At 68.0% G+C, this 44,571-nt stretch carries 43 protein-coding genes; 29 read left to right on the top strand and 14 right to left on the bottom strand.

What is annotated here, in order from left to right; all coding sequences use genetic code 11:
* The 9 genes from A5622_RS11830 to A5622_RS11790 form a co-directional block, all read left to right on the top strand.
* Window positions 1-853 (top strand): VWA domain-containing protein (locus A5622_RS11830; RefSeq protein ID WP_369829235.1); only part of this gene is annotated, 853 nt, incomplete at its 5' end.
* 55 nt (window positions 854-908) lie between these two features.
* Entirely contained in the window at window positions 909-1,766 is an 858-nt protein-coding gene (locus tag A5622_RS11825) for a CbbQ/NirQ/NorQ/GpvN family protein (protein ID WP_066866156.1), read from the top strand.
* A gap of 81 nt (window positions 1,767-1,847) precedes the next feature.
* Window positions 1,848-2,966 (top strand): ABC transporter substrate-binding protein, encoded by a 1,119-nt coding sequence (locus A5622_RS11820; protein ID WP_066878663.1) that lies wholly within the window; start codon window positions 1,848-1,850, stop codon window positions 2,964-2,966.
* Window positions 2,966-4,117 (top strand): spirocyclase AveC family protein, encoded by a 1,152-nt coding sequence (locus A5622_RS11815; protein WP_066878661.1) that lies wholly within the window; start codon window positions 2,966-2,968, stop codon window positions 4,115-4,117. The genes A5622_RS11820 and A5622_RS11815 overlap by 1 nt, the downstream gene beginning before the upstream one ends.
* Window positions 4,110-5,126, top strand: a complete 1,017-nt coding sequence (locus A5622_RS11810) for an SDR family NAD(P)-dependent oxidoreductase (RefSeq protein ID WP_066878658.1) — start codon at window positions 4,110-4,112, stop codon at window positions 5,124-5,126. Before A5622_RS11815 ends, A5622_RS11810 begins: the two co-directional genes overlap by 8 nt.
* Before the next feature lie 10 nt (window positions 5,127-5,136).
* A complete protein-coding gene (locus A5622_RS11805; RefSeq protein ID WP_066878656.1) occupies window positions 5,137-6,351 on the top strand; it encodes a cytochrome P450 in 1,215 nt (404 codons plus the stop codon).
* A 90-nt stretch (window positions 6,352-6,441) separates the two neighbouring features.
* The gene (locus A5622_RS11800) at window positions 6,442-7,926 is read left to right on the top strand and encodes an aldehyde dehydrogenase family protein (protein ID WP_066866165.1); all 1,485 of its coding nucleotides are present in this window, start codon (window positions 6,442-6,444) and stop codon (window positions 7,924-7,926) included.
* Window positions 7,927-8,125: 199 nt separating this feature from the next.
* The gene (locus A5622_RS11795) at window positions 8,126-9,394 is read left to right on the top strand and encodes a cytochrome P450 (RefSeq protein ID WP_066878654.1); all 1,269 of its coding nucleotides are present in this window, start codon (window positions 8,126-8,128) and stop codon (window positions 9,392-9,394) included.
* On the top strand, window positions 9,391-10,182 hold the full coding sequence (locus A5622_RS11790; RefSeq protein WP_082984834.1) for a lysophospholipid acyltransferase family protein: 792 nt from the start codon (window positions 9,391-9,393) through the stop codon (window positions 10,180-10,182). The genes A5622_RS11795 and A5622_RS11790 overlap by 4 nt, the downstream gene beginning before the upstream one ends.
* On the opposite strand, the gene A5622_RS11785 is transcribed toward A5622_RS11790, so the two are convergent.
* Window positions 10,179-11,615 carry a wax ester/triacylglycerol synthase family O-acyltransferase gene (locus tag A5622_RS11785; RefSeq protein ID WP_066878652.1) on the bottom strand — a complete coding sequence of 479 codons (1,437 nt, stop codon included), beginning with the start codon at window positions 11,613-11,615 and terminating at the stop codon, window positions 10,179-10,181. The genes A5622_RS11790 and A5622_RS11785 overlap by 4 nt on opposite strands.
* Before the next feature lie 177 nt (window positions 11,616-11,792).
* On the opposite strand from A5622_RS11785, the gene A5622_RS11780 reads away from it, so the two are divergent.
* On the top strand, window positions 11,793-12,941 hold the full coding sequence (locus tag A5622_RS11780; protein WP_066866172.1) for a thiolase family protein: 1,149 nt from the start codon (window positions 11,793-11,795) through the stop codon (window positions 12,939-12,941).
* Window positions 12,938-13,729 (top strand): crotonase/enoyl-CoA hydratase family protein, encoded by a 792-nt coding sequence (locus A5622_RS11775; RefSeq protein WP_066878650.1) that lies wholly within the window; start codon window positions 12,938-12,940, stop codon window positions 13,727-13,729. The genes A5622_RS11780 and A5622_RS11775 overlap by 4 nt, the downstream gene beginning before the upstream one ends.
* Window positions 13,730-13,748: 19 nt before the next feature.
* On the opposite strand, the gene A5622_RS11770 is transcribed toward A5622_RS11775, so the two are convergent.
* From A5622_RS11770 to A5622_RS11760, 3 genes are all read right to left on the bottom strand, one after another.
* Window positions 13,749-14,762: an NAD(P)/FAD-dependent oxidoreductase gene (locus A5622_RS11770; RefSeq protein WP_066878648.1), complete on the bottom strand. Its 1,014-nt coding sequence runs from the start codon at window positions 14,760-14,762 to the stop codon at window positions 13,749-13,751.
* Window positions 14,763-14,841: 79 nt separating this feature from the next.
* Window positions 14,842-15,342, bottom strand: a complete 501-nt coding sequence (locus tag A5622_RS11765; protein ID WP_066866076.1) for an isoprenylcysteine carboxyl methyltransferase family protein — start codon at window positions 15,340-15,342, stop codon at window positions 14,842-14,844.
* A gap of 20 nt (window positions 15,343-15,362) precedes the next feature.
* Window positions 15,363-16,466, bottom strand: coding sequence for a type III polyketide synthase (locus A5622_RS11760; protein ID WP_066878646.1), 1,104 nt, complete (start codon window positions 16,464-16,466; stop codon window positions 15,363-15,365).
* A gap of 81 nt (window positions 16,467-16,547) precedes the next feature.
* Here A5622_RS11760 and A5622_RS11755 point away from each other — a divergent pair, with 81 nt between their 5' ends.
* Window positions 16,548-17,696, top strand: a complete 1,149-nt coding sequence (locus A5622_RS11755) for an NAD(P)H-binding protein (RefSeq protein ID WP_066878645.1) — start codon at window positions 16,548-16,550, stop codon at window positions 17,694-17,696.
* A complete protein-coding gene (locus A5622_RS11750) occupies window positions 17,693-18,415 on the top strand; it encodes a CPBP family intramembrane glutamic endopeptidase (protein ID WP_066868721.1) in 723 nt (240 codons plus the stop codon). The genes A5622_RS11755 and A5622_RS11750 overlap by 4 nt, the downstream gene beginning before the upstream one ends.
* Here A5622_RS11750 and A5622_RS11745 read toward each other — a convergent pair.
* Window positions 18,378-19,760, bottom strand: a complete 1,383-nt coding sequence (locus A5622_RS11745; RefSeq protein ID WP_066878643.1) for a DUF2867 domain-containing protein — start codon at window positions 19,758-19,760, stop codon at window positions 18,378-18,380. The genes A5622_RS11750 and A5622_RS11745 overlap by 38 nt on opposite strands.
* 88 nt (window positions 19,761-19,848) lie before the next feature.
* A complete protein-coding gene (locus A5622_RS11740) occupies window positions 19,849-20,661 on the bottom strand; it encodes an enoyl-CoA hydratase (RefSeq protein ID WP_066878641.1) in 813 nt (270 codons plus the stop codon).
* Between the two features lie 113 nt (window positions 20,662-20,774).
* On the opposite strand from A5622_RS11740, the gene A5622_RS11735 reads away from it, so the two are divergent.
* Both A5622_RS11735 and A5622_RS11730 read left to right on the top strand, forming a co-directional pair.
* Window positions 20,775-21,857 carry a CaiB/BaiF CoA-transferase family protein gene (locus A5622_RS11735; RefSeq protein WP_066878639.1) on the top strand — a complete coding sequence of 361 codons (1,083 nt, stop codon included), beginning with the start codon at window positions 20,775-20,777 and terminating at the stop codon, window positions 21,855-21,857.
* A gap of 49 nt (window positions 21,858-21,906) precedes the next feature.
* Window positions 21,907-22,671: a 3-hydroxyacyl-CoA dehydrogenase gene (locus A5622_RS11730; RefSeq protein WP_066868713.1), complete on the top strand. Its 765-nt coding sequence runs from the start codon at window positions 21,907-21,909 to the stop codon at window positions 22,669-22,671.
* 140 nt (window positions 22,672-22,811) lie between these two features.
* Here the strand turns inward: A5622_RS11730 and A5622_RS30485 are convergent, their stop codons facing one another.
* Window positions 22,812-22,934, bottom strand: coding sequence for a hypothetical protein (locus tag A5622_RS30485; RefSeq protein WP_156655929.1), 123 nt, complete (start codon window positions 22,932-22,934; stop codon window positions 22,812-22,814).
* Between the two features lie 311 nt (window positions 22,935-23,245).
* Here A5622_RS30485 and A5622_RS11725 point away from each other — a divergent pair, with 311 nt between their 5' ends.
* Entirely contained in the window at window positions 23,246-25,591 is a 2,346-nt protein-coding gene (locus tag A5622_RS11725; RefSeq protein WP_066878637.1) for an MMPL family transporter, read from the top strand.
* 65 nt (window positions 25,592-25,656) lie between these two features.
* The gene (locus A5622_RS11720; RefSeq protein ID WP_066878635.1) at window positions 25,657-26,286 is read left to right on the top strand and encodes a class I SAM-dependent methyltransferase; all 630 of its coding nucleotides are present in this window, start codon (window positions 25,657-25,659) and stop codon (window positions 26,284-26,286) included.
* A gap of 13 nt (window positions 26,287-26,299) precedes the next feature.
* On the opposite strand, the gene A5622_RS11715 is transcribed toward A5622_RS11720, so the two are convergent.
* Window positions 26,300-27,013: an NAD-dependent deacylase gene (locus A5622_RS11715; protein WP_066878633.1), complete on the bottom strand. Its 714-nt coding sequence runs from the start codon at window positions 27,011-27,013 to the stop codon at window positions 26,300-26,302.
* Window positions 27,014-27,050: 37 nt separating this feature from the next.
* Here A5622_RS11715 and A5622_RS11710 point away from each other — a divergent pair, with 37 nt between their 5' ends.
* Entirely contained in the window at window positions 27,051-27,416 is a 366-nt protein-coding gene (locus tag A5622_RS11710; RefSeq protein ID WP_066868705.1) for a GntR family transcriptional regulator, read from the top strand.
* Between the two features lie 47 nt (window positions 27,417-27,463).
* On the opposite strand, the gene A5622_RS11705 is transcribed toward A5622_RS11710, so the two are convergent.
* Window positions 27,464-27,985: a DUF1697 domain-containing protein gene (locus tag A5622_RS11705; RefSeq protein WP_066878631.1), complete on the bottom strand. Its 522-nt coding sequence runs from the start codon at window positions 27,983-27,985 to the stop codon at window positions 27,464-27,466.
* 74 nt (window positions 27,986-28,059) lie between these two features.
* Here A5622_RS11705 and A5622_RS11700 point away from each other — a divergent pair, with 74 nt between their 5' ends.
* Together A5622_RS11700 and A5622_RS11695 are read left to right on the top strand one after the other, a co-directional pair.
* Entirely contained in the window at window positions 28,060-28,503 is a 444-nt protein-coding gene (locus tag A5622_RS11700; RefSeq protein WP_066868701.1) for a PPOX class F420-dependent oxidoreductase, read from the top strand.
* A 49-nt stretch (window positions 28,504-28,552) separates the two neighbouring features.
* The gene (locus A5622_RS11695; RefSeq protein ID WP_066868699.1) at window positions 28,553-28,774 is read left to right on the top strand and encodes a DUF5302 domain-containing protein; all 222 of its coding nucleotides are present in this window, start codon (window positions 28,553-28,555) and stop codon (window positions 28,772-28,774) included.
* A 38-nt stretch (window positions 28,775-28,812) separates the two neighbouring features.
* Here A5622_RS11695 and A5622_RS11690 read toward each other — a convergent pair whose 3' ends face one another.
* Window positions 28,813-29,346, bottom strand: coding sequence for a nuclear transport factor 2 family protein (locus A5622_RS11690; RefSeq protein ID WP_066868697.1), 534 nt, complete (start codon window positions 29,344-29,346; stop codon window positions 28,813-28,815).
* 92 nt (window positions 29,347-29,438) lie between these two features.
* On the opposite strand from A5622_RS11690, the gene A5622_RS11685 reads away from it, so the two are divergent.
* Both A5622_RS11685 and A5622_RS11680 read left to right on the top strand, forming a co-directional pair.
* Complete coding sequence (locus A5622_RS11685) at window positions 29,439-30,020, top strand: HhH-GPD-type base excision DNA repair protein (RefSeq protein WP_066878629.1); 582 nt, start codon at window positions 29,439-29,441, stop codon at window positions 30,018-30,020.
* Between the two features lie 28 nt (window positions 30,021-30,048).
* The gene (locus A5622_RS11680) at window positions 30,049-30,195 is read left to right on the top strand and encodes a hypothetical protein (protein ID WP_003875447.1); all 147 of its coding nucleotides are present in this window, start codon (window positions 30,049-30,051) and stop codon (window positions 30,193-30,195) included.
* Window positions 30,196-30,258: 63 nt separating this feature from the next.
* Here the strand turns inward: A5622_RS11680 and A5622_RS11675 are convergent, their stop codons facing one another.
* Entirely contained in the window at window positions 30,259-31,386 is a 1,128-nt protein-coding gene (locus A5622_RS11675; RefSeq protein WP_066878628.1) for a hypothetical protein, read from the bottom strand.
* A gap of 46 nt (window positions 31,387-31,432) precedes the next feature.
* Window positions 31,433-32,185: a hypothetical protein gene (locus A5622_RS11670; protein ID WP_066878626.1), complete on the bottom strand. Its 753-nt coding sequence runs from the start codon at window positions 32,183-32,185 to the stop codon at window positions 31,433-31,435.
* Window positions 32,186-32,315: 130 nt separating this feature from the next.
* Between A5622_RS11670 and A5622_RS11665 the strand changes: the two genes are divergently transcribed.
* Complete coding sequence (locus tag A5622_RS11665; protein WP_066878665.1) at window positions 32,316-33,692, top strand: mannosyltransferase; 1,377 nt, start codon at window positions 32,316-32,318, stop codon at window positions 33,690-33,692.
* On the opposite strand, the gene A5622_RS11660 is transcribed toward A5622_RS11665, so the two are convergent.
* Together A5622_RS11660 and A5622_RS11655 are read right to left on the bottom strand one after the other, a co-directional pair.
* Window positions 33,689-33,973, bottom strand: coding sequence for a 4a-hydroxytetrahydrobiopterin dehydratase (locus A5622_RS11660; protein ID WP_066868689.1), 285 nt, complete (start codon window positions 33,971-33,973; stop codon window positions 33,689-33,691). The two genes, A5622_RS11665 and A5622_RS11660, sit on opposite strands and share 4 nt — an antisense overlap.
* A gap of 68 nt (window positions 33,974-34,041) precedes the next feature.
* The gene (locus tag A5622_RS11655; protein WP_066878624.1) at window positions 34,042-34,818 is read right to left on the bottom strand and encodes a DivIVA domain-containing protein; all 777 of its coding nucleotides are present in this window, start codon (window positions 34,816-34,818) and stop codon (window positions 34,042-34,044) included.
* 288 nt (window positions 34,819-35,106) lie between these two features.
* On the opposite strand from A5622_RS11655, the gene A5622_RS11650 reads away from it, so the two are divergent.
* From A5622_RS11650 to typA, 6 genes are all read left to right on the top strand, one after another.
* Entirely contained in the window at window positions 35,107-35,499 is a 393-nt protein-coding gene (locus tag A5622_RS11650) for a (deoxy)nucleoside triphosphate pyrophosphohydrolase (protein WP_066878622.1), read from the top strand.
* 460 nt (window positions 35,500-35,959) lie between these two features.
* The gene (locus tag A5622_RS11645) at window positions 35,960-39,667 is read left to right on the top strand and encodes a nitrate reductase subunit alpha (protein WP_066878620.1); all 3,708 of its coding nucleotides are present in this window, start codon (window positions 35,960-35,962) and stop codon (window positions 39,665-39,667) included.
* A 1-nt stretch (window position 39,668) separates the two neighbouring features.
* Window positions 39,669-41,297 carry a nitrate reductase subunit beta gene (gene narH / locus A5622_RS11640; protein ID WP_066878618.1) on the top strand — a complete coding sequence of 543 codons (1,629 nt, stop codon included), beginning with the start codon at window positions 39,669-39,671 and terminating at the stop codon, window positions 41,295-41,297.
* Entirely contained in the window at window positions 41,294-41,962 is a 669-nt protein-coding gene (gene narJ, locus A5622_RS11635) for a nitrate reductase molybdenum cofactor assembly chaperone (RefSeq protein WP_066878616.1), read from the top strand. The genes narH and narJ overlap by 4 nt, the downstream gene beginning before the upstream one ends.
* Window positions 41,955-42,686: a respiratory nitrate reductase subunit gamma gene (gene narI / locus A5622_RS11630; RefSeq protein WP_066868677.1), complete on the top strand. Its 732-nt coding sequence runs from the start codon at window positions 41,955-41,957 to the stop codon at window positions 42,684-42,686. Before narJ ends, narI begins: the two co-directional genes overlap by 8 nt.
* Before the next feature lie 162 nt (window positions 42,687-42,848).
* The coding region (gene typA / locus A5622_RS11625) for a translational GTPase TypA (protein WP_066878614.1) at window positions 42,849-44,571 on the top strand (1,723 nt) is incomplete at its 3' end.

The following is a 44,571-nucleotide window of genomic DNA, read 5'->3' as shown; positions in this document are numbered from 1 at the left end:
CGACCGTTCCGGGTTCGCCCGCCGAGCCCGACACATCGAGCAGCAGCAGCACCGACAGGTCGCGCCGGCGGCGCAGGCTGTCCAGGTACACGGCCTCGTCGGGCACCGACCCGGCCCGCACCTCCACGCGGGCTTCCACGGCCGCGTCGATGTCGATGTCGTCGCCCTGCGCCGCCGGCGCGACCTGTCGGTGCTGCTGCTGCTCGATGTGTCGGGCTCGGCGGGCGAACCCGGAACGGTCGGCCGCACGGTGCACGAACAACAGCGTGCGGCGGTCGCGAACCTGACCGTGGCGCTGCACGATCTCGGTGACCGCGTCGCGTTGTACGCCTATTACTCGCAGGGCCGGCGCGCGGTGAGCATGGTGCCGGTCAAGCGGTTCGACGACCAGCTGAACGCCCAGGTCATCAGGCGGCTGAACAGCCTGGAACCCGGCGCGTACTCGCGCCTGGGCGCCGCGATCCGCCACGGTGCGGCCACCCTGGAGGCGCGCGGCGGCACGTCACGGCGGCTGCTGGTGGTGCTTTCCGACGGGCTGGCCTACGACCATGGCTATGAGCGGCCATACGGTGCCGCGGACGCGCGCCGCGCGCTCACCGAGGCCCGCCGCCGGGGAACCGGTTGCGTGTGCCTGACGATCGGCGCGGGAACCGACGTGCACTCGTTGCGCCGGGTCTTCGGCAGCACCGCACACGCGACCATCGCACACCCCGACCAGCTCGCCGGTGTGATCGGACCCCTGTTCCGCTCCGCGCTGCGTTCGGCGGAGGTGCGCCGCAGGATATCCGTGATACCAAGTCCCAGAACACCATTGGCGCACCGGACCGCCGTCGCCAGCGGCCGCGCCACTTGAAACAAACATCTGTTCCGGCTAGGCTCCAATCGCCGGAAGTAGCAGAAGGGAAGCTATGGCCAACGAGTCCGGGCTTGCTTACTTCAACCGAGGGACCCCCGAGGGGGAGCCCGTGCGGCCTTACTACCAAGCGGTCGGCAGCGAAGAGGCCGTTTTCAAGGCGGCCTATCGGCAGGGCCTGGCGCTGGTCCTCAAGGGCCCGACGGGCTGCGGCAAGACGCGATTCGTCGAGGCGATGGCCCACGACCTCGGGCGCCCGCTGATCACCGTCGCCTGCCATGACGACCTCACCACCGCGGACCTGGTCGGCCGCTATCTGCTGCGCGGCGACGAGACGGTGTGGGTGGACGGCCCGCTGACCCGGGCGGTGCGCGAAGGGGCGATCTGCTACCTCGACGAGGTGGTGGAAGCCCGGCAGGACACCACGGTGGTGCTGCACCCGCTCGCCGACCACCGGCGACAGCTGCCCATCGAGCGACTCGGCATCACGCTGGACGCGGCGCCCGGATTCGGCCTGGTGGTGTCCTACAACCCCGGCTATCAGAGCGTGCTGAAGGATCTCAAGGACTCGACTCGACAGCGGATGGTGGCCATCGAATTCGATTTCCCCACAGCCGATATCGAAGAGGGCATTGTCGCGCACGAGGCGGGCGTGGACCGATCCACCGCGGCCGAGCTGGTCCGCTTCGGGCAGGCCATCCGCCGGCTGGAAACCGGCGGGCTGCGGGAGGTGGCGTCGACGCGGGTGCTGATCGCCGCGGGCAGGCTGGTCGCCGAGGGGTTGAGCATGCGCGACGCGGCGCGGGCCGCGATCGCGGGCCCGCTGACCGACGACGTGGCGGTGGGCAAGGCGCTGGGCGAGATGATCGAGATCTACCTCGCGCCGGATGGGTCCGGCGGGTCCGATGATTGACGCTGCATACCGCCCCCGCTAGGGTCTGAACAAATATTAGGTTTGCCATTCGGCGCGCGATTCTGTCACCTGGGAGGTCGGATGTCCTACGAGAGCAGCGCAGAGCCCATCAAGGTCGGTTACCTGATGGACTTCACGCTCCCGCCGGGTTTTCCCGAGGATCTGTTCGCCTCCTTCACCCAGACTTTCGAGCTCATCTTCGAAGAAGCCGTCGCCGAGGGACTGATGGACCGGCCGGTGCAGATGATCTACCGCGAGGTCGAGGGTTTGCCCAAAGGTTCGGTCAAGGCGGTGATCGATGCGTATGGCGAACTCGTCGACGAGGGCTGTCTGGTGGTGTTCGGTCCGAATATCACGGATAACTGCGTGCCGTTGCGAGAAGCGATCGAGGAACGCTTCAAGGTCCCCGCGATCAGCGTGACCGGCACCGACGACTGGCTGGGCGAGTGGACCTTCGCCTTCCCGCAGGGTTCCATGACCGACGAGCCGATCTTTTTGGCCGACCTCATCGCCAAGCGCGGACTCGCCGAGATCGGCGTGCTGGTCGAGCAGAGCCTGATCGGGGAGAGCTACCTGAAGAACCTGCGAAGTGCCTGCCGGCGCAAGGGCATTCGGATCGTGGCCGAAGTTCCCATCGCGCAGACCGCCCAGGATATCAACGCCGCGGTGCAAACGCTGCACGAGGCCAAGGCCGAGGCGATCGTGCACCTGGGCTTCGGCTTCGGCATCGTGTTCATCAACCCGGCGCTCGAGTCGCTCGGGTGGGACCCGCCCCGCTTCACCACGACGGCGTGGCAGAACGCCTGGGTCAACCCGATCATGTGGAACGCGTTCATGGGCTGGACGGGTGTGGACCAGTACGACGAGGCGAACCGGATCGGCCAGGACTTCCTCGACAGGTACGCGGCGAAGTACAACGGCAGTCGCCCCGAGTTCTGTGTGACCGTGGTCAACCGCGACGTCGCCGCGACGTTGGTGCGCGCGTTCACCGACGCCCATCCGTTGAGTCCCCGCGGCGTCAAAGAGGCGTTGGAACGGGTCAAGATGATGCCCGCCGCCTCCGGCGCGCCCGGCACCCGGGTGTCGTTCGGCAAGTGGACGCGCCGCGCCTGGATGGGTGCGGGCTATCTGGTGGCGCGGACCCTCGACGCCGACGGCATCAACTCGCACCTGGTGGATCGCTTCGGAGAGGAAGACTGATGTCCACAGAACAATCCATCCCGCTGACCACGGACGACAAACCCGTCGCGCCGGGCGGGCGCAAGCGCAGCTGGGGCGGTTGGATCGCCGGCGCGGCGCTGGCCGCCTTCGCGTTGTTCTTCATCGCGAATTGCCGTGTGGCCCTTGACCCTCGCGTCGCGAACCCAGGCGTGCAGGGCCGGCCGCGCCCGGTGAAGTTCACGTTCGGGCTGGACTACATCGGCTTCCTGGACTGGGCCACGGTGGTGGCGCTGATCGTGCTGTTGATCGTCTTCATCAGGGGCTGGCGCCGCAATCCCGGTAGCCCGGTGATGCTGATGTTCTTGTGTACCACGCTGATCGTGTGGCAGGACCCGATCATGAACTGGTCGCCGTTCGCGGTCTACAACCCAGATCTCGTGCACTGGCCGGAATCCTGGCCGCTGGTGTCGTTGTCGCCGACGGTCGAACCGTTCGTGGTCTTCGGTTACGTGATGTTCTACTTCGGCCCCTACTTCCCGGCCGTCTGGCTGCTGCGCAGGTTGCAGGCGAAGTACGGGCCCACCGGTTACGTGTCACGGCATCCCCTGATCAGCCTGGGGCTGATCACGCTGGTGATCGGTTTCATCTTCGATGCCTTCCTGGAAAACATCCTGATCCACTGGGGCATGTACATCTACTCGCAGGTGATCCCGTGGGGATCGGTGTTCACCGGCACCACCTTCCAGTTCCCGCTGGTCTGGGAGTCGTTCTCGGTGTGCTTCGTGATGGTCCCCGCGGCGATCCTGTGCTATCGCGACGACACCGGTAAGTCCGTCGCGGAAAAGCTTGCCGCAAAAGCGAAGTTGTTCCCCACGCGACCGGTGCTCGGCACGTTCCTGGTGATGTTCCTCATCATCAACGTGTCGTACTTCGCCTACGGTGGCTGGTTCTGGGCCATCAAGGCCAGTCACGCCGCCACGTCGGTGGCCTGCCCGTGGCCGTATCCCGAGGCCAAAGTCTATGACCCGCAAGGCTTCTACGAGAAGGCGGGTGCCCAGGGCCCTTACTCGGTCGGCATCTGGTCGACGTGGGCGAGCGGCGAACCCAACGGCCGGCCCCACGTCGATCCTCCACCGCCGGGCGAAGGCGCCTGCGCTGTCCAGGATCAAAAGGCGAGCCGGCATGGTTGAGCCGCGCGCCGTCGTCATCACCGGTGCATCCCGCGGACTCGGCTTCGCCTCCGCGGTGCGGATGTACCGGGAAGGATGGCGCGTGGTCGCGGCCATGCGCACTCCCGACCAGGCAATGCCGCTGCTGCGCAAGGCCATTGAGGATCAGGGCCTGGACGCACCCGACGACGACCGGCTGATCGGCGTCCAGCTCGACCTGACCGACAACGCGTCGATCGCCGCGGCGGCCAAGTCGATCGAAGAGGCCGTGGGCGCACCGTACGCGCTGGTGCACAACGCGGGCATCTCGGCCGCCGGCATGGTCGAGGAAACCGATATGGCGTTGTGGCAGCGCATGCTGGCCACCAGCCTCCTGGGCCCCGTCACGCTCACCCAAGCGTTGTTGCCGTCGATGCGGGCGGCGGGCCAGGGGCGAATCGTCCTGGTTTCCAGCGCCGCCGGAGTGCGCGGCCAGCCCGCAACCGCGCCCTACTCGGCGGCCAAGGGGGCGCTGGAGCGCTGGGGGGAATCGATGGCGTGCGAGATCGCGCCGTTCGGCCTCGGCGTCACCGTCCTGGTGGCCGGCACGTACGACACCGAGATCATCACCGACGCCGGCACCACCGATGACCGCAACTTCGGCGGCCCGTACGCCCGGCTGCACAACACCATGAACAGCCGCGGGCGTTTCGCGATGAAGATGGCCCGCCCACCCGAGCGGTTCACCGACGGCCTGCTCAGGGCGATCGAGGATCGGGGTGCGTTCCGCCGGCGGGGCGTCGGCCCGGATGCCTCGATGCTGTTGGTGGCCAACAGGATTCTGCCGGCGGCGGGCATGCACCACATGTCGCGGATCGTGCTGGGCATACCCCGTCAGGGTTCGATGCGCGACGGCGCGTGGCCCCTGACCACAAGCCAAAAAGCGATGGTGTTCGTCGCCCGTGTTCTTCCGCAACCGGCACTGCAGCGCTTGGCCGCGGTGGCCGGGCGGTTCTCGTCATCGAAGAACGCGGCACAGCAAGGGGATTGAAGGGGCAATCATGGAACAACTTTTCGACGATCTGGAAGACTTCGGCGCCTTCGACGACGCGGTCTCGGGGGACGTGCGCGACCCGTACACCGAGCTGGCCCGGCTGCGCCGTGAGGAACCGATCCAGCGCCTGGACACCTCCGGGATGCCGCACGAGGAATCCAAGCCGGTCTTCATCGTCTACCGCCACGAGGAAGCCCAGCAGATGCTGCGCGATAACGAGACGTTCTCCTCGGCGGCCGTCATCGCGGCGTTCGGCCCGGTCCTGGGGGAGCGGGTCATGCTCGGCATGGACGAGCCGATCCACGGGCGGCTGCGGTCGCTGGTGTCAAAGGCGTTCTCGCAGAAGGCCTTGGCGCGCTGGGAGGACGAGCTGGTCGGCCGCGTGGCCAATGGCCTCATCGACAAGTTCGCGGCCAACGGCAAGGCCGACCTGGTCAAGGAATTCACCTTCGACTATCCGAGTCAGATCATCGCCGGTCTGCTGGGGCTGCCCGAGGAGGACTACCCGCAGTTCCAGCGCTGGTCCATCTCGCTGCTGAGTTGGATCCTGAACCCGGAACGCGGACTCGCCGCATCGGCGGCGCTGTGCGACTACTTCGCGCCCATCCTTGCGGCCCGCCGTGCCGAACCCAAGGACGATCTGATCAGCGCGCTGGCCCAGGCGGAGATCGACGGCGAGAAGCTCGAGGACGAGGAGATCTATTCCTTCCTGCGGCTGCTGCTGCCCGCCGGAGTGGAGACCACCTACCGCGCGCTGGGCAACCTCCTGCTCGCGCTGCTGTCCGATCCCAGGCAGCTCGACGCCATTCGCGCGGACCGGTCGCTGCTGCCGCAGGCGATCGAGGAGGGCGTGCGGTGGGAACCGCCGCTGTTGACGATCACCAGGGTCGCCACCCGCGACACCGAACTCGGCGGAGTCGCGATCCCGGCCGGGTCGAGCGTGATGCCGATGCTGGGCGCCGCCAACCGGCAGGAGGACCGCTACCCCGATCCAGACACGTTCAACATCCACCGGCAGCAGAGGCCGAATCTGGCCTGGGGGCACGGCGTGCACGTCTGCCTCGGCATGCACCTGGCCCGCCTCGAGATGCGCACGGCCATCAACCTGCTGCTCGACCGGCTGCCGAATCTTCGGCTGGACCCCGAGGGGGACGACCCGCACATCCGCGGCCAGGTCTTCCGGTCTCCGACGTCGGTTCCGGTGCTGTTCGAGCCCCAATAACCGGCCCCGCAGCGGCTGCAACTTGCCAATCGGCTAGTTTGCGGTAAGGCTCTCCGTAGCCCCTCCATGATTCAGAAGAGAGTGACAGATATGACTGAGGCTGTAAAGGTCCGCTTCGAGCCGAAAATGATGATCGACGGCAAGCTCGTCGAGGGCCAGGCCGGTACCTTCACCAACATCAACCCGGCGACCGAAGAGTCCCTCGGCGAGGTTTCCGATGCCTCGAAGGAGGACATGCATCGGGCCATCGACGCCGCCCGGCGCGCCTTCGACGAGACCGACTGGTCGACCAACAAGGAGCTGCGCAAGCGCTGCCTGCTGCAGCTGCACGAGGCGATCGAATCCGAGATCGACGAGCTGCGCGAGGAGCTGATCCTCGAGGTCGGCTCGCCGCGGGCCATCACCTTCGGGCCTCAGCTGGACGCGCCGCTGGAAGACGGGCTGAAGTACCCGGCCCGGCTGATTGACGAGTACGCCTGGGAAACCGACCTGGGCGACAAGGTGATCAGCCTGACCGGCACGCTGACCACCCGCAAGGTGTGGCGGGAACCGGTGGGCGTCGTCGGCGCGATCGTGCCGTGGAACTTCCCCTTCGAGGTCACCCTCAACAAGCTGGGCCAGGCGCTGGGCACCGGCAACACGGTGGTGCTCAAGCCCGCACCGAACACGCCGTTCAACGCGAACCGGCTGGGCCGGCTCATCGCCGAGAAGACCGACATCCCCGCCGGCGTGGTCAACGTCGTCACCGCCTCGGACCACTTCGTGGGTGAGGAGCTGACGCTGTCGCCGAAGGTCGACCTGATCTCGTTCACCGGCTCGACGGTGGTGGGCAAGCGGATCATGGAGAAGGGCGCCGCCACGATGAAGCGGCTGTTCCTCGAACTCGGCGGCAAGTCGGCCACCATCGTCTTGGAGGACGCGGACTTCGCGACGGCCTGCATGGTCGGCATCGCGCCCTGCATGCACGCCGGTCAGGGTTGCGCGAACCCCACCCGGCTGCTGCTGCCGCGGTCCCGCTACGACGAGGGCGTGGAGATCCTGAAGAACATCTACGAGAACGTCACATGCGGCGACCCGCAGGACCCGGGAACGTTGTGTGGGCCGGTGATCTCGCAACGGCAGTTCGACCGCGTGACGGGCTACATCCAGAAGGGCGTCGAAGAGGGCGCCACGGCGCTGGTCGGCGGCCCCGGTGCGGAAACGGGCTTCGACAAGGGATACTTCATCCGGCCAACGCTTTTCACCAACGTCGACAACAAGATGACCATCGCGCAGGAGGAGATCTTCGGCCCGGTGCTCTCGGTCATCCCTTTCGACGACGAAGAGGACGCCATCCGGATCGCCAACGACAGCGTGTACGGGTTGGCCGGCAACGTGTTTGCCGGCTCCCTCGAGCGTGCGCTGTCGGTGACCCGCCGCATCAAGGCCGGCTTCATGGGCGTCAACGGGGGCGCCCCGTACGGTGCCGACACGCCGTTCGGCGGCTATAAGGAAAGCGGTGTGGGCCGCCAGAACGGTGTGGCCGGATTCGACCAGTACACCGAGATCAAGTCGGTCGCCTACCCGGCCGTGTAGCAAGGTTCCCCTTCGGCGAGATTGCCGTCAGGGTCGCAGTTTCGGCTTGATCGCGACCGTGGCGGCAATCTCCGTTTCTGGCCCTCATTTTCGGGCTCCTCGGCTTGACCTAATATTTGTTCAGCCTTAGATTGGCTGGAGAGGTCGCGTCGCCCGGGTTGACGTCGGTGCGCGGTTACCTGGATGCCTAGGAGTCCTGTTGAACGAATTCGATTCGGTGGATTTCTTCACCGACCTGTCCCTGATTCCCGACCCGTACCCGTACTTCGACCACCTGCGCGCGCGGTGCCCGGTGCTGGCACGACCTGAGCAGGGCGTCCTGGCCGTAACGGGTCACTCCGAAGCGCTCGCGGTCTATAAGGATCCGGCGTTCTCGTCCTGCGTCTCGGTCGCCGGCCCGTTTTCGGGGCTGCCGTTCGAGCCCGAGGGCGACGACATCGGCAGCCTGATCGAACAGCACCGGTCGCAGATCCCGATGAGCGAACACATCGTGACGCAGGACCCGCCGGAGCACGCCAGGACGCGAGGCCTGCTCAGCCGCCTCCTGACCCCCAAGCGGCTCAAGGAGAACGAAGACTTCATGTGGCGGCTCGCCGATGAGCAGCTCGACGAGTTCGTATCCCGAGGCCGCTGCGAATTCCTCGACCAGTACGCGCGGCCGTTCTCCGGCCTGGTCATCGCCGACCTGCTGGGAGTTCCCATCGAGGATCACGAAGAGTTTCGGGATGTGTTCTCGGGCAAGTTCTCCGGTGGCGTCCAGGACGATTCGGTGACGCGGGCGCACAATCCGCTGGAATACCTCGACGAGAAATTCACCACGCACATCACCGACCGCCGCCGAGCGCCACGCGAAGACGTGTTGACCGAGCTGGCCCACGCGAAGTATCCCGACGGTTCGACTCCCGATGTCATCGACGTCGTCCGGCTGGCGACGTTCCTGTTCGCGGCCGGTCAGGAAACCACGACCAAGCTGCTGAGCTTCGGTGTCCGCACGCTCGCGGAGAACCAGGAGTTACAAAAGCTGCTCCGCGAAGATCGCGGCCGCATACCGAATTTCGTCGAAGAGACGCTGCGGATGGAAAGCCCGGTCAAATGTCACTTCCGGATGGCGCGCACGACGACGTCGATCGGTGACACCGAGGTCCCGGCGGGAAGCACCGTCATGTTGCTGCCCGGTGCGAGCAATCGGGATGCGCGAAAGTTCGAGCAGCCCGACGAGTTCCGCATCGACCGGCCCAACGTGCGAGAGCATGTGGCCTTCGGTCGCGGCAATCACTCGTGCCCGGGCGCACCGCTGGCCCGCGCGGAAGGGCGAATCTCGTTGAACCGCATACTCGACCGGATGGGGGACATCGCGATCGCCGAGGCCGAGCACGGGCCGCCGGACGCCCGTCGCTACACCTACGACCCGACCTGGCAGATGCGGGGCCTGTCCGAGCTGCACCTCGAATTCACCCCGATGTCGTGACTTCCCACCAAATCGGCGAGTGGGATCCCGGCTTCACCGAGCGCTTCGTCACCGCGGCAGAACCCCTGGCGCGGCGCTGGTTTCGCTTCGAGGTGCGTGGGCTGGAATCGGTGCCGCCTCGTGGCGGTGCCCTGATCGTCGGCAACCACTCGGGCGGCATGCTCACGCCCGACGTGCTGATCTTCGCGGCGGCGTTCTACCGAAGATTCGGCTACCGACGCCCGCTGTACACGCTCGGCCATGACGGGATGTTCGTCGGGCCGATGTCGCGATGGCTGACCCGGCTGGGCGTCATTCGCGCCACCTCCGCGAACACCGCGCGGGCGCTGCGGTCTGGCGGTGTGGTGCTGGTGTTTCCGGGCGGCACCTACGACGCCTATCGACCGACGCTGGCCGAGAACGTCATCGACTTCAACGGCCGCACCGGGTACGTCCGGGCGGCGATCGATGCGCGGGTGCCGATCGTGCCGGTGGTCTCCATCGGCGGCCAGGAAAGCCAGCTGTTCCTCACCCGCGGCACGTGGCTGGCCAAGCGGCTGGGCCTGTCGCGCTGGCGCTCGGACATTCTGCCCATCACCGTGGGGTTTCCGTTCGGACTCAGCATGCTCGTGCCGCCCAACCTGCCGTTGCCGACCAAGATCGTCAGCGAAGTCCTCGAACCGATCGACGTCGCCACCCGGTTCGGCGATCAGCCCGGCGTCGCCGACGTCGACGCGCATGTCCGTTCGGTCATGCAGGCCGCCCTGGACGGCCTGGCTCACCAGCGACGCTTTCCCGTCCTGGGCTAAGGCCTCGCCGTGGCTTGCGGCATCGCGCCCGGCACGGTCGCCACGTCATCGGACAACCCTGCGGCAGTGCGGATTTCGCGGAATGCGCCGACCATGGCGTCGGTGAGTTCATGGGGGTCGCCGAGGGTGCGGTCGTCGGCGATCACCGATATGTTCAGCTGATCGACGTAGCTCCACACGGTGATGTTGATCCCGCAGGCGGTGATCAACGGTCCCGCGGAATAGATTTCGCTGACCGGGGCGCCGGCGAAACGGCCCCGCTCACGCGGCCCCATCACGTTGGAGATCGGAATGTTGAACAACCTGTTTCGGGTGTACCGCCGGGCCAGCCATCGGAACGCCAGGGGAGCGGCAGCGCCGGGCAGGTAGCTGATCAACTTGCCATAGAGTTCCGGGCCGAACAGCTCGTTGTTCTCCTTGGCGATCGTCGTTGCCACGGACGTCAGGCGCACGCGCCGCAGCGGATCGCCGATGTGGGTGGGTAGCGACACCGCCATGCCCCCGAGCTCGTTGCCGCTGATCCGCTGCGGCGACCTGTCCGTAGTGGCCGGGACGGAGGCGACCAGGGGCTGGTTTGCGCTGCCGTCGTAGCGCAAGAGCAGTTCGCGCAGTGCGCCCGCCGCGATCGCCATCACCATGTCGTTGATGGTGATCTGCAGCTGCTTACCGGTCTGTTTGACTTGAGGTAAAGACAGCGTCGCGGTAGCGAAAGTCCGTGCCGGAGAGACGATATGGTTGAGGAAAGTCGGCGGCGCGTGCAGCATCCGGGCGAGGTCCGGTTGGCTGCCGCGCTGCCGGGCGCGCCGCCGTAGCCGCCGCGCCCCGCCGAGCGCCTCGGCTATCACCCCGGGTAACGCGGCGGCCTGCCGGGCATGATCCGCGGCGGCCGCACCTAGCAGCCGCGCCGTCGAGGGCGGAATGCACGTGGTGTCGTTGTCCCGGTCGTCCTGCACCGGGCCGGTCAAATCCATGAGCCTGGTCAGCAGATTGGCTGAGGCGACGCCGTCGGCCAGCGCGTGGTGCATCTTGCCGATGATCGCGAACTTGTTGTCCGCCAAGCCTTCGGCGAAGTGGAACTCCCACAACGGACGGTCGCGGTCCAGTGGCACCCCGGCAATCTGCCCGATCACCCCGTCGAGCTCCCGACGGCCACCCGGGGCGGGCACCCGAACGCGCCGCACATGATAGTCGAGGTCGACCTCGCAATTCTGCAACCACATCGGGTGATGCAATCGCCACGGGATGTCGATCAGCTTGTAGCGCAACGGATCCAGCCGATGCAGTCGCCGGTGCAGCGTGCGCCGGAAAACGTCGAAGCTGACCTCGCCGTCGTAGGCTGCGGCGTCGACGATCGCCACCTTCAAGGTGTGGGTATGTAGGTTCGGCGTCTCGCTGTACAGCAGCATCGCGTCCATGCCGTTGAGCCGCTTCACCCGACCATTATTGCCCTGCACCCGCGGCCGTGAGAACAAAATTCTGGTTCGACGGCACGCGCCGAGCCCGGCTTCGCGCCAGAACCACCCCCGGGCTCCACCCGCCCAACCCCTTGGTTGACAATCGACGCAAGACTCCATTCTTTTCGAAGTCCACGTGTCAAAGGAGACAAGACCATGGCTGAAGCCGTCATCGTCGAGGCAGTGCGTTCACCGATCGGCAAGCGCAACGGCGGATTGTCCGGGGTGCACCCGGCGGATCTTTCCGCGCAGGTGCTCAACGGCCTGGTCGACAAGGCGGGCGTCGACCCGGCCCTGGTCGACGACGTCATCTGGGGCTGCGTCATGCAGGCCGGCGAGCAGGCCCTCGACATCGGCCGCACCGCCCTGCTGACCGCCGGCTGGCCCGAGACCGTCCCGGGCGTGACCGTGGACCGCCAGTGCGGTTCGAGCCAGCAGTCCATCCACTTCGCGGCCGCCGGCGTCGTCGCCGGACACTACGACGTCGTCGTCGCCGGTGGTGTCGAGTCGATGTCGCGGACCCCGATGGGCGCCTCGCTGGCCAACGGCGGGCGCCCGTATCCCCAGGCCTTCCTGGACCGCTACCAAGGCCAGATCCCCAACCAGGGCATCGGCGCGGAGATGATCGCCGAGCAGTGGGGGTTCGACCGCACCACGCTGGACCAGTTCAGCCTCGACTCGCACGAAAAGGCTGCCGCCGCACAGGATTCCGGTGCTTTCGATGACCAGATCGTGGGCATCAAGGATCAGGACGGCAACGTGGTGCTCAAGGACGAAGGCATCCGCCGCGGCACCCCGATGGAGAAGATGGCCTCGCTGAAGCCGGCCTTCAAGGAGGACGGCGTGATCCACGCCGGCAACTCCTCGCAGATCTCCGACGGCTCGGCGGCGATCCTGTTCATGTCCGCCGAGAAGGCCAAGGAACTGGGGCTCAAGCCGATCGCCAAGGTGCACACCGCGACGCTGGCCGGAGCCGACCCGGTGATCATGCTGACCGCGCCCATCCCGGCCACCCAGAAGGTGCTCAAGCGGTCCGGGCTGTCCATCGGCGAGATCGGCGCCTACGAGGTCAACGAGGCGTTCGCGCCGGTCCCGCTGGCCTGGCTCAAGGACATCGGCGCCGACGAGAGCAAGCTCAACCCCAACGGTGGCGCAATCGCGCTGGGTCACCCGCTCGGCGGATCCGGTGCCCGGATCATGACCACCCTGCTGTATCACATGCGGGACAAGGGAATTCAGTACGGGCTGCAGACCATGTGTGAAGGTGGCGGCCAGGCCAACGCCACCATCGTGGAACTGTTGTGACCCAGCCGCCGGGGGCCCTGGCCGAGCGTCGGGGCAACGTGATGGTGATAACCATCAACCGGCCGGAAGCCCGCAACGCGGTGAACGCCGCCGTCAGCATCGGCCTCGGGGATGCGCTCGAAGAGGCGCAGCACGACCCCGAGGTGCGGGCGGTGGTGGTCACCGGCGCCGGCGACAAATCGTTCTGCGCCGGGGCCGACCTCAAGGCGATCGCGCGCCGGGAGAACCTGTATCACCCGGACCATCCCGAATGGGGCTTCGCCGGATACGTGCACCACTTCATCGACAAGCCCACGATCGCGGCGGTGAACGGTACCGCCCTGGGCGGTGGCACCGAGTTGGCGCTGGCCAGCGATCTGGTGGTGGCCGACGAACGCGCGCAGTTCGGTTTGCCCGAGGTCAAGCGCGGGCTGATCGCCGCCGCGGGCGGCGTGTTCCGCATCGTCGAGCAGTTGCCCCGCAAGGTGGCGATGCGGCTGCTGCTGACCGGCGAACCGCTGTCCGCGGCCGCCGCCTGCGAATGGGGCCTGATCAACGAGGTCGTCGCGCCGGGCTCCGTGCTGGACGCCGCGCTCGCCCTGGCCGAGCGCGTCACCGTCAACGCGCCGCTGTCTGTGCAGGCCAGCAAGCGGGTGGCCTACGGAGTCGACGACGGTGTCGTCGTCGGTGACGAACCGGGCTGGGAGCGCACCATTCGCGAGATGAAGGCGCTGCTCAGGTCCGAGGACGCCAAAGAGGGGCCGCTGGCGTTCGCCGAGAAGCGGGAGCCGGTCTGGAAGGCGCGCTAGTGCCGGCGCGGTATCAGCGCTAATGCGCGAGGATGTTGACCCCGCGGCCGAACACCGCGGGGAGCAGCGCGCAGGTCGGGACGACCGCGCGGCGCACCGCCCGCGGCGTGCTGGCCAGCACCAGCGCGCGGGTGAGCAGCCGGTAATCGCGGGTGATCCGGTGCCACGCCGTCTCGTACGCGGCCGGCCTCTCGTTCACGATGGCGTCGACCGCCGCGGCGGACTGCTTGAACGCCAGGCTGATGCCCTCGCCGGTGAGCGCGTCCTCGTAGCCGGCCGCGTCCCCGACCAGCAGCACGCGCCCCGCCACCCGGCGCGAGACCACCTGCCGCAAGGGTCCGCAGCCGCGGGGCTGCCCGGGCTCGGCGCCGTGCAGCTGGCGGGCCAGCCGCGGGAACCACGCCGGGTCGGGCCGGCCGCGCGACAGGATGGCCACCCCGACCAGGTCGGGCTCGACCGGTGTCACGTACGCCTCGCCCCAGCGCGACCAGTGCACCTCGACGAATTCCGACCAGGCCGGTACCCGGTAGTGCCAACGCACGCCGTAGCGCCGCGGCGTCCCCGCCGTCGCGGAGATTCCGACGGCGCGCCGCACCTGCGAATGCAGCCCGTCGGCGGCCACCAACCATTTCGCGCGCACGCCGGCGGCCGAGACACCGTGGGCGTCCTGCGCCACCTTCGTCACCCGCGCGCGGATCCAGTCGGTGTCCTGCTCCTTGGCGCGCGCGGCCAGCGCCGCGTGCAACGTCGTGCGGCGCACGCCGCGCCCCGGCCCGCCACGAAATTGCGCCTGCGCTCGCCGCCGCTCACTCACGTACGCGATCCCGTGAAAGGGCATGCCGACGGGATCCACGCCCAGCGAGGTCAATTCGGCCAAGCCGCCCGGCATCAACCCCTCGCCACACGCCTTGTCGATGGGCCCGTCGCGCGGTTCGGCCACGATCACCGAAAGTCCTTGGCGGCGAGCGTGTAACGCCGTCGCCAGCCCGCCCGGGCCGCCGCCGACGATCAACAGGTCCGCGTCGTAGGACATGAGCGCCGCTCCTCTCCCCCGCAAGCGGGAGGTGCCCCCGCATCGCTCTTTCGCTCTGCATCGTCGCCAGCGCGGTCGCTCACGTGTAGCCCAACGCCGAGTTCTCCACCTGTAGACGCACCCTGAGCAACGCGGCGTTGGCCAGCGTGAACAGCGCCGCGGTCAGCCACGCCGTGTGCACCAGCGGCAGTGCCAAGCCTTCGGCCACCACTGCAACATAGTTCGGGTGGTGCAGCCAGCGGTAGGGACCCTGACGCACCAGCGGCGCCTGCGGCAGCACGATCACGCGGGTGTTCCATCGCCGGCCCAGCGTCGTGATGCACCACCAGCGCAGCGCCTGGCTGGCCACCACCACCGCCAGCATCGGCCAGCCCAGCCACGCGATGAAGGGCCGGTGCAGCGCCCACGGCTCGACGAGGCAGCCGACCAGCAACGCGGTGTGAATGGTCACCATCACCGGATAGTGGGACCGGCCAAACTCCTTGGCGCCCTGCGTAAACGACCATCGCGCATTGCGGGTGGACACCACCAGCTCCGCCACGCGCTCCAGCCCGACCGCCAGCACCAGCAGGTAATACATGGCTACAGTCTTTACCAGCTCTACCAGGCCAGCAGCACCAGCTCGGAGCAGAACGCCGGGCCCATCGCGATCATCAACCCCATCGAGCCGGGCGGGGGCGGATCGGCGAGGTTGGCCGCGAGCACGTCGAGCACCGAGACCGACGACAGATTGCCGTTCTCGCGCAACGAGTTTCGTGTGTGGTCAAGGGCGGTCGCGGGCAGGCCGAGCCCGTCTTCGACCGCCTCGATCACCGCGGGCCCGCCAGGATGGCACACCCAAGCCGAGATGTCCTGCGGCGTAAGTCCGTGGTCGGCGAGGAACTTGCGGACGTCGTCCCCGAGATATTTCTCGGCAATGTTGACCACGTCCGCCGACAAGACGATCTGAAAGCCCTCGGTGCCTATTTTCCAGCCCATGACGTCTTCGGTGTCCGGGTACAGCCGGCTGCGCGTGGCCAACACCCGAGGGCCCGTTGTCTCGGCGTCGGCGCGATCGGCCCCCTTGGCGATGACGGCGGCGCCCCCGTCGCCAAACAGGCTGGTGGCGACCTGATTGGCGACCGAGCTGTCGTTGCGCTGAATGGTCAATGTGCACAATTCCACCGCCAGTAGCGCCGCCACGTGGCTGGGAAACGCGCGCAGATAGTCGTGCATGCGGGCCACCCCGGCCGCGCCCGCCGCGCACCCCAAGCCGAACAGCGGGACGCGCTTGACGTCTTGGCGCAACCCGACCCGGCCCGCCAGCCGCGCCTCGAGCGACGGCACGGCCAGCCCAGTAACCGTCGTCGAGAAGACGATGTCGACGTCCGACGGGTTGACCTTCGCTTCGTCGAGTGCAGTGAGCAGCGCCCGCTCGCCCAGTTCCAGCGCTACCTCAAGATAAACCTCGTTGGCTTCGGTGAAGCCGCTCAGTTGCTCCATCCGATCCATCGACACCGCGAGGTGGCGGTATTCGACGCCGGCTGAGAGAGCGAAGCGTCGAAATTGTTGGCCGAGAACATCACTCAGCCTGTCGATGAGAGCGTCTTGCGGGTGATAGTTATGCGGGAACTGCACGGAAACCGCCGCGACAAACGGGTCGGCGACAGTGGTTCGATTGAGTAAGCCAAGGCTCGTTGGAGCCCCCCCGGGGTTTTGATTCATGCACTTAGTTACGGTGCCCTAACTTGAATGGTTCATCTCAACCCGGTTTAGCCGCGGCTCGTGCAGGATAGGGTCAGGTGTATGCGGATTTTGGTCACCGGTGCCACCGGTTATGTGGGATCACGCCTGGTCACCGCGCTGCTGGCCAATCAGCATCAGGTGGCGGCCGCGACTCGAAACCCGGCGCGGCTCAAGCGCTTCGGCTGGTTCGACGACGTCACGCCGGTGAAACTGGATGCCGCCGACCCTGCGTCGCTGGCGTCGGCGTTCGCCGGCTGCGGGCCCGTCGACGTGGCGTATTACCTGGTGCACGCGATCGGTCAGCCGGGTTTTCGCGATGCGGACAAGACTGCGGCGGCGAATTTCGCGGCGGCGGCCCGCGACGCCGGGGTGCGGCGCATCGTCTACCTGGGCGGCTTCGTGCCCGCCGACGAAGACCTGTCCGAGCACTTGACCAGCCGGGCCGAGGTGGCCGAGGCGCTCACCCTCCCGGACGGCCCCGAGCTGGTGTGGCTGGGCGCGGCGATCATCATCGGCGCCGGCTCGACGTCGTTCGAGATGATGCGCTACGTCGGCGACCGGTTCCCGCTGATCCCCATCCCGAGCTGGATGGACAACCCGATCGACCCCATCTCCATCCGCGACGTGCTGCACTACCTCGTCGCCGCGGCCGACCGGGACCTGGTGCCCGCCGGGGCATACGACATCGCCGGCCCCGAGACCACGTCCTACCGCGACCTGCTCAAGGCGTACGCGCGCGTCTCCGGGCGCTGGCACACCGGACTGCCGGTCGGCAGGATCGACACCACCTTGGCGTCGCTGATCACCGGTGTCGCGCTGCCGGTGCCGCACGGGCTGGCGGGGGATCTGGTCGAATCGCTTGACCACCCGATGGTGGCCTCCGCCAGCGGCCTGCGCGATCGGGTTCCCGACCCGCCCGGGGGCCTGCTGGGCATCGACGAATCCATGGCCCTGGCCCTGGCCGGCCAGTACAAGCACCGGCCGCGTCCGGTCAATGCGCTGGCCGACCCGCACCACCTCGCCAATACCGATCCCGCCTGGGCGGGTGGCGACGCGCTGCGCATCCGCCGACTCGCCCGTCGAGTCACCCCATCCGTCGTGCGCCCGACCCTGGGGCTGGTGAACAGGGTCCCCGGCCCGGTGGCCGGAGCGGTGCGCACCGGCCTCGACCTCCTGATTGCCCTGACCCCGAAGGTGCGTCCCGCATGAGCCAGTCGACGAGCCCGTACCACACCGACGTCCTCACCGAGGTCCGGCGTGCGATCACCAATGTTGCTGTGCCACATAATGAATCGCCCGGCGTGGTGCGGCGCCGGCGGGTCATCGTGGCCATCACGGTGGTCATCGGGGCCGGCGTGCTCGGGTTCTCGTTGCGGCGCCATCCGGGGGATGCAAGCTTTTACTGGCTGACGCTGGTGCTGGCGGCGGTGTGGACCGCGGGAGCGTTGGTCTCCGGCCCGCTGCATCTGGGCGGCATCTGCTGGCGGGGCCGAAACCAGCGGCCGGTCATCACCGGCACCGGGGTCGGCCTGCTGGTGGGTGGGGCGTTCATCGTAGGCGGGCTGATCGTTCGGCAGATCACTCCCGTGGCGGAGTTGATCACCCGGGTACTGCTCTACGCCCACCACGGGTGGTATCCGGTGATCGTGGCGATCACGCTGATCAACGGCGTCGCGGAGGAAGTCTTCTTTCGCGGGGCGCTCTACACCGCACTGGGCCGATATCACCCCGTGGTGATCTCGACCGTCCTCTATACGTGCGCGACGCTGGCCAGCGGCAACCCGATGCTCGGCTTCGCCGCGATCATCTTGGGAACGGTGTGCGCGTTCGAGCGCCGGGCCACCGGGGGCGTCCTGGCCCCGATGCTCACCCATTTGGTGTGGGGGCTGATCATGGTTCTCGTGCTGCCCCCGATGTTCGGTGTCTGACCTCGCTACCCGCGGACGCGACGACGTCGCGGGCAAAAGCGCGCGTCGCGGCGGAATGGGCGGGCCGAACGCACAGCCAGTACACCCGCCCGGGCAGGCCCCTGGGCAAAAAAGTAGATCGCTGGGTATAACGGGCGCCGCGGCCGTCTTGGCCGGTGATCGCAATCTCGAGCCACTCGCGTCCCGGAGCTCGCTTGGTGGAGCGCAGCCGCAACAGGGTGCCCGCCGTGCGCTCCTCGACCTGCCAGTCGGCGGCGCGCGAGTTCACGACGTCCTCCACCGCCGACCAGAGCGCGCCCGGGTCGGCGGCGGTCGTGGCGGTTCGAACATCGGTGTAGACGATCTCGCCTGCCCAGTTCGGGTCCGTCGGCAGCGGGTCGGCCGGCTCGGACCGCAGCGACGACCAGGACGCATCGGGCAGGCCACGGCTGGCGCGGTGCAGCGCCAGCTCGACCGCGCGACGGTAACCCGTTAGCCCGCCCGGCGGCGGCGCGATGACGCCGTCGATGTCCGAATTGCGCATCACCGCATCGCATTCCAGCGATTCGACCAGCGGTCGCGCCAGCCCGGACGGAATCGGGGTCACGGTGCCCACCCAGAGGCTGGCGATCGTCGGGGTCAGGAACGGCAGCACGAACAGGTAGCGCCTGCCCAGCCCCGCGACCTCGGCGTAGACCCGCATCATGTCGCCGTATTCCAGCACGTCGGGGCCGCCGATATCCCAGGTGCGCGACGTCGGGACCGGGGCGGTCGCCGCGGCGGCCAGGTAGTACAGCACGTCGCGCACCGCGATCGGCTGGATCTTGTTGTGCACCCATTTCGGCGTGGTCATCACCGGTAACCGGTCGGTGAGGTGCCTGATCATCTCGAACGACGCCGACCCTGAGCCGATGACCACCCCGGCCTGCAACACGACGGTCTCGATGCCAGAGTCGATCAGCACGTCCCCGACCGCCTTGCGCGACGCGAGATGCGGTGAGAGATCACTCTTTTCGGGATGCAGCCCGCTCAGGTACACCACGCGCCGCACCCCGGCGCGCCGCGCGGCCGTCACGACGTTGCCGGCGGCGCGGGTTTCCTCGGCGGCGAAATCCTTGGAGCTGCCCATCGAATGGACGAGGTAGTACACCACGTCGATGCCGTCGAACGCGGCGGTCAGTGAATCGACGTCAGCAAGGTCCCCGCGCGCGACCTCCGCCTGTTGTCGCCACGGCACCTGCGCCAGCTTGTCGGGGTTGCGCGCCAGCGCACGGACGCGATGCCCCTCGTCCAGCAGCCGGGGCACCAGGCGCCCGCCGATGTAGCCGGTCGCTCCGGTCACCAGGCACCGCACCTGTTCGGGCATCGATCCTCCGTCGTTCGTCAGCGAGTCTGACGGGGAGGATTACCGCATCGCCGGGGGATTAAGCGTTGCGGCCGATCAGCGCCACAACTTAGCGGTCGGTGAAGTTGGCGGCGCGCCGCTGCTGGAAGGCCGTTGCGCCCTCGACGAAGTCGGGGGATTTCAGCAGCACCGACTGCCCGTCGAACTCGCGCTGCAGGGCCGGGTCCAACTGGGTCAGCGTGGCCGCGTTGATGGCCAGCTTGGTCTTGGCGAAGGCCACCGCCGGACCACCCAGCAGCCGGGCGATGACCTTGTCCACCTCGGCGTCGAAATCGCCGGCCGGATAGACCGCGGTGACCAGCCCCCACGACAACGCCTCGGCGGCCGTCAACCGTTCCGGAAGCAGCGCCATCTGCATGGCCCGGATGCGGCCAATCGCGGCCGCCACCAACGCCGACGCACCGCCGTCGGGCATCAACCCGATCTTGGTGAAGGCGAGCATGAAAAACGCACCCTCCGAAGCCAATACGACGTCACAGGCCAGGGCGATGGAGACGCCGACGCCCGCCGCGGGTCCCTGAACGACGGCGACCACCGGGTGCGGCAGCGCGGTGATCGCGCGCACCAGCCGGTTGATCTCGAGGATGATCTCGTCCGGCGGGACGCCGCCGCCGTCGGAGACGTCTTCGGCGCTGATGCCCGCACCGGAGCTGAAGCCGCGTCCGGCGCCACCGATGCGCACCACCTTGACCTCGGGGTCGGCGGCCGCGTGCTCCAACGCGTCCGCGATGCCGGTGATCACCGGAATGGTCAGCGAGTTCAGGCTGTCGGGCCGGTTGATGGTCACCGACAACACGCCGTCGGACAGCGTGACGTCAAGGCCTGCGACGGGGGCGAGGGTGGCAATCGCGGATGAAGGCATGGGCTCACCATAAGTGACCGGGGTGCGCGGCCCTCCGGCACGGCTGCGAAGATGTCGAACGACCGGTTGTTTGGTAGCGAACGGCGTCAGAGCGGACGAAAGGTCGGTGGATCGTGGCTGGACCGTTGAAGGGACTGCGTGTTGTCGAGCTGGCCGGCATCGGCCCCGGCCCACACGCCGCGATGATCCTGGGGGACGTGGGCGCCGACGTGGTGCGCATCGACCGTCCCTCGTCGGGTCCCGGGGGCGTGGCGAAGGACGCCATGATGCGCAACCGGCGGGTGGTGACCGCCGACCTGAAATCCGACGAAGGCCGCGACCTCGTCCTCAAGCTGATCGCTAAGGCCGACGTGCTGATCGAGGGCTACCGCCCGGGCGTCACCGAGCGGCTCGGCCTGGGCCCCGACGACTGCGCGAAGGTCAACGACCGGCTGGTGTACGCGCGGATGACCGGCTGGGGCCAGACCGGCCCGCGCAGCCAGCAGGCGGGTCACGACATCAACTACATCTCGCTGAACGGCATCCTGCACTCCATCGGCCGGGCCAACGAACGGCCGGTCCCGCCGCTGAACCTGGTCGGTGACTTCGGCGGCGGTTCGATGTTCTTGCTGCTCGGCATCCTGTCCGCGCTGTGGGAACGCCAGACCTCGGGCAAGGGGCAGGTCGTCGACGCCGCGATGGTCGACGGCTCCAGCGTGCTGGTCCAGATGATGTGGCAGATGCGGGCCTCGGGCATGTGGACCGACGCGCGCGGCACCAACCTGCTCGACGGCGGCGCACCCTATTACGACACCTACGAGTGCGCCGACGGTCGCTACGTCGCGGTCGGCGCCATCGAGCCGCAGTTCTACGCCGCCATGCTGACCGGGCTCGGCCTGGACGGCGCCGACCTGCCCGGGCAGAACGACGTCGGCCGCTGGCCCGAACTGCGGGCCGCGTTGACCGAAAAGTTCGCCAGTCAGGACCGCGACCACTGGGCCAAGGTGTTCGCCGACTCCGACGCGTGCGTGACACCGGTGCTGGCCTTCGGCGAGGTGCAGACCGAGCCGCACATCACCGAGCGGAACACCTTCTACGAGGTGAACGGCGGCCTGCAGCCGCTGCCGGCGCCGCGGTTCTCCCGCACCGCGCCGGAGACACCGCGACCCGCGGCGCCGGTGACCGACGCCGAAGCGGTACTCAACGACTGGGTATAGTCCCAACCAACCAGTTGGCTGGAATCCAGGGAATCGGGGAAGGACTCGAATGGAGATCAAAGACGCCGTCGCCGTCGTCACCGGGGGTGCCTCAGGTCTGGGCCTGGCCACCACCAAGCGACTGCTCGACCGCGGTGCCCAGGTGGTGGTCATCGACCTGCGCGGCGAAGAAGCGGTCCGAGAGCTGGGGGAGCGCGCGCGCTTCGTCGAGGCCGACGTCACCGACGAGGCCGCCGTCGGCAAGGCGCTGGACGCCGCCGAATCGATGGGCACGCTGCGCATCAACGTCAACTGCGCCGGCATCGGCAACGCCATCAAGACGCTGTCCAAGGACGGCCCGTTCCCGCTGGACGGCTTCAAGAAGGTCGTCGGGGTCAACCTGATCGGCACCTTTAACGTGCTGCGCCTCGCCGCCGAGCGCATCGCCAAGTCCGAGCCCGTCGGTCCCGAAGCAAGCCCGGAGCGTGGCGTCATCATCAACACCGCGTCGGTCGCCGCGTTCGAAGGCCAGATCGGCCAGGCCGCCTACTCGGCGTCCAAGGGCGGCGTGGTCGGGATGACCCTGCCGATCGCGCGCGACCTGTCCCGCGAGCTCATCCGCGTGGTGACGATCGCGCCGGGGCTGTTCAAGACTCCGCTGCTGGGCTCGCTGCCCGAGGAGGCGCAGAAGTCGCTGGGCAAGCAGGTGCCCCACCCTGCCCGGCTGGGCGACCCGGACGAGTACGGCGCGCTGGCCGTCCACATCGTGGAGAACCCGATGCTCAACGGCGAAGTCATCCGCCTGGACGGCGCCATTCGCATGGCGCCCCGCTGAGCCGCAACCCGTTCAGCAAGACGAAAGCCCCCCGCATCGGCGGGGGGCTTTCATTACCAGGCGCAATGATTACTTACGGAACCATCGACTGACGTTGGGTTCGGCCATCAATAGGCGGGCGAGCATGCTCATGGTCGGCCTCAGCTCGCGGCTTGCAGTTCGTCGAACTGCTCCGAGGTCTCGCCTTCCACCAGGACGTCGCCGTGGTAGAGGGCATCGAAGTCAACTTTGATGACGTCGGCACTTGTGTCGTCGATCCACATGACACTGAGCGTATGGGCCACCATTAAGGAATCTTTGAGTCACGATTCGGAAAATCTTGGCAATTTACCGGCGGGTAGGTTGACCGGCGGCTGCGCCACGATTTGGCCCGTGAGCTGCTTAGTTACGGCACATTTTTCTGGCCGGACTCTTACTGTCGGCGCGGTTTAAAGCGCGGCATTGAACGGTTCAGCCGGTCGCTTCCGTGTTTAGGGCAGAACACTGTTTGACGCGTGGAAATTAGCGTTTGTTACGTTGTCGCCGGTAAGCCAGCGGCCAGCGCAACGGGGCACCGGCAGCGGAAGGGCTCGAAATGCTGCAGAAGATCGCCCGAGTCGCCATCAGGGCGCCCCGCCGCATCCTCGCGATCGGCGTCCTGGTCTTCATCGCCGCCGCGATCTTCGGCGTCCCCGTCGCCAAGAGCCTGTCGCCGGGCGGTTTCCAGGACCCCGACTCCGAGTCGGCCCACGCCATCGGCGTGTTGAGCGACAAATTCGGCCAGAGCGGCCAGCAGGTGCTGATCCTGGTGACCGCCCCGGGCGGCAGCGATAGCGAGCAGGCCCGCAAGGTGGGCACCGACCTCGTCGACCAGCTGCAACGGTCCCCGCTGGTCTACAACGTCTCCTCGCCGTGGACCGCCCCGCCCCAGGCCGCGGCCGACCTGATGAGCCGCGACGGCAAGTCCGGGCTCGTCGTCGTCAACCTCAAAGGCGGCGAGAACTACGCGCAGAGCAACGCCCAGACCCTGGCCGACCAATACATCCACGACCGCGACGGCGTCACCGTCCGCGCCGGCGGCGCGGCGATGCAGTACGCGCAGATCAACACGCAGAACCAGGCCGACCTGCTGGTCATGGAGATGATCGCGCTGCCGCTGAGCTTCCTGGTGCTGATCTGGGTGTTCGGCGGGCTGCTGGCCGCGGCGTTACCGATGGCGCTGGGCGCGTTGGCCGTCGTCGGTTCGATGTCGGTGCTGCGCCTCATCACCTTCAACACCGAAGTGTCGATCTTCGCCCTCAACCTGAGCACCGCCCTTGGCCTGGCCCTGGCGATCGACTACACCCTGCTGATCGTCAGCCGCTACCGCGACGAATTGGCCGAGGGCCACGACCGGGAGCAAGCGCTCATCCGGACCATGGCCACCTCCGGGCGCACCGTGCTGTTCTCCGCGGTCACCGTGGCGTTGTCGATGTCGGCGACGGTGGCGTTCCCGATGTACTTCCTCAAGTCGTTCGCCTACGCCGGCGTGGCCACCGTCGCCTTCGTCGCGGCCGCCTCGATCGTGCTCACCCCGGCCGCGATCGTGCTGTTGGGTCCGCGACTGGACGCGTTCGACGTGCGCCGGTTCTTGCGGCGAACGCTGCTTAAGAAGAAGAGCCCGGAACCGGTGCACAAGCCCGTCGAGCAACTGTTCTGGTACCGGTCCACCAAGTTCGTGATGCGCCGCTGGGCCCCGATCGGGCTGACCGTCGTCGCGCTGCTGTTGCTGCTCGGATACCCGTTCTTGCGTGTGACCTGGGGTTTCCCCGATGACCGGGTGCTGCCGCGGTCGGCGTCGGCGCATCAGGTCGGTGATCGGCTGCGCAACGACTTCGCGCACGACTCGGCGACGTCGGTGCCCGTCGTCATCCCCGACGCCATCGGCCTGAACCCCACGGACCTCGACTCCTACGCCGCCGCCCTGTCCCGGGTCGCCGACGTGTCGTCGGTGTCCGCCCCCGGCGGCACCTTCGCCGCGGGCAACCGGGTGGGACCGCCGGCCGGGCCCACCGGGCTGGCCGGCGGCAGCGCCTTTCTGACCGTCAGCAGCACCGCGCCGCTGTTCTCGACGGCGAACGACGCCCAGCTCCGGCGGCTGCACGAGGTGCCCCGACCCGGGGGCCGATCCGTCGAGATGGGCGGGGTGGCACAGGTCAACCGTGACAGCGTCGACGCCGTGACCGACCGGCTGCCGCTGGTGCTCGGGCTGATGGCGGCGATCACCTTTGTGTTGCTGTTCCTGCTCACCGGCAGCGTGCTGCTGCCGGCCAAGGCGCTGGCCTGCAACTTCCTGTCGTTGACGGCGGCGTTCGGCGCGCTGGTGTGGATCTTCCAGGACGGCCATCTCGGCGCGCTCGGCACCACGCCCAGCGGGACGCTGGTGGCCAACATGCCGGTGCTGCTGTTCTGCATCGCCTTCGGGCTGTCCATGGACTACGAGGTCTTCCTGCTCTCCCGGATCCGCGAATACTGGCTGGCGTCCGGCGCCGCCCGGCCGGCGAGGCCGACCGCGAAACAGGCCCACGCCGCCAACGACGAAAGCGTGGCGCTCGGCGTCGCCCGCACCGGCCGGGTGATCACCGCGGCCGCGTTGGTGATGTCGATGTCCTTCGCCGCCCTGATCGCGGCGCACGTCTCGTTCATGCGGATGTTCGGCCTCGGCCTGACGCTCGCGGTGTTCGCCGACGCCACCCTGGTGCGGATGGTGGTCGTGCCGGCCTTCATGCACGTGATGGGCCGGTGGAATTGGTGGGCGCCCAGGCCCCTAGCGTGGCTGCACGACCGGTTCGGCATCAGCGAGGGAGCGGCCGCCGAACCCGGGGATCATCTCGGGCCGGTGCCGGATCGCGTCGAGCTCCCGGCGCCGGTGGTTGCCGAGCCGGTACCCAATATCGGTTAACGCCGACCGTCGGGTCGTGGGGAACCTATTGTGGGGCGCAAGCGAGTCGGAAGGTTCACAACGGTATGACAACGGTGGTCGACAACCCCTTCTTCGCGCGGGTCTGGCCGGTCGTCGCCACCCATGAAGCCGAGGCGATCCGGGCGATGCGTCGGGAGAATCTGGCCGGCCTGTCGGGTCGCGTCCTCGAAGTCGGCGCGGGCATCGGCACCAACTTTCCGCACTACCCGGACTCGGTCGACGAGGTGATCGCGGTGGAACCCGAACCGCGGCTGGCCGCGCAGGCCCGCGCCGCGGCGCAGGCCGTTCCCCTCCGCGTCATCGTCACCGGCGAGACGGTCGAGGCGTTCAGCGGCGCCGAGCCGTTCGACGCGGTGGTGTGCTCGCTGGTGTTGTGCTCGGTCCGCGATCCCGAAAGCGTTCTGCGGAGGCTGTTTTCGCTGTTGCGGCCGGGCGGGGAGCTGCGCTATCTGGAGCACATCGCCAGTGCCGGTGCGCGGGGCCGCTTTCAGCGTTTCGTCGATGCGACGGTGTGGCCGCGGCTGTTCGGCAACTGCCACACCCATCGGGACACCGAGCGCTCGATCGTCGAGGCGGGCTTCGAAGTCGACACGTCGCGGCGGGAGTTCACGTTGCCGGCCTGGGCGCCGATGCCGGTCTCGGAGTTACTGCTCGGCCGCGCGCGCCGCCCCTGACCGGCCGGCCCGATCAGTTCAACAGGGCCGGTAGCCGCTGCAACAACCCGGGCAGCGCCTGGCTGGCCGTCTCGCGCATGCTGATCGTCACGCTGCCCGACAGCGGAGTGACCTCGGGATTGACCTCGATGACGGCGGTGCCGCGCGACAGCGCCAACTCGGCCAGCCCGGCCGCCGGATACACGATCGCCGAGGTGCCGACCACCACCATCACGTCGGCGGCCTCGGTCGCCTCCACCGCGCGCCGCCACGGCTCGTCGGGCAACTGTTCGCCGAACCACACGATGTCGGGTCTGATCAGGCCGCCGCAGCGGCACACCGGGGGTTCCACCTCCAGCGCCGGTTCGGTCATCGCGGGCAGCGCCCCGGAGTAGGCCATACCGCAACTCGCGCAACGGAATTCGAACAGACTGCCGTGTAGGTGATGCACCGACCGGCTGCCCGCGCGCTCGTGCAGGTCGTCGACGTTCTGGGTGATGACGCTGACCTGGGCGTCGTCCTGCCAGGCGGCGATGGCTCGATGACCCGCGTTCGGTTGGACATCGGCGACCAGATAGTGGCGCCACAGATACCAGCCCCATACCCGCTGCGGATTGTCGCGCCAGCCCTGCGTGCTGGACAGCTCGTAAGGGTCGAAGCGGGCCCACAATCCGTTCTGGTCATCGCGAAAGGTCGGCACACCGCTCTCCGCGGAGATTCCCGCGCCGCTGAGCACCGCTACTCGCATCCCACCAAGATAGCCGGGGGTGGGGGATACTGAACGGGTGGAGCTCGGTGACTGGTTGAAGGTCGACATGAAGGCGGGAAAGCCGTTGTTCGACCAGCTGCGCACGCAGGTCATCGAGGGAGTTCGGGAGGGCGCGTTGCCGCCCGGCACGCGCCTGCCCACGGTGCGCGATCTGGCCGGCCAGCTCGGCGTCGCCGTCAACACCGTGGCGCGCGCCTACCGCGAGCTGGAAACCTCCGCCATCATCGAAACCCGGGGCCGCTTCGGCACTTTCATCGCGCGCTACGACCCGACCGACGCCGCGATGGCGGCCGCGGCCCGCGAATACGTCCGCGTCGCACGCGGACTGGGGTTGGACAAAGCCGACGCGGTGCGCTACATCGAAGCGGTGCCCGACGAGTAAGGAGGGCGTCGAAAGACCTTGGCCCACAGGCGCTTAGCCTCAGCGTCTCAGCGCAACACCTTGTCCAGCGTGCGCAGGTTGCGTGTCGTGGTCGACGACTTGTACCGCGGCTTACCCATCGTCTTGCCGATGGTGCTGTCCAGCGTGGCGCCCTTGGGGACCTGCCAATAGATCACGCCGTCACCGCGGCGGATCTTCTCGTCGGGACCCGCCTTCTCGGCCAGCGCGGCGAGCTCGTCGAGCATTGTCTTATCGGCGACGAACGTGACGTAGGACTGGTAGCCGTCGACCTCGCGCTCGAACGGATAGGCGTCGACCAGGGCGCGCACCGTGTCGATGTCATAGGCCAGCACCCACGCGTCGTAGCCGAACCGGTCCCGCAACGCGGCCTCGGCCTTCTTGCGCACCGACGCCACCCCGGCGGTCGACTCCAGCAGCACGTTGCCGGTGGCCAGGATGGTCCGGACCTGGGTGAACCCGGCGTCGGTCAGAGCCGCCGCCACCTCGGCCATCTTGAGGTTGACACCCCCGACGTTGACGCCACGCAGGAACGCCGCGTACTTGGTCATGCCCCGATTCCACCAGGTCGGCCGCGCAACGATAATCCCGGGCCGCCCGTCCCGCTGCGACGTAGGCTTTCGTCATGGGACGCCAAGTCTTCGACGACAAATTGCTGGCCTTGATCAGTGGACACTCCCTCGGGGTACTGGCCACCATCAAGCGCGACGGGCGGCCGCAGCTGTCGAACGTGAGCTATCACTTCGACCCGCGCAACGTGGTGATCCAGGTGTCGATCACCGAGCCACGCGCCAAGACCCGCAACCTGCGTCGGGACCCACGGGCCTCGATCCTGGTCGACGCCGACGACGGCTGGTCGTATGCCGTCGCCGAGGGCACCGCCGAGTTGACGCCGCCGGCGGCCGCACCCGACGACGACACCGTGGAGGCGCTGATTGCGTTGTACCGCAACATCGCCGGTGAGCACCCGGACTGGGACGAATACCGGCAAGCCATGGTCACCGACCGGCGGGTGTTGCTGACGCTGCCGATCTCGCATGTCTATGGCATGCCGCCGGGCATGCGCTAGCCGCGCCGCCCACTCAACCATTTCGGCACGCCCGGGCTAGGCTCCCCCTATGGCCGCATCGAATGCCCCGCAAGGTTCAAAGCCGTCGGAGTCGTCGGGGGCCGGATCGCCCGGGTCGGACGACGACACCAAGCGCAAATTCCGTGAAGCCCTGGACCGCAAGATGGCGAAATCCGCGAGCGGCTCCGATCACAAGGACGGCGCCGGCAAGCAAACGCGCGCGCACGGCGCCGTGGGCAACCGCCGGGAATTTCGCCGCAAGAGCGGCTGACGACCCCGTGCCGCGGCGGCCGGTTTCCGTTGCCGGGTTCAGCCTTGGGGCGCGGTGAACAGGCCGACCGACGGGTCGGCTTGGCCGGGTTGGCCGCGCAGGCTTCCCCGGGTGCTCGGGTGGGCGAAGTTCACTTGGGACGGGTCGTTCTGGTAGGCCCAATCCGCCACGATGGTGCGTTGACTGAACTTCCAACGGCCCTCGTGCCTGGCGTAGCTGTCCAGGTACCGTCCGCCGATGATGACGTCGATGTTGCGTTCGGGGCCGGCGAAGGTGTGGAACACCAGGCAGTAGATCTCGCCGCGGGCCGTGTCGCCGTCCACCACGAAGTTCGTCGTGGTGATGTTGTGTTGCGAGACAAGCACATACGGTTCGGCCGCTTGCAGTTGCGCGATGAACTGCTCGACGCCGCCGTCGGAAAACGAGCCGTGCGAGTCCGTCGCGTCGGGGTGATACAGGCCGCGAAGGGCGGCGTAGTCGGCGCGGTCGACGGCTCGGCAATAAGCGGTGACGAGTTGATGCAGTTCGTCGCGGGCCAGCATCAGTGCCAACTTGGCCTCATCCACCACCACGCCACGATAACGCGGTGATCGGCGGTGAGTAATCTTGCGACCAATAGCGTCCGCGGTCCCAGGGTGCCTGCGCGAAAGGAAGATCGTTGACGGTGAATCTCTGCCTCGCTCAGGATCCCGAGGCCGACAGGTTGCTGGACGAGAGCCCGTTGGCGTTGCTCATCGGGATGGTTCTGGATCAGCAGGTTCCCTTCGAGACGGCGTTCGCCGGACCGAAGAAGATCGCCGAGCGGATGGGCAGCTTCCCGGACCTTTCGGCCGCCGAAATCGCGGACTACGACCCGGACAAGTTCGCCGCGTTGTGCTCGCAAACCCCTGCGATACACCGCTTTCCGGGGTCGATGGCCAAGCGCATCCAGGCGCTGGCCCAGATCATCGTGGACCACTACGACGGCGACGCGGCCGGATTGTGGACGGCCGGTGACCCCGACGGGAGCGAGCTGCTGCGGCGGATCAAGGGGTTGCCGGGATTCGGGGACGTGAAGGCCAAGATCTTCTTGGCCCTGCTGGGCAAGCAGTACGGCGTGACGCCGAAGGGCTGGCGCGCCGCGGCGGGGGACTTCGGCCGGGCGGGTTCGCACATCTCCGTCGCCGATATCGTCGATGCAAAGTCGATGGGAAAAGTGCGCGCGTACAAAAAGCAAATGAAAGCGGCAGCCAAAGCGGCGAAGTAGCAGGTCCACAGAAGGGAAGGGCGACAACGTGAAGACACACATAACGTGTCCGTGCGGCGAAGCCATCGTCGGCAAGGACGAGGACGAACTGGTCGAGTTGACCCAGGCGCACCTCGCCAGCGTTCATCCTGGCCTCGAGTACGACCGCGACGCCATCCTGTTCATGGCGTACTGACGAGAACGCGCGTGCCCCCCGGTCGGGACACGCGCGTTCAAGGCGGTGCGGCGGTGTGGTCTGCTACGGCACCACCGTCGAGCCGATCGTGGGCATGAACTGGCACTGCTTTTCCTTGGTGGTGACCTGCCCGAAGATCGTCGACATGATGCTGCCCGAACCGGTGTCGGCGATCGCGCTCAGCGTCGTCGGCCCCTCCGGGTTGATATCCGGACGCGGCTTGAGTGCGACGGTCCCCGACTTGCCGGTGGTCAGGTTCACCCAGGTGACGTTCAGCGGCAGCTTCTGCACCTCGGCCGGTCCGGGGGTGCCGACCGCGGTGAACACGTAGGCGGTCTGGCCGGGCCCGGGGCCGGGGAGCGGAATCTTGGCCGGCCCCGCGACCGACAGCGCGGTCGCGATGGCGCTCGTGCCGTCCGCCAGGCAGTTGGTGCCGATGGACGGGTACATGAAGTCCTGCGTGGGCGGCGTGTCAGCGCCGAACCCCGGAGCCGCCGCCGCGGGAGCGGCGTCCGGTGCGGGCGCGGGCGCCGGTGCCGGCGCCGGGGCGGCTTCCGGTGCGGCCGGGGCCGGTGGCGCCGGGATGGGTGCCGCGACGGGCACGTTGGCCGGTTGGGCGGGCGCGGGTGCGGCGGGTGCCGCCGCCGGCGCGGGACCGGCCGCATGGGCCGGGTCGATGCCGGCCGGCAGGTGCGCCTCGGGTGCGGGAGCGGCCGCGGGTGCCGGCGCGGGCGCCGGAGCCGCGGCGGGTGCCGGTGCGGCGGGTGCCGCCTCGGGGACTGGGCCGGCCGCGTGCGCCGGGTCGATGCCGGCCGGCAGGTGAGCCTGCAGACCGGGCTCTACCCCCGCCGCGGGCACGTGTTGCACCGGCGCGCTCGGTTCGGCGACGAATTGATTGACCGCCGCCGCAACGTTTTTCGACTCGTTGGGCGTGCTCGGGTTGTGGGCGAAGGCTTGTGCCGCGGCCATCAGCAGCTGTGTCGCCTGCTGAGGGTCGGTGGCCGCTTGTTGGATGAGGGGGCTCAGCTGCGACAGGGCAGGCAGACCCGGCAGCCCTTGGGCCGCATTCGGTTGCGGTATCGGCTGCGGCGCCGCCGGGTCGGCTGTCGCGCTCGGGCAGAGCCCGAACGCGACAGCCGATGCCGTGACGACAGCGGCCAAACCTTTGGACAGATTCCAAGTGGTTGCCACGGTGTCCTCCGGTTGTCAGTAGTGGTTTAGCCGGTTACGGAACTGATCAGGGCAGGGCGGCCAGCAGCGGCGCCGCCGGTCCGGCGGGGCTGGCCGCCGGTGCCGCCGGTGCCGCGGGTGCGGCCGGGGCCTGTCCCGAGGCGAGCGCCGGCAGGTCCTGCGGGAGCGTCACTTTCGGAGGCACGCTGACCGGCAGGCCGGCCGGCATCGCCGGCATGTTGACCTGCGCCTGCGGAAGCTGCGGAGCCGGCGGAGTGGCCGGTGCCGCGGGTGCCGACAGACCCGGGATCGTCGGGAGGCCCGGGATCGACGGGGCGGCCGGAGCGGCGGGACCCGCAGCCGCCGGCTGCGCACCCGTCAGGCCCTGGATCATTCCCGGAATGCCACCGGTCGCCGAAGACGGCGCGGCGGGCGTCGCCGACTGCGCCAGCCCCGGAAGGAAGGGGTTGGCCGCCGGTGAAGGCACCTGGGCGGCGGGGCTGGTCGGCGAGGTCAGTCCGGGAATCGACGGAAGACCCGCCGCCGGAGCCGCCGGCGCCGCCGGCGGGGTGGCCGCCGGGACACCCGGGAAGCTGATACCCGGGGTGGCCGGAGCCGCCGGCGGCGTGGCGCCGAGTGCGGTCGCGAGGTTCTGCAGGATTTGCGGTGCGTTGGCCGCAGAACTGATCAGCTGCTGCGGAATGTTCGGCACGGCCGGGGCCGGCACCGGATCGGCGTGGGCGATACCGCCCGTCAATAGCGCTGCGGACGAACCGACCACGACGGCGGCTGCACGCATGTAAGTCCAGATGGTTGGCATGACTCTCCCTGATTGATCGATTACAGGTTCGGCGCTGAAGTTACTTTGATGCAGATGGGACTCAAGTGACACGTGTGGCATTTATGAACTCGTTACGGATACGAGTGAGACCGGTGACCGAATGCGCGGAATGCGCGCTCCTAGGGGTGATGTGCGGCCCGACGGCGCCGCGCCGCCCGTCGTGCTCGCTAAAGTCGGGCGGATAGACACCACCTCGGCCGCTCCGGCGGCACCCCATCCGCAGCGGTTGGCAAGTCTGCTTGCCGCGGCCGCGCCAATGCTGCTCATCGCGAGCATCGCCGCGCGGCTGGCCTGGACGTACCTGGCCCCCAACGGCGCGAACTTCGTCGACCTGCACGTGTACCTCGGCGGATCCGCCGCCATCGACCACCCCGGCAGCCTGTACAGCTACGTCTACGCCGACCAGACGCCGGACTTCCCGCTGCCGTTCACCTACCCGCCGTTCGCGGCCGTCGTCTTCTACCCGCTACACCTGTTGCCGTTCGGCCTGGTCGCCTTCCTGTGGCAGATCGCCACCATGGCGGCGCTGTACGGCGCGATCCGGCTCAGCCAGCGCCTGATCGGCGTGGCCGCCGGCGCCACCGGCCGGCGTGTCGCGATGTTGTGGACGGCGGTCGCCATCTGGATCGAGCCGCTGCGCAGCACGTTCGACTACGGACAGGTCAACGTGCTGCTGATGACCGCGGTGCTGTGGGCGGTGTGCAGCACGCGGTGGTGGCTGTCGGGGTCGTTGGTCGGCGTGGCGGCCGGAATCAAGTTGACCCCCGCGATCTCCGGCGTCTATCTGGTCGGCGCGCGCCGGTGGGGTGCCGCGGTGTTCTCGGCGGTCGTTTTCGTTGCGACCATTGGGATTTCGGTCCTGGTCGTCGGCGATCAGACGCGCTACTACTTCACCGACCTGCTGGGCGACGCCCACCGGGTGGGTCCCATCGCGACGTCGTTCAATCAGTCCTGGCGCGGGGGCATTTCGCGGATCCTGGGCCACGACGTGGGATTCGGCCCGCTGCTGGTGGCCGCCCTTGCCGTCACCGCGGTGCTGGCCGTCCTGGCCTGGCGCGCCCTGGATCCCGCCGATCGGCTGGGCAGGCTCTTGGTGGTCGAGCTGTTCGGGCTGCTGCTCTCACCGATCTCCTGGACCCATCACTGGGTGTGGCTGGTGCCCCTGATGATCTGGGCGATCCACGGCCCGGTGCGCGAGCAACCGGGAGCGCGCATCGTGGGCTGGGGCTGGCTGGCCCTCACGGTGGTCGGCGTCCCCTGGTTGCTGAGTTTCGCCCAACCGACGATCTGGCAGATAAGCCGCCCGTGGTATCTGGCCTGGGCCGGGTTGATCTACATCGTCGGCGCGGTGGCGACGCTGATCTGGATCGCGACCACCCGCGCGCCGCGCCGCGGGGACCGCGCCGAGCGTCACGCCGGTGAGACGGCCGACGGCGCGCGTCCGGCCGGCGTGAGCGCCGACGCAGGCGAGGGCCGCATTGACTAGCTGTCGACGATGCCGTTGATGTCGCGGGCCATGTCGATGTCGTTTTGGGTGATGCCGCCCTCGGAGTGCGTGACAAGCGCGAAAGTGACTGTCCGCCAACGAATGTCGATGTCCGGGTGATGGTCCTTGCTCTCGGCGTGCTCGCCCACCCGGCGGACGGCGTCGATGCCGGCCAGGAAACTCGGAAATTTGATCGAGCGGCGCAGGGCGCCGTCGGCCCGCTCCCATCCATCCAGTTCGGGCAGCGCGGCGTCCACTTGCTCGTCCGTTAACACGGCCATAGGGGACTCGTCCTCTCGGATAGCGGGTTGATCGAGGGGCGGCTTGACCTCCCCGCGAAGGTGGTCGCCTACGAGGCTACGGCGGGAGTGCCCGGTGCTTGGTTCTTCTGGTCCAGCGCCACCACGACGCCCGCCGCCGGCAGGCTCTGTCGTTGCTGGTAGGCGGACTCCAGGCTGGCGGGAACCCCCTGGAGGTCGCGGGCTACGCCCATCAATTCTTCCAGAATCATGATCCGTTGCTGATTCGCCTCGTCCATCGCCCGATGCGCTCGCTCGTCGAATTCGTGAGCTTTCCGCTTTGCGTCGGCGAGCAGCTGCTCACGTTCCTGCTGGGCTTGCTGCCACGCCTCGTCGATCAACGACTGGGCTTCGGCCCGCATCCCGGCGAGGTCGGCGTCGAGCTTTTTCCTGGTCTCCTCGCATTCGGCTTCGAGCGCTTTTCGCTGCGCGGCCATGTGCTCCAACAACTCTCGATGTTCTTGGCGCGCGGCCTCGACCTCGCCCGCCGCATCCGCGAGCAGGGCATCCGCCTCGGCGCGGGCCTCGGCCTGCATCCGGGAGACCTCGTCGAGGGCGCGCCGCAGCAGCTTCGCCATCCGATGTTGCATCGCGTAGGGCGTCGGTGACGTGTCCGACAGGGCGGCGACCTCATCCTTGAGGCAGGCAACCTCGATCCGCAGCGCGGCCGCTTCGTTGCTGGATTCGTCTCGTTGGGACCGCAGGTTCAGGACTTCGTCGATCAGCAACTTCTCCTTGGCGAGCAGCGCCTCGATGTAGGGGTCGACCAGAGCCGGGTCATAGCCCCGAAAGATTCGAGTGAACGACTTGGTGGGTGCGGTGATCATTGCCAACTCCCCTCATTGGAAGTGCCTGTAGTGGTCGTGACCGACTAGGGTCGAGTATTCCACGGCTGCGCCCAAACCGTAAGAGAGCCGTTGTGTCCCAAGGGAATTCGACGGCGTTGTCGGCCCGAATGGCTGTCCCCGCGCCATTTTGCCGCCGAGGCCGCATGGCCGTTGCCGCGAGGGTGGCACGGCGTCCGCCATCGCATGCGGTCCCGAACCCGTCCGGATCCCAACGGCGGTCCCGAGCGGTGGGCGCGTCACAACGGGCGCCGTATACCGTGACTGGCCATGCCGACCCAGATCGTCGTCGCCGGTGCCCTCATCCGCGACGCCAAGGTCTTGGTGGCACAACGCGTCCGTCCGCCGGAGCTGGCCGGCCGTTGGGAGCTGCCCGGCGGCAAGGTCGGGCCCGGCGAAACGGAGCGCGACGCGCTGGCCCGCGAGTTGGCCGAGGAATTGGGTCTTGGGGTGCGCGACGTCGCGGTGGGCGGCCGGCTCGGCGACGACATCGTGGTCGACGGCGGGCTCACGCTGCGCGCCTACCGCGTGCGCCTGGTCCGGGGCGAACCCGACGCGCGCGACCATCGGGCGGTGCGCTGGATCACCGCCGCTGAGCTGCACGATCTGGACTGGGTGCCGGCCGATCGCGGCTGGCTGGCGGACCTGAACGCAGCTCTCTAGGAGCTACCTCATAACAGGTCCACAGAGTTCCGGCAGCTTATGTACAGCCGCGTGGCAGGTCCTCGCAGTGAACTGAATAGAACAATATGACTTGTAATAACGACGCCACACGAAGCTGCCCTGGATGTGCGTGCCGATAGCGAGCCGAATGCTTGTTCAGACCGTGCGGTCGCGGCCCCGGTGCTCCGACGGCCGGCATTGCGCTGCCCGAAAACCACTGCTCATGACGCCTTTTTCGAACGATCGCCCGCGCGCGGCGAACCGGATTTCACCCCCGACCCAGACCTATGCCGGTGCTGTATCGCCGCCCAGCCCGCGGGCCCGCCATGCCGAGCGCTGAGCCGATCCGAGCTGGTGCGGGCGGGCGGATCCGTGGGCTGACTGCCAAACACGACGCACCTGGGGTCGAACGCACGGCCCGGCGACGAGGCGCGACGCTACCGAATCGGAGGAGTACTTCTTGACTGTCACACCTCACATCGGCGGAGTGCTCGAGGAACTCCTGGAGCGCAGCGGAAGGTTCTTCACCCCCGGCGAGATCTCGGCCGACCTGCGCACGATCACCCGGGAGGGCGGTCGTGAAGCCGACGTGTTCTACCGCGACCGGTGGAGCCACGACAAGGTGGTTCGCTCGACGCACGGGGTGAACTGCACCGGATCGTGCTCGTGGAAGATCTACGTCAAGGACGGGATCATCACCTGGGAGACCCAGCAGACCGACTACCCGTCGGTGGGCCCGGACCGGCCCGAGTACGAGCCGCGCGGCTGTCCCCGTGGCGCGTCGTTCTCGTGGTACAGCTACTCGCCCACCCGGGTGCGCTACCCCTACGCCCGCGGCGTGCTGATCCAGATGTACCGCGAGGCCAAGGCGCGCCTGGGCGACCCGGTGCTGGCCTGGGCCGACATCCAGGCCGATCCCGAACGACGTCGTCGCTACCAGCGGGCCCGCGGGAAGGGCGGGCTGGTTCGGGTCACCTGGGCCGAGGCCACCGAGCTGATCGCCGCCGCCCACGTGCACACCATCAAGACCTATGGACCGGATCGGGTCGCCGGATTCTCTCCGATTCCGGCGATGTCGATGGTGTCCTACACCGCGGGCTCGCGGTTCTTCGAGCTGATCGGCGCGCCCATGACGTCGTTCTACGACTGGTACGCCGACCTGCCGGTCGCCTCGCCGCAGGTCTTCGGCGACCAGACCGACGTTCCCGAATCCGGGGACTGGTGGGACGCAGCGTATTTGATGATGTGGGGCTCCAACGTCCCGATCACCCGCACGCCCGATGCGCACTGGATGGCCGAGGCGCGCTACCGCGGCACCAAGGTGGTGACCGTGAGCCCGGATTACGCCGACAACACCAAGTTCGCCGACGAGTGGATGCCCTGTGCGGCCGGCACCGACGGTGCGCTGGCCATGGCGATGGGCCACGTCATCCTCTCGGAATGCTATGTGCAAAAGCAGGTTCCGTTCTTCACCGACTATTCCCGGCGCTACACCGACCTGCCGTTCCTGATCAAGCTCGAAGAGCGCGGCGACATGCTGGTGCCGGGAAAGAACCTCACGGCGGCCGATCTCGGGGAGGCAGTCGAGAACGCCGCGCTCAAGCCCGCGGTGCTCGACCAGATCACCGATTCGGTCGTCGTGCCGCACGGCTCGCTGGGATTCCGGTACGGCGAGTCGGGTGTCGGAAAATGGAACCTCGATCTGGGCGACCTGACGCCGGCGCTCAGCGTGCGAGACGCTAACGGGCGCAACGGCGATGACGACACCGCGCTCGTTCACCTGCCCAGCTTCGACACGGTCGACGGCGAGGGCACCACGGTGGCGCGCGGTGTCCCGGTGCGCCGGATCGGCAAGCACCTGGTGTGCACCGTCTTCGACCTGATGCTCGCCCAGTATGGGGTGGCACGCCCCGGCCTGCCCGGCGAATGGCCCACCGGCTACGACGACGCCACCCAGCAGAACACCCCGGCGTGGCAGGAGGCGATCACCGGCGTGTCGGCCGCCCAGGCCATCCGGGTGGCAAGGGAATTCGCGCACAGCGCCGAAGAATCCGGCGGCCGCTCCATGATCATCATGGGTGGCGGCATCTGTCACTGGTTCCACAGCGACGCGATCTACCGCGCGGTGCTGGCGCTGCTGATGCTGACCGGGTCGATGGGCCGCAACGGCGGCGGCTGGGCCCACTACGTCGGCCAGGAAAAGGTGCGCCCACTCACCGGATTCCAGACGATGGCGATGGCGACCGACTGGGTGCGGCCGCCGCGGCAGGTGCCCGGCGCCTCCTACTGGTACGCACACACCGACCAGTGGCGCTACGACGGATACGGCGCGGACAAGCTGGCCAGCCCGGTGGGGCGGGGCAGGTTCGCGGGCAAGCACACCATGGACTTGCTGGCGTCCGCGGTGGCGATGGGGTGGAGCCCGTATTACCCCCAGTTCGACCGGTCCAGCCTGGATGTCGCGGACGAGGCGCGCGCCACCGATCGCGACGTCGCCGACTATGTCGCCGAACAATTGGGCCAGCGCAAGCTCAAGCTCGCCGTGACCGATCCCGACAACCCGGTGAATTGGCCACGGGTGCTTACGGTTTGGCGGGCCAACCTGATCGGCTCGTCGGGCAAGGGCGGCGAATACTTCCTGCGCCATCTGCTGGGCACCGATTCCAACGCCTCGGCGCTGCCGCCGGAGGACGGCGTGCGGCCCACCGGCGTGACGTGTGAGGGCGACATTCCCGAGGGCAAGCTCGACCTGATGATGTCGATCGACTTCCGGATGACCTCGACGACGCTGGTGTCCGACATCGTGCTGCCGGCGGCCACCTGGTACGAGAAGGCCGACATCTCCAGCACGGACATGCACCCCTACGTGCATGCGTTCAGCGCCGCGACCGATCCGCCGTGGGAAACCCGTTCGGACTTCGACGCTTTCGGTGCGATCGCGCGCGCCTTCAGTGCGATGGCCAAGGACCATCTGGGCACCCGCACCGACGTGGTGCTCAGCGCGCTGCAGCACGACACCCCGGACGCGATGGCCTATCCCGATGGCACCGAATGCGATTGGCTGCACTCGGGTGCGACGCCGGTGCCGGGCCGGACGATGGGCAAGCTCACCGTGGTGGAGCGCGACTACGGCGCCATCTACGACAAGTGGCGGACCCTGGGTCCGCTGGTGGACAAGTTCGGCCTGACCACCAAGGGCGTCACGGTGCATCCGTTCCGTGAGGTCGAAGAGCTGGCCGCCAAGTTCGGTGTGCTCAATTCCGGTGTGGCAGCGGGTCGTCCGGCCGTCACCACCGCGTCGCGGATGGCCGACGTGCTGCTGCTGCTGTCCGGCACGACCAACGGGCGGCTGGCGGTCGAGGGCTTCCACGAACTGGAGAAGCGCACCGGTCAGCGGCTGGTGCATCTGGCCGAGGGCAGCGAGGACAAGCGCATCAGCTACGCCGATACCCAGGCCCGGCCCGTTCCGGTGGTCACCAGCCCGGAATGGTCGGGCAGCGAAACGGGTGGGCGTCGCTACGCGCCGTTCACCATCAACATCGAAAACCTCAAGCCGTTCCACACCCTGACCGGGCGGATGCACTTCTATCTGGCCCACGACTGGGTCGAGGAACTCGGCGAGCACCTGCCGGTGTTCCGCCCGCCGCTGGACATGGCGCGCCTGTTCGGCCAGCCAGAGCTGGGCCCGACGCCGGACGGCAACGGCGGCATCGGGCTCACGGTGCGCTACCTGACCCCGCACTCGAAGTGGTCGTTCCACTCCACCTATCAGGACAACCTCTACATGCTCTCGTTGTCCCGCGGTGGCCCGACGATGTGGATGAGCCCCGGCGATGCGGCGAAAATCAATGTGCGCGACAACGATTGGGTCGAGGCGGTGAACGTCAACGGCATCTACGTGTGCCGGGCAATCGTCTCGCACCGGATGCCCGACGGCGTGGTGTACGTCTACCACGTCCAGGAGCGCACGGTGGACACCCCGCGCTCCGAGACCAACAACAAGCGCGGCGGCAACCACAACGCGCTGACCCGGGTCCGCATCAAGCCCAGCCACCTGGCCGGCGGTTACGGACAGCACGCGTTCGCGTTCAACTACCTGGGTCCGACCGGCAACCAGCGCGACGAGGTCACGATCGTCCGTCGTCGTAGCCAAGAGGTGGTGTACTGACATGAAGGTCATGGCCCAGTTGGCGATGGTGATGAACCTCGACAAGTGCATCGGCTGTCACACCTGTTCGGTGACGTGCAAGCAGGCGTGGACCAACCGATCCGGCACCGAGTACGTGTGGTTCAACAACGTCGAAACCCGTCCCGGACAAGGCTATCCGCGCACCTACGAGGACCAGGAGCGCTGGCGCGGCGGCTGGATTCGCGACAAGAAGGGCCGGCTGCGGCTACGTGACGGCGGGCGGCTGCAAAAACTGCTGCGCATCTTCGCCAATCCGAAGCTGCCGGTCATCGGCGACTACTACGAGCCCTGGACCTACGACTACGAGAACCTGACCACCGCCCCGGCGGGTGACACCTTCCCGACGGCGGCGCCCCGAAGCCTGATCAGCGGTGAGCCGATGAAGGTTTCGTGGGGACCGAACTGGGACGACAACCTGGCCGGGTCGCCGGAGATCCTGGCCGGGGACCCGATCCTGAAAAAGGTCAGCGAAGAGGTCAAGCTCTCGCTCGAAGAAACCTTCATGTTCTACCTGCCCCGGATCTGCGAGCACTGCCTCAACCCGTCCTGCGTGGCGTCGTGCCCCTCGGGTGCGATGTACAAGCGCAGCGAGGACGGCATCGTGCTGGTCGACCAGGACCGATGTCGCGGCTGGCGGATGTGTGTGTCCGGATGTCCTTACAAGAAGGTCTATTTCAACCACAAGACGGGCAAGGCCGAGAAGTGCACGCTGTGTTACCCGCGGATGGAGGTCGGGCTGCCGACCATCTGCTCGGAGACCTGTGTGGGGCGGCTGCGCTACCTGGGCGTGGTCCTCTATGACGTCGACCGGGTGCTGGAAGCCGCGTCGGTGGAAAAGGACACCGATCTCTATCCGGCGCAGTGCGAGATCCTGCTCGACCCGCATGACCCGGACGTCATCGCCGGTGCGCGCGCCGAGGGGATCCCGGACGAGTGGATCGAGGCCGCCCAGCGTTCCCCGGTGTACGCGCTGATCCACACCTACAAGGTGGCGCTGCCGCTGCACCCGGAATACCGGACCATGCCGATGGTTTGGTACATCCCGCCGCTCTCGCCGGTGGTCGACGCGGTCAGCCGCGACGGCCACGACGGGGAAGACCTCGGCAACCTGTTCGGTGCGCTGGACGCGCTGCGCATCCCGATGCAGTACCTGGCCGAACTGTTCACCGCCGGCGACACCGCCGTGGTCGAAGGCGTGTTGCGCCGGCTGGCGGCGATGCGCTCCTATATGCGCGACATCAACCTCGGGCGCGAGACCCAACCGCACATCCCGCATTCGGTCGGCCTGACCGAAGAAGAGATCTACGAGATGTACCGGCTGCTGGCCATCGCGAAATACGAAGAGCGCTATGTGATTCCGACCGCGTTCGCGCCGCAGGCCCGCGATCTCGAGGAGATGGCGGGCTGCTCGTTGACCGGCGACGGCGGGCCGGGCATGTACGAGTCCGATCCGGTGCCGGTGTCCGTGGAGACCTTCCACACCCTCAAGCAGCGCGGCTCTCCTGAACAAGACCCCGGCAACGGACGGCGGTCGACGCGGGTGAACCTGCTCAACTGGGACGGCGGCCAGGTGCCCGCCGGCATGTTCCCCGAAGGGCGGCAGCGATGAAGCTGCTTTCGGCGCTGCGCGAGCGTTCCACCACTCGGGCGATGCAGGATCGCCTGGTGTGGCAGGCGGCCTCCCTGCTGCTGGCCTACCCCGACGACGGGTTGGCCGGGCGCCTGGACACCGTCGAGGAGCTGCTGAGCCATGTCAGCGGTCCGCCGGCGGCGCTGTTGGGGCGGACGGTCGCGGCGCTGCGCGCGGTCGAGTCGATGACCGCGGCGATGGACTACGTCGCGACGTTCGACATGCGCCGGCGCGCCACCATGTACCTGACCTACTGGACCGCGGGGGATACCCGCAACCGCGGCCGGGAGATGCTGGCGTTCGCCACCGCCTACCGCGAGGCGGGGGTACAGCCGCCGGGCGGTGAGGCGCCCGATCATCTGGCCGTGGTGCTCGAATTCGCCGCCACCGTCGATCCCGACGCCGGGCGGCGACTGCTGAGCCGGCACCGCGTGCCGATCGACGTGCTGCGCGGCGCCCTGGCCGACGCCGAGTCGCCCTACGAACCGACGGTGGCGGCGGTCTGCGCGACCCTGCCCGACGCGACCGATCAGGAAGTGCGCCGCGCCGAGCGCCTGGCCCAAGCCGGGCCGCCGGCGGAAGCCGTTGGCCTGCAACCGTTTACCTTGACCGTGCCACCCCGCAAAGGATCGCCAAGTGTTTAGCAACGTCCTGTTCTGGGACATCGCGCCCTACGTCACGCTGTCGGTGCTGATCGTGGGCACCTGGTGGCGCTACCGGTATGACAAATTCGGCTGGACCTCGCGGTCGTCGCAGATCTACGAGTCGCGACTGCTCAGCATCGCCAGCCCCATCTTTCATTTCGGCATCCTGGCGGTGTTCGCCGGACACGTGATGGGCCTGTTCATTCCGCCGAAGGTCACCCAGATGATGAAGATGAGCGACCACTTCTATCACCTGCAGGCGGTCATCGCCGGGTCGATGGCCGGCGTCGCGACGCTCGTCGGCATCGGGTTGCTGATCTACCGGCGGTTCACCCGCCCGGCGGTCTCCATGGCCACCAGCCGCAGCGACAAGGTGATGTACACGGTGCTGGTGCTGGCGATCGTGGTGGGCCTGTACTGCGACCTGATCGGCACCGGCCCGCACGGCGGGGAATTCCACTACCGCTACACGGTCGGGTTGTGGTTCCGCCGGATCTGGATCCTGCAACCGCACGGCGAGGTGATGGTCAACGCGCCGCTGGACTACCAGTTGCACGCCCTGATCGGCATGGTGTTGTTCACGCTGTGGCCGTTCACCCGGCTGGTGCACGTGTTCAGCGCCCCGGTCGTCTACCTGTTCCGGCCCTACATCGTCTACCGCAGCCGCGAGGCGGCGGGTAAGGGTCAACTCGTCGGCACGGCGCCGCGCCGGCGGGGCTGGTAAGGGTTCGCCCCGCGCGTCGATTGTGCGGCCAGGGCGACGACACGCCGACCCGGCCCGCCGCCACCGCACACCCAAGCCGTCGGTCACCGAACGGCGCCCGGCTACCAGCCGGTTCGCTGGCCAGTTCGCTTTGAAAGGCCCCCCGCTGCCACAATCACCGACGTGCTATTTCGCAACGTCGCCATCGTCGCCCACGTCGACCACGGAAAGACCACCCTGGTCGACGCGATGCTGCGGCAGTCGGGCGCGCTGCACCACCGCGGGGACGACGCCGTCGAGCGCCTGATGGACTCCGGGGACCTGGAGAAGGAAAAAGGCATCACGATCCTGGCCAAGAACACGGCCGTGCATCGCAAGAATGCGGACGGAACGACGACCGTCATCAACGTCATCGACACGCCCGGCCACGCCGACTTCGGCGGCGAGGTGGAGCGCGGCCTGTCGATGGTCGACGGGGTGTTGCTGCTGGTCGACGCCTCGGAGGGGCCGCTGCCACAGACCCGGTTCGTGCTGCGCAAGGCCCTGGCCGCCCACCTTCCGGTGATCCTGGTCGTCAACAAGACGGACCGGCCGGACGCCCGGATCTCCGAGGTCGTCTCGGAGAGCCACGACCTGCTGCTCGACGTGGCCTCCGACCTCGACGAGGAAGCGCAGAAGGCGGCCGAGCACGCCCTGGACCTGCCGACGCTGTACGCCTCCGGCCGGGCGGGCATCGCCAGCACCACCGAGCCGGCCAACGGCGAAAACCCCGAGGGCGACAACCTCGATCCGCTGTTCGACGTCCTGCTCGAGCACATCCCGCCGCCGCAGGGCGATCCCGAGGCGCCGCTGCAGGCGCTGGTCACCAACCTCGACGCCTCGGCCTTCCTCGGCCGGCTCGCGCTGATCCGCATCTACAAGGGCCGGATCCGCAAGGGCCAGCAGGTCGCCTGGATGCGCGAGGTGGACGGCCATCCCGTCATCACGAACGCCAAGATCACCGAACTGCTGGTGACCGAGGGCGTGGAACGTACCCCCACCGACGAGGCCATCGCGGGGGACATCGTCGCGGTCGCGGGCATTCCGGAGATCATGATCGGTGACACGCTGGCCGATCCGGACCACGCGCACGCGCTGCCGCGCATCACCGTCGACGAGCCCGCCATCTCGGTGACCATCGGCACCAACACCTCGCCGCTGGCCGGCAAGGTGAAGGGGCACAAGCTGACCGCGCGCATGGTGAAGTCGCGCCTGGACGCCGAGCTCGTCGGCAACGTCTCGATCAAGGTCGTCGACATCGACCGGCCCGACGCCTGGGAGGTGCAGGGCCGCGGCGAGCTCGCGCTGGCGGTGCTCGTCGAGCAGATGCGCCGCGAGGGCTTCGAGCTCACCGTCGGCAAGCCCCAGGTCGTCACCCAGACGATCGACGGCAAGCTGCACGAGCCCTTCGAGGCGATGACCATCGACTGCCCTGAGGAATTCGTCGGCGCCATCACCCAGCTGATGGCCGCCCGCAAGGGGCGCATGGAAGAGATGACCAACCACGCGGCGGGCTGGGTCCGGATGGACTTCATCGTCCCCAGCCGCGGCCTGATCGGGTTCCGCACCGACTTCCTCACGCTGACCCGCGGCACCGGAATCGCCAATGCGGTGTTCGACGGCTACCGGCCGTGGGCGGGGGAGATCCGCGCCCGCCACACCGGCTCGCTGGTCTCCGACCGCGCGGGCACCATCACCCCGTTCGCCATGATCCAGCTCGCCGACCGCGGCCAGTTCTTCGTCGAGCCGGGCCAGGACACCTACGAGGGCATGGTCGTCGGGATCAACCCGCGCGCAGAGGATCTCGACATCAACGTCACCCGCGAGAAGAAGCTGACCAACATGCGGTCGTCGACCGCCGATGTCA

Origin of the sequence: Mycobacterium sp. 1245801.1 (genome assembly GCF_001673055.1) — a bacterium.
Taxonomy (GTDB): Bacteria; Actinomycetota; Actinomycetes; order Mycobacteriales; family Mycobacteriaceae; genus Mycobacterium; species Mycobacterium europaeum_A.
This window is presented reverse-complemented; position numbering and strand designations above follow the sequence as displayed.

Coding starts and splice junctions, on each gene's coding strand:
- A5622_RS11825 (WP_066866156.1), top strand. CDS start 909: ATGGCCAACGAGTCCGGGCTTGCTTACTTCAACCGAGGGACCCCCGAG.
- A5622_RS11820 (WP_066878663.1), top strand. CDS start 1,848: ATGTCCTACGAGAGCAGCGCAGAGCCCATCAAGGTCGGTTACCTGATG.
- A5622_RS11815 (WP_066878661.1), top strand. CDS start 2,966: ATGTCCACAGAACAATCCATCCCGCTGACCACGGACGACAAACCCGTC.
- A5622_RS11810 (WP_066878658.1), top strand. CDS start 4,110: ATGGTTGAGCCGCGCGCCGTCGTCATCACCGGTGCATCCCGCGGACTC.
- A5622_RS11805 (WP_066878656.1), top strand. CDS start 5,137: ATGGAACAACTTTTCGACGATCTGGAAGACTTCGGCGCCTTCGACGAC.
- A5622_RS11800 (WP_066866165.1), top strand. CDS start 6,442: ATGACTGAGGCTGTAAAGGTCCGCTTCGAGCCGAAAATGATGATCGAC.
- A5622_RS11780 (WP_066866172.1), top strand. CDS start 11,793: ATGGCTGAAGCCGTCATCGTCGAGGCAGTGCGTTCACCGATCGGCAAG.
- A5622_RS11770 (WP_066878648.1), bottom strand. CDS start 14,762: ATGTCCTACGACGCGGACCTGTTGATCGTCGGCGGCGGCCCGGGCGGG.
- A5622_RS11765 (WP_066866076.1), bottom strand. CDS start 15,342: ATGTATTACCTGCTGGTGCTGGCGGTCGGGCTGGAGCGCGTGGCGGAG.
- A5622_RS11760 (WP_066878646.1), bottom strand. CDS start 16,466: ATGAATCAAAACCCCGGGGGGGCTCCAACGAGCCTTGGCTTACTCAAT.
- A5622_RS11755 (WP_066878645.1), top strand. CDS start 16,548: ATGCGGATTTTGGTCACCGGTGCCACCGGTTATGTGGGATCACGCCTG.
- A5622_RS11750 (WP_066868721.1), top strand. CDS start 17,693: ATGAGCCAGTCGACGAGCCCGTACCACACCGACGTCCTCACCGAGGTC.
- A5622_RS11745 (WP_066878643.1), bottom strand. CDS start 19,760: ATGCCCGAACAGGTGCGGTGCCTGGTGACCGGAGCGACCGGCTACATC.
- A5622_RS11740 (WP_066878641.1), bottom strand. CDS start 20,661: ATGCCTTCATCCGCGATTGCCACCCTCGCCCCCGTCGCAGGCCTTGAC.
- A5622_RS11730 (WP_066868713.1), top strand. CDS start 21,907: ATGGAGATCAAAGACGCCGTCGCCGTCGTCACCGGGGGTGCCTCAGGT.
- A5622_RS30485 (WP_156655929.1), bottom strand. CDS start 22,934: ATGTGGATCGACGACACAAGTGCCGACGTCATCAAAGTTGACTTCGAT.
- A5622_RS11725 (WP_066878637.1), top strand. CDS start 23,246: ATGCTGCAGAAGATCGCCCGAGTCGCCATCAGGGCGCCCCGCCGCATC.
- A5622_RS11720 (WP_066878635.1), top strand. CDS start 25,657: ATGACAACGGTGGTCGACAACCCCTTCTTCGCGCGGGTCTGGCCGGTC.
- A5622_RS11715 (WP_066878633.1), bottom strand. CDS start 27,013: ATGCGAGTAGCGGTGCTCAGCGGCGCGGGAATCTCCGCGGAGAGCGGT.
- A5622_RS11705 (WP_066878631.1), bottom strand. CDS start 27,985: ATGACCAAGTACGCGGCGTTCCTGCGTGGCGTCAACGTCGGGGGTGTC.
- A5622_RS11700 (WP_066868701.1), top strand. CDS start 28,060: ATGGGACGCCAAGTCTTCGACGACAAATTGCTGGCCTTGATCAGTGGA.
- A5622_RS11695 (WP_066868699.1), top strand. CDS start 28,553: ATGGCCGCATCGAATGCCCCGCAAGGTTCAAAGCCGTCGGAGTCGTCG.
- A5622_RS11670 (WP_066878626.1), bottom strand. CDS start 32,185: ATGCCAACCATCTGGACTTACATGCGTGCAGCCGCCGTCGTGGTCGGT.
- A5622_RS11665 (WP_066878665.1), top strand. CDS start 32,316: ATGCGCGCTCCTAGGGGTGATGTGCGGCCCGACGGCGCCGCGCCGCCC.
- A5622_RS11660 (WP_066868689.1), bottom strand. CDS start 33,973: ATGGCCGTGTTAACGGACGAGCAAGTGGACGCCGCGCTGCCCGAACTG.
- A5622_RS11655 (WP_066878624.1), bottom strand. CDS start 34,818: ATGATCACCGCACCCACCAAGTCGTTCACTCGAATCTTTCGGGGCTAT.
- A5622_RS11650 (WP_066878622.1), top strand. CDS start 35,107: ATGCCGACCCAGATCGTCGTCGCCGGTGCCCTCATCCGCGACGCCAAG.
- narH (WP_066878618.1), top strand. CDS start 39,669: ATGAAGGTCATGGCCCAGTTGGCGATGGTGATGAACCTCGACAAGTGC.
- narJ (WP_066878616.1), top strand. CDS start 41,294: ATGAAGCTGCTTTCGGCGCTGCGCGAGCGTTCCACCACTCGGGCGATG.